This window comes from Acinetobacter sp. YH12200 (genome assembly GCF_013418175.1).
In the GTDB taxonomy this organism is placed as follows: Bacteria; Pseudomonadota; Gammaproteobacteria; order Pseudomonadales; family Moraxellaceae; genus Acinetobacter; species Acinetobacter pseudolwoffii.
Window position 1 is genome coordinate 1 of sequence record NZ_VPCO01000013.1, and the last position, 57,671, is coordinate 57,671.

Sequence of the window (57,671 nt, forward strand, 5' to 3'; positions counted from 1 at the left end):
TCTTGACTATTTTGTATTGCTCGACGCACTGCCTGTGTCGTTGTGGCGCTGCTGTGTAGAACTTGTCCCATAGTGCTTCCTTCCATTTATCTGAGAATATTGCACCATTAAAATCTGGGACTAAACAATTTAGGGCGTGTCATCAATTAGCTTGAGGAAAACCGCCTTGTCCCCATTATACTTTTATGACTAAACGCTATGCATTAAAAGATGAGCAGTGGGAACAGATTAAAGATCTGTTACCTGGACGAATGGGTACTGTTGGAGTAACGGCCAAAGATAACCGACTATTTGTTGAAGCGGTATTGTATCGGTATCGTTCAGGTATCCCGTGGCGAGACTTACCCCAACGCTTTGGTGATTTTAGAGTCGTGCATACTCGTTTTAGTCGTTGGGCTAAAACAGGTGTGTGGCAGAGAGTCTTTGAAGTACTGTCACATGACAGTGATAATGAATATGCCATGTTAGACTCCACCATTGTACGTGCTCATCAACACAGCGCTGGGGGGAAAAAATCAGGCGATTGGACGCAGTAAAGGGGGCTTAAGCACCAAAATTCATGCCCGTACTGATGCTTTAGGCAACCCAACAGGATTTTATCTCACTGATGGGCAGGTCCATGACTTAAACGGTTCAGATGTGTTGCTGGACTTATCGTTGAGCCAGACCTGGCTTATGGATAAAGCCTACAACTCCAGGGATCGAGTCATTGATCCAATTTTAGAGGCGAAGAGTCAAGTTGTGATGCCAGCGAAAAGTAATTCTATTGATCAGCGTGATTATGATCGAAATCTCTACAAGGCAAGACATCTGATCGAGAACTTTTTTGCCAAGCTCAAGCAGTATCGTGCTATTGCCACACGCTATGATAAATTGGCTCAAAACTTCTTATCAGCGATCTACCTGGCTTCAACAATCATTTGGCTTAATTGATGACACGCCCTAGAAACTTCTCTAAAGATGGTAAATATTTTGTAATCATGGTTTTTATTCCCTTCACAGCCAGCAAAATAGTGACAAGCTTAAAATTATAGTGATGTAAGCAATATGATTTAGAATACCATAATTTTTATATGGGATTGTATCAGAGTAAAAAATTGAAAATAAAAATGAGAAAAATACAGAATCATTTTTTAGCAGACACAAAAAAAAGCCCTAAAAAGGGCTTTTTTCATTGCAACAAATTAGTTAGCTAATGCTTTAACTTGTGCGTTCAAGCGGCTCTTGTGACGAGCTGCTTTGTTTTTATGGATGATGCCTTTGTCAGCCATGCGGTCGATTACTGGAACAAGCGTTTTGTACGCTTCAGTAGCAACAGCATAGTCATTAGTGCCGATAGCAGCTAATGTACGTTTAAGATAGGTACGAACCATAGAACGCAAGCTTGCGTTGTGTTTGCGTGCTTTAACGTTTTGACGAGCACGTTTTTTAGCTTGAGCAGAGTTTGCCACTCGTGCACTCCTTGAAATAGATTGGTCTGGGCGGGCTGAAACTCAACTGAAAACCATCATCAGAGGAATTATCACCAGCCCGTAAACAAGTGCCATATTTTGATTAAACTGAGCACCGAAGTCAAGTCTTGACATGCTTTGACAACATTTTAGATGCAGAAAAATTCTAAAGAAAACGTTAGATTAGTATTCTACCTAGGAGATCGTATAAAAAATGACTAAATCGCTGATTCATCCCATCGTCATAGGTGCCACCGGTTTGGTGGGAAAACAACTCTTAAAACGTCTGCAAGACGAGCCAACTTGCCAGCAGATTACTGCAGTGGTCAGAAAATATCAAAATGATCTGAATAGTTTGGATAAAGTCCAGCAATTGGTACTTGAAGATTTTCTGATGCTGAATGATCAGGATGTCAGCGAGCACAGTCACGGTTTTAGCTGTTTGGGCAGTACCATGAAACAAGCCGGATCCAAGCAGGCCTTTTATAATATTGATTATACTATTAATGCCCATTTTGCCGAATTGCTGCAACAGACTTCAGCGCATTACTTGCTGTTGAGTGCGATGGGCGCCAACTCCCAGTCTCATTTTTATTATAATCAGGTTAAAGGCCAGCTAGAAGAATATGTACAGACCTTGAGTCTGGATAAAATCAGCCTGATTCGGCCTTCATTATTAATTGGCGAACGTCCCGAGCAGCGTTTTTTGGAGGATGCCGCACAGCAGGTTTATCATAAAATATCGCGTTTTATTCCGGATGGTTTTGCTTATAAGCCAGTGACAGCCGAGCAGGTAGCTCATACTATGGTCGAGGCCGCGCTGACTCAGACGGTAAAATTTGAAATTTATGATAATTTACGCATACAAAAAATGAAATGAGGGGAAACACCGTGTCTACAGCAGCATTTGTCACCTGTGACTTATTAGATGATCATCCGGAATTAGAGCTTCAAGTGGTGACACCTTGTCTGGACGGTAAATTTTTTAAGAGTTATGGGGCCCGGAAAACTTTTGGCGGTCAGATTGTGACGGTGAAATGTTTTGAAGATAACTCCCGGGTGAAAGAGTTACTGGCCACAGATGGAACAGGCAAGGTACTGGTGGTCGATGGCGGTGCATCGATGCGCTGTGCCTTGATGGGTGACCTGATTGCGGAATCTGCGGTCAAAAATCACTGGAATGGTGTGATTATTTATGGTTGTGTGCGTGATGTCGATGCGATTGCTGAATTAGACCTTGGTGTACATGCATTGGCGGCTATTCCACAGAAGAGCAATCGCAAGGGCGTGGGTGAGGTGGATATCACCCTCTGTTTTGGTGGAGTCACGTTTAATGCTGGCGATTATGTCTATGCAGACAATAATGGCATTGTGGTCTCTAAAACAGCCTTAGTGGCTTAATTGGCCAAGTGCTACATTAAAGAATAACAACAAAACTGATCTATACCGCGAAAGACAGGATGCTTAGATTCTGTCTTTCAGTTGAATAAAACAAAAACAGGAAAATATTATGTTGGGTCATCAAATTAAAGTTGCACAAGCTTTGGCTTCTGCAGTCGCTCAAGGTGGACGTGGTATGGTCGGTACACCATTTCCGAATCAGCCTGAAAAAGCCTTAAAGCTCTATGAATATGAGGGTTCGCCATTTTGTCGCCGGGTGCGTGAAGTCATGACTTTGCTGAATCTGGATTATGAAGTCTATCCATGTCCACGGGGTGGTACTCATTTTCGTCCCGAAGTTCAGCAATTAGGCGGAAAACTCCAGTTTCCATTTCTGGTAGATGAAAATACGGGCGATCGACTTTATGAATCGCAAGATATTATTCATCATCTGTTCAAGCACTATGGCAAAACAGGCAAGACACCCAAAAAATATGCTCACTATCCCAAAATTCCGGTGGCTGCAATTGCTGGCACAGTCATCAACGGTTTACGCGGAGGAATGGTGAATCCCAAGATCAAGGATCGGCCAACACCTGAACAGTTACTAGAATTATGGGGTTTTGAGGCCAGTCCTTATACCCGGATCATACGCGCCGTTTTGAGTGAGCTGGAAGTTCCCTTTATTTTTCACAATGTCGCCAAAGAACGCTGGCAGGATTATGGGCCAGCCAAGTTGCGCTTAAGACCGGGGAAATATGAACCACTACCAGGCGGGAAGCGTGAACATTTATTTGAAATGATGGGAAATAATATTCAGGTTCCTTATCTGGTCGATCCAAATACAGGCGTGAATATGTTTGAATCAGCTGAGATTGTAAAATATTTAAAACAGCAATACGGCGCCGCTTAAAATATTCAGCCTATTAAAACTCTAAAATTGTGCTTAAGAAATGCCATTCACTGCGTAGATGGCATTTTTTTATGCTGGTTTTAAGCAGACGGTATTTAGAATATCCCTATGAGGCTAGAAAGAAATAGCATAAAAATGAAATAAATCATGATTTTTAGAGTTTTTTTGGTTATATTTTACTCTTCAAGGTGACATAACAATAAATATAAGGGGCGTGCTTATGACAGCACTAGAGGCAGTCTTGCCAGTACCTGTATTAATCGTTGAAGATGAGTATGTCATTCAACGACGTTTAAAAATTATATTAACCAATTTGGGCTATAGCGAAGATGTTCTGCTCTTTGCCAATAATCTTAAAGAAGCATATTTCATTTTAAAACAACAGCCGATTTCACTGGCATTGGTCGATTTGGGGCTGCCGGATGGAAGTGGGATTTCGATTATTGAAAAAATTCGCGAAAATGACGTACAAACTCTGATTTTGGTGGTTTCGGCCTGGAGTACGCAGAACAGTTTATTTACCGCAATTCAGGCGGGTGCCACCGGTTATGTATTAAAAGAACGCGATGATGTGGAGGTCACTTTGGCGATCCGCAGTATTTTACGGGGTGGCGCGCCAATTGATCCTTTTATTGCGCGGGAAATTCTCAAGCAGATTTCTATACCTGCTTCATCACCACCAGTCGAACGCAACCACTCGGATGCCGAGCAGGAAGTGCTGACCCATCGGGAAAAAGAAATTCTGTCACTGGTCGCACAAGGCCTGAGTAATCGAGAGATTGCCGAGCAACTTTGTGTGTCACGTTATACCGTGGAAAGTCATATCAAGCATATTTACCGGAAACTGTCCGTCAGTCGGCGTACCAAGGCAGTCAGTACCGCACGGCATTTAGGAATTCTGTGATGCATCCAGCTCGTTCTGGAAGCAGGCAGCGACAGAGATTGCAATGGATCGGTATTTTGCTCTTTTGCTGCTGGCTGTGTTTGCTAAGTGCTATGAGTCAGGCGCAAGACCATTTTCAGGTCAATGATCTCTGTGACGTGAAGATTGACTACATTCAAAAGGTTCAGGTGCAGAATCCTAGCCAGATGCCTGCATCCGGCTGGCAAAGTGTCAGTTTGCCGGATAACTGGCAGCGTAACTGGAAAGATTATCATGGTGGGGCCTGGTATAAAATTGTTTGGAACTGGTCATGCCAAGACAATATTCGTCTTGCAGAACCGATTGCCTTTTCCATTGATTATATTAATTCGGCTGGCGCCGTGTTCCTGAATGGTGATTTACTCTGGTCAGATCAGCACCTGCAAGAACCATTGTCAAAAAGTTGGAATATGCCGCGTTACTGGATTTTGCCCATCAGTGGCTTAAACAAGGACAGCAATGAAATTCTGGTTTATGTACAGGGTTATAGTTTTCAGAACGCCGGACTGGGTAAAATTGAATTTAATAATGTGCTGGTCAATAGCCAGAAGCATTTAGGCGAAATCTGGGATCGCCGCACGCTGTTTCAGATGAATATGATTTTCTCAGCAATGATTGGGATCATCTGCTTCATTGTCTGGCAATTTCGACGTTCAGAAACCACCTTTGGCTGGCTGGCACTCAGTTCATTCCTATGGATTCTGTTTATTTCCAATGTACTGACCACAGAAAGCTTTCCGTTTCGCTCCAGCATCGCGGCCAGCAAAGCCAATATGCTTTGTTTTATTGCCTATATCCACTGTTTTAGTCTGTATTTGATCCGCTTTTTAAAACAGAGATTTAAGTATGTGGAGCGGGGATTTATCCTGATCACGCTTTTATTTGCTCTGCTGATTGTGATGAGTTCCTTGGATTATCTGGGGCAGGTACTGGGCACAGCATTTATTTTCTATGTGGGATTATTTATAAGCTGTATTATTTATGTGAGCTATCACGCACTTAAAACCCGCAATGGGGAATATCTTTTCCTGATGCTGTGTCTGTGGGGGATTTTGTTATGTGTAATCGTAGATCTGATCATTTTAAGTCAAACGGCAATTAGTGATTTTTCACCTTTATCACCCTATACCTCACCAATTATTACCCTGTTTGTGGTACTGATTATGGCCACGCGGTTGAATCGTAATGTCAGGAAAATCGAAAAATTTAATAGCCAGTTAGAACGTAAAGTCCAGCAGGTCGGCGCTGATCTGAATAAAAGCCTGAACGATAAACATCAACTGGAGCTGGATAATGTCCGCTTACAGGAGCGGATTAACTTATCGCATGAACTGCATGATGGGCTAGGAGGCTCGATTGTGCGCTCTATGATTCTGGTCGATCAGAGTACTGACAGCATTCCCAACCGACAGTTTCTTTCCATGCTGAAATTGCTCAGAGATGATCTCAGACAAATCATTGATAGTGGTTCGTCTATCGAAAATAAAGTACCGGAAACCCCACTACTCTGGATTGCCCCGGTACGTTATCGTTTTACCCAGTTGCTGGAAGAGATAAATATTGAGGTTGAATGGTTATTTCCAAAAGTCTGGCAGCGTGAACCGACCGCATTGCAATGTTTGGCCCTGATTCGGGTGGTCGAAGAAAGTCTGACCAATATCATTAAGCACAGTCAGGCCAGTCAGGCGAAAGTCAGTCTGGAATATTTTCTGCCACATCAATTCACTTTAAGTATTCAGGACAATGGCGTTGGGTTTGATGCTGAAATAGTGCAAAAAAATGGTCTGAGTATTGGGATGCGCAGCATGAAAATGCGGGTCGAACGTATGGGAGGCGTGTTTCAGATTGAGTCTGAGAAAGGGCATACAGTGATTCAGGTCGTATTGGAGCTCTATCAACCCTAATCTTTGCAAATAAAAAGAGGATTATTTAATCCTCTTTTTATTTGGCTTTAGCTTAGAATTAGTCTTGTTCTGCTGGCGGAACCAGCATCAGTACCGCATCATTTAATAATGCCGCGACATCTTCCAGAATATCTTCATCAGCGAAGTTTTCATCCAGCAATATGATTTCACCGTCTGCAAGCTGCTTGAGTTTTGTGGTAAATGCCTCAGAGATCTCAATCCCTTCACCATTGGCCCAGAACAGAACATCGCCGTCTGCTTCAGTGTAGAGCAAGCGTGAAGCCGGTTCGAGCATCAGGCTATAACCCTGATCCAGTGCTTCTTCCAGATCACCTGTGCCGATTTCTTCCGCTTCCGGAAGGTTCTCTGGATATTTGGGTTCTGACATTAAAGTCATAATGGCATCTTCTAAAACATTCGAATTATGCAGTTGCTGCATGATCTGTTCTTTTAGATATTCCAGCTCATTGCCGCTGACTTCACCAATGGCTCCGACTTGGTCACGAATAATATCAACCAGCGGATTGCGTAAACTTTCATTCTCAGAAAATTTATCACCAACACGGTCCATCATGTCGCTCACATTTGGCATACGGAAGCCAAAGGAAAAGGTTAGACAATCATCTTCTGCAACGCCGTAATGCGCCAAACCAGGTGGCACATACAGCAAGTCGCCAGGTGCCAGAACTTCGTCAAAATTCACCTCAATTTCAGGCAATAATTTCAGTGGCTGACCCGGAACCAATGCAGTTTCGGCATCACACATTTGTCCGAGCTGCCAGCGACGATGCCCGTAGCCTTGTACCAGAAAGACATCGTAAAAATCAAAATGTTTTCCTACAGAGCCGCCTTGAGGTGCATAAGACACCATGATGTCATCGCGGCGCCACTGTGGAATAAACGGGAACTTTTTCCACATTTCCGACAGGTCAAATGAATAATGATCTACCGCCTGAACCAAAAGTGTCCATAGCTTGGGCATTTTCTGAAAATCAGCTTTAAGTAAAGGCGAAGATTTCACGCTCCACTGATTCGGATCACGGTCTTTTTGCTTGATTAAACGCGCAGTGACGTGTTCTTCAAGCGCAAGTTCCATCACGTCGTCAGGTTCAAGCAGATTGGCAATTTCAGGCATCGCATTACGCACCAGTAACGGTTTTTTTTGCCAGTATTCACTCAAAAATTGTTCAGCGGTGATTCCGCCTAAAACGTCTAAAGATTGAGACATAGATTACAGCCTGAATTAAGGGGAGATTAAGGAACTAAAATTTTCAATTCACGAAGAATGTGACACAGCTTGATCATCGGCATGCCCATCAAAGTGGTCTGGTCTTGCCCGATCATTTCTTCAAACAGGCTGATGCCGAGGCTTTCACATTTGAAACTGCCGGCACAATGCAGTGGCTGTTCAATCGTGACATAGCGTTCAATTTCGGCTTTGGACAGTTTACGGAACTTGACTTTATAGTGCTCGACCAGCGTTCGTTCATAACCAGTAGCCTGCTGTTGCACACTGAGTGCAGTACTAAAATAGACAATCTTGTCCGAATTGGCCTGTAACTGGCGAATGGCTTTTTCAGGGGTTAAAGGTTTGCCAATAAAAATATCTGGTGCGCCTTCACGCCATGCCACCTGATCCGAACCAATCACAATCGCTTCAGGATTTTGCTCAGCAATATATTTGGCTTTCTCAAAAGCCAGCCGCTTGGCCAAATCATCTGCGTGATTTTCACCGCGAGGAGACTCATCGATATCCGGTACTAGAGAAATATAATCAATATGCAGGCGATCCATCAACTCTTTACGGGTTTGGCTGGAGGATGCCAAAATAATCTGTACAGCATTCATTAGACAGCATATTCCTCAAGAATATTTAAAGGTACATAAGACAGCACCGCTTTATGGCAGGCTTGCAGCTTGATCGGGGGCGCTTGACCTGCTTCATAGGCTTCGACCCAGCGTGTCACGCAGAGGCACCAGAAATCACCGGGTTGCAGGCCAGGGAAGTCCAGCTCTGGCAAAGGTGTGATCAGGTCATTGCCCACTTTTTGCGAGAAATTGAGAAATTCCGACGTCATCTGCGCGCATACCGTATGCTGCCCCAGATCAGTGGTCGCAGTATGGCAAAAGCCATTGCGGAAATAACCGGTAATCGGATCGAAGCAGCAGCTTGATAAAGGCTCACCTAACACGTTCAAACGGTTAAGATTTGGATCAGGATGTATCGACATAGGCACTGAATCTAAAAGAAGCTTTTTTCTATCATAACAAAACTTTGGCATTCAGAATGTTTTCTGCAAAAGATGCTAACCTTTTTCTGCATAATCATTTAAAATCGGCTGGTTTTAATATCTATAAAGTGAGCTCTACATGAACTTTCAGCGTATGACTGACCTCGATTTAGCAGGTAAACGTGTTCTGATCCGTGAAGATTTAAACGTTCCTGTTAAAAATGGTGTGATCACCAGCGATGCGCGTCTTCGTGCAGCATTGCCAACCATTCAAGCAGCAGTTGAAAAAGGCGCTGCAGTGATGGTGTATTCTCACCTTGGTCGTCCGGTTGAAGGTGAGCCTAAAGCTGAACAATCGCTTGCACCTGTAGCGGCTTACTTGACTGAAGCTTTGGGTCAAGACGTAAAATTATTTACCGACTACCTAGATGGCGTTGAGGTTCAGCCGGGTCAAGTTGTGTTGCTTGAGAACTGCCGTTTTAACGTTGGTGAGAAGAAAAACAATCCTGAACTTGCTGCAAAATATGCAGCGCTGTGTGATGTATTCGTGATGGATGCATTCGGTACAGCGCACCGTGCAGAAGCATCGACTGAAGGCGTAGCGCGTCTTGCTAAAGTTGCAGCAGCAGGTCCTTTATTGGCAGCTGAACTTGATGCACTAGGCCGTGCACTTAAGACACCTGAAAAGCCAATGGTGGCAATTGTTGCGGGTTCTAAAGTATCGACTAAACTTGATGTGTTGACTTCACTGTCTGACATCTGCGATCAATTGATCGTGGGTGGTGGTATTGCCAATACTTTCCTTGCTGCGGCAGGCTATAACGTTGGTAAGTCACTGTGTGAAAAAGATCTGATCGATACTGCAAAAGCCATTGCTGCAAAAGTATCAGTGCCACTTCCAACTGACGTTGTGGTTGCCGATGCTTCTGAAATCAACTTTGAAGATTTCCTGGGTTCATTGGCTGCTGCGAAAGCAACTGTGAAAAATGTTGCCGATGTTGCTGATAACGACATGATTCTGGATGTAGGTCCGGAAACTGCGAAAGCATTTGCAGAAATCCTGAAAACCTCTAAAACCATTCTCTGGAATGGCCCGGTGGGTGTGTTTGAAGTCGATCAATTCGGCGAAGGTACCAAAACTTTATCTTTAGCGATTGCTGAATCTGCCGGTTTCTCGATCGCGGGTGGTGGTGACACATTAGCTGCAATCGACAAGTACGAAGTAGCAGATAAAATTGGCTATATTTCTACGGGTGGTGGTGCATTCCTCGAATTCGTTGAAGGTAAAACCCTTCCTGCAGTTGCCGTACTCTTAGAACGTGCTTGATTGCATGTCCTAAGCTAAAAAGCTGGCCAAGTGCCAGCTTTTTTATGTCATTTTTTTGACAATGAAAACTTACCCTTCATGGCTTCGTCATGAAAATGCAATAAATCTGTCATAAGATGCAGTCATTAAATCACCAAATGATGAGATCACGTGATGAAAAAACAGTTAACTTTGGCGGCTTTATTCGCTGCATCATTGGCACTGACTGCATGTGCGAAACAGGAAAATGCACCGGTCGCTGAAACAGAAAGCTCGGCAGCAGTAGCCAATGAGACTATAACGCCAGAGCAGCAAGCAGCCATTGATGCTATTGACCAGCCAGTTTTAGATGAAAAAAATACCGATATTCCAGCTGAAATTGCCAATGCGCCAGCAGATGAAGCAACTGCAGACCAGTCAGTTGCAGCGACTTCTGAGCCTGTAGCACCTTAATCCAGTGCATGTGAGACAAAATCCCTGCAAAAGCAGGGATTTTTTTTAAATAGTGTTATTTGTTGCTGAATTGAAACCTTTGAACATGTAGAATATGTGGCATTCACTGGGAGGATATTATGGCTCTTATTTCATTGCGCCAGCTCTTGGATCACGCCGGCGAACATGCTTACGGCGTACCAGCATTTAACGTAAACAACTTAGAACAAATGCGTGCAATTATGCTTGCAGCAGATGCAACCAATTCACCTGTTATCGTACAAGCATCTGCGGGTGCGCGTAAATATGCAGGCGCTCCGTTCTTGCGTCACCTGATTTTGGCTGCAATTGAAGAATGGCCACATATTCCAGTGGTAATGCACCAAGACCACGGAACCAGCCCTGACATTTGCCAACGTTCAATCCAGCTCGGCTTTTCATCAGTGATGATGGACGGCTCACTTGGTGAAGATGGCAAAACCCCAACTTCATACGAATACAACGTTGATGTGACTCGTCGTACGGTTCAAATGGCACATGCATGTGGCGTTTCTGTAGAAGGTGAGATCGGTTGTTTGGGTAGCCTTGAAACAGGTATGGCGGGTGAAGAAGATGGCGTGGGCGCAGAAGGCGTACTCGATCATTCTCAACTTCTGACTTCAGTTGAAGAAGCACGTAGTTTCGTTGCAGATACCAATGTGGATGCGCTGGCGATTGCTGTAGGTACTTCACACGGTGCGTACAAATTTACGCGTCCACCTACAGGCGATATTCTGGCGATTGACCGCATTAAAGAAATTCATGCAGCACTTCCAAATACGCATTTGGTTATGCACGGTTCAAGCTCTGTGCCACAAGAGTGGTTGGCAGTAATTAACCAGTATGGCGGCGACATCAAGGAAACTTATGGCGTTCCGGTTGAGCAGCTGGTTGAAGCGATCAAACACGGTGTACGCAAAATCAACATCGATACTGACTTGCGTTTAGCGTCTACTGGTGCAATGCGTCGTATGATGGCTGAAAAGCCAAGCGAATTCGATCCACGTAAATTCTTCAGCGCAACGGTTGATGCCATGAAGCAAATCTGTGTAGACCGTTATGAAGCATTTGGTACTGCGGGTAATGCAGACAAGATTCGCCCAATTTCTTTAGAGAAAATGGTGTCGTACTATAATAAATAATTCCCAGTGAATCATTTATAGAAAAAGCCCACAGCGAATGTGGGCTTTTTTGTAGACTGATAAAGAGCAAGAATAAGAGCAGCATATGGAACTGATTTTCGCAGCAGCGCTGTGTAGCGTTGTGGTCTCAATATTATTAAAAGTCGCCAAAAACAGAGGGCTGAGTCCGATCTACATGATTAGCTGGAATTATGCCACCGCCAGCTTGTTGTGCTTTTTCTGGTTCAAGCCGGATATCCAGCATATTTCACCAAGCCAGACACCATGGTTCCTCATTCTGGCATTGGGTATTTTGCTTCCGAGCGTATTTCTGTTGCTGGCCAAAGCCTTAGAAAGCGCTGGAATTTTAAAAACAGAAATCGCCCAGCGGCTTTCTGTAGTCTTGTCACTGGCGGCGGCTTATTTTATTTTTCAGGAACAGTTTAATCAGCTGAAAATACTCGGTATTGCCCTAGGTATTGGCGCAGTACTGTGTATTTTATTTTCACATCGACAAGGAGCAGGACAGGGCAGTCAGGGCATGTTGTATCTGGGGCTGGTCTGGGTGGGTTATGCACTGATTGATGTATTATTAAAATATACAACCAGTTTAGGTTTGCAGTTCGCCGTTGCACTCAATCTGATGTTTATTTGCGCTCTGATCATGTCGATGGGCTATCTGTTAATCAAATATAAAAGCTTGGGCTCGATGCAGAATATCGGCGCTGGTCTGTTATTGGGTGTGCTGAATTTTGCCAATATTGCGTTTTATGTCAAAGCCCATATGTTGCTTAAGGATTCACCTGCGATCGTCTTTGCTGGCATGAATATTCTGGTGGTGGTATTTGGTGTGATAGCAGGTCTGGTATTCTTTAAAGAACGGCTCAAACCTGCAAGTACTCTAGGATTACTGCTAGGTCTCACTAGTGTGATTTGCCTAGCTTATGCAATGTCTGCTTGACATAAGAGGATGCAAATTCAATCGTATGTCGGAGCAGGTCACCTGCTTCGGCCAGTCCAAGCAATAAACCGGCCTGTTGGCAGTCTGGACAGTGCGGATAACGATGCTGTTGCTCTTTATAGTGCTGGAGATAAATTTTATCGCAATGATGGCATTCAAATTTCAGGGATTTGGATGTAAGGAGCGACATAGATGACCTCTATTGTTATTCTATTAGATGTCAATTAAATAAAGCAAAAAATAGGCCCGAATTGATATGGAAAGGGGCGCTTGACCCCTTTTATAGCATAAATTCCTTACAGTTTGGTGAAAATATCTTCAGCAGGTAGGCGTGATTTAGGTAGTTTGGCATTGAAATCATTTTCACTGCGATAACCCAAAGTCAGCAAGACAGAGGGAATTAAACCCTGTTCTGCGAGTTGTAATTCTTCACTAATTATCTCTTCATCAAAGCCGCCAATTGGTGTGGCATCGACACCTTCAATTCCGGCAGCCAAGAGCATCTGACCGAGTGCAATAAAGGTCTGGTTTTCAGCCCAACGCTGAATATCACCTTTTTCATTACGATAATAATGAATATAACCTGCACGGGTGTTTTTCTGACCTTCCTTGGCCGATTCATCTTTAAATCGGCCACTGAGATCATCGCGGTTCAATAAGTTTTCCAGATGCAACTCATTAATATCGGCTTTGGTGCAGAATAAAATGGTATGCGAAGAATCCAGAACTTTGGGTGCATTGTAGGCATAAGTACCGACCAAGGCTTTGGCAATGCGCTGTTTGGCGGCATCATGATCGGCAATAAAAAAATGCCAAGGCTGAATATTGATCGAAGAGGGTGCCAGACGCAAAATTTCTAATAAGCGCTCGAACTGTTCTGCCGGGATTTTTTTGCTAGGATCATAGGCTTTAGTGGTATAGCGGGTCTGTGTGATCTTGAGTAAATCCATCAATGGACTCCAATCTTTTTAAATAAACAGCGAGTAGAAGTTTTAAATATATACATTTTTCACATCCCCTGATTATTACAATAAAAAGGCATTAGGCAAAGCCTGTTCTGAGATGATCTTGAGCTGGATTCAAGCAAAACTTAGAGTTAAATCAGATTAAAATCCAGTTTTTGCCTATTGGCACTTTTAAGCGAGAAGCGTTTAATAAGAGGCATCGCCAGCAACATGCAAATAGGTTAGCGGATGCAAGTGACCAATTACTTTAAACACAAACTGAAAACCCAGCAGCAAATCGGCTTATGGATTGGACTGGCAGATGCCTATGGAACCGAGATTGCGGCAAATGCAGGTTATGACTGGCTGCTGATTGATGGTGAGCATGCGCCTAGCGATTTGAGAACGACTTTGTCGCAACTGCAAAGTATTGCTGCTTATCCCTCGCAAGCAGTGGTACGACCGCCTATTGGCAGCGTGCAATTGATCAAGCAGCTCCTCGATATCGGTGCACAAACGCTGTTGATTCCGATGGTAGAAACCGTGGAACAGGCCGAACTCATGGTCAGGGCAGTCCGTTATCCGCCTGAAGGAATTCGTGGCGTTGGTGCTGCACTGGCACGTGCCACCCGCTGGAACAGCATTCCAAATTATTATCAGACTGCACATGAAGAAATCTGTCTATTAATCCAGATTGAATCTGTGACCGGACTGGAAAATCTGGATGCTATTCTTCAGATCGACGGGATTGATGGCGTGTTTATTGGCGCCGTAGACCTGTCTGCTACCATGGGCTATCAGGGTGATCCGAATCATCCTGAAGTACAAAAAGCTGTAATTGATGCAATTCAGCGGATTCGTTCTGCAGGCAAAGCTGCAGGAATTTTGTCAACCCAGCATGAAGTGACGCAAAAATATATCGAACTTGGCACTGAGTTTGTTGCAGTCGGGGTAGATACCAGTGTTTTGATGAATTCATTGCGGGATTTGTTGGGAAAATATAAAACAGATATAAATGTAATTAAAACAAATACGGGATATTAATCATTTATCAGGTCTGAATGAATGGATTAGATAAGATTCTGAATGATTTTTAATCAGAACTTGTCTGCAATGATCTATTCATTCAAATCTAACAAGATGATTGTCTGTTTTTTGGCCTAACATAAGGCGTAATATGCTTCTTTCCTGAATGATGAGAAGAGCAGAACTGGACTTTTGCTGTCTGCTATTTGTTTTAATGGCCTTGTAGCAGCTGTGAATCATTTATAAAAGTGATATCTATCAAAGACAATTACCTTCATAAAATTTCTGTACAATCATTGTTTTAAAAATCAGGCAGGCATTATTTGTAATGACAATGTATGTTTGCTTTCATCAAAAATAAGGTGTATAGTGATAACACTTCGAGCGAGTATAGTTCTCGCTTTTATTATTTCTAGCTAATTGTGATTCACTTTTGGTTCAAGCTTGAGCTTGAATAACATCTAGTAACTACAGAATTATTATACAAATTTGGTTTTCTTAATCTCTTTGTACAGTCACAAAAAGCTCATTTTATGAGTAAATATTTTGAATATATTAAATGAATGGCATACCGCCACTGCCGTAAATGGTGGCGAAATTAATGTTAAACTGGTTCCTTTAAAGCGTAAACAAAACACTCAGGATGGTTTTATCTGGGTAGAAGTTGGAAAAATGATCCAGCTACAAACAGGTGAAGAAATCCTGTTTAACCTTGATGGTAAAAGTTTCTATACCGGTGTGAATAAGCTTTATCGTCTGTGCTAAGCAAACACATATCTTAAAAAAAGTGGCCGATTAATATCGCCACTTTTTTAGTTTTAGGCTTTCGAAATCTTGGTTTTCCTGAATTTCCAGTATCTCGGCACTGTCTTCCTTCCAGTCACCCAGTACGATTCTTTTTTTCTGACCTAGCGGATGAATGGCTGCGCGATGCGTATGGCCATGGATCAATACGTCAACGTCTTGTAATGCCAGCTCAACGGCCTGATCATTAACATCCATCACTTCATAGCTTTTAAACTGCTGCGCCTGATGACTTTGCTGACGAAAGCCATTGGCTAATTTTTTACGGAAAGACAGCGGTGTACGCTTTAATAAGCCTAGCAGAAGTGGATGCCGGATAATCTTTTTAAAGCGCTGATAAGCGATGTCATCGGTACACAGTGCATCACCATGTTCCAGGCGAAAACGTGTTCTTGCAATGTTCAGTTGGTCTATCTCAGGAAGCAGCTTTCCGCCAAATTGAGCTAAAAACTTGCTGCCGAGAACAAAATCCCGGTTGCCTGCCTGAAAATATACCTGATTGCCAGCCTGAATAAACTGTTTTAAGGCAGTGATAATTTCGTCCAGCCATGGGGCTGTATAGTCATCACCGATCCAGGCATTGAACCAGTCACCCAAAATATACAATCGGGTATTTTGATCTTGATATTTGGTCAATAAATCTAAAAACCCCCGAACAAGTCGAGGGTGATCAGGTGACAAATGTAAATCTGAGATAAACAGATAGGTCACGAATCTTTTCCTTTTATTCCTCTCTAGATCCCTCATTTATATGAGGGATTTTCCATTACACCGTTTTAAAGCATCGCTTTAAAACTCATAAAGAACGGAGAGGACGTTTTTTATTCAGAAATGATTTTTGCAGATTCAATTACCACATTTTCTAGTGGAACGTCAGCATGGTAGCCACGGTTGCCAGTACGAACGCCTTTAATTTCGTTGACAATGTCCATGCCGTCAGTCACTTTACCAAATACTGCATAACCCCAACCTTGTGCTGTTTTACCAGAATGGTTAAGGAATGCGTTGTTGCCAACGTTAATGAAGAATTGAGCAGATGCAGAATGTGGAGCTTGCGTACGCGCCATGGCAATTGTGCCCAAATCGTTAGTTAAGCCATTGTCTGCTTCATTTTCGATTGCATCACGGGTCGCTTTTTCTTTGAAGTTTTCATCCATACCACCACCCTGGATCATGAAACCATCAATCACACGGTGGAAAATTACGCCGTCATAAAAACCGTCACGCACATATTCTAAAAAGTTAGCCACTGTTTTAGGTGCTTTTTCAGCATTGAGTTCAAGAACAATACGACCTTTATTGGTGTTTAATTCGACTTGAGGAAAACTCATTGTGTAATCTCCTAATCATGGACGAGTGCCATGGTTTTTTCTGAATGAGTGAAGCATAAGCAAACTACAATCGACTAGGCAAGTAAAAACATTATTTTCTTTGTTAAAAGCATAAAAATAGTACCTTATTTATACGTTGATTTATCAAGGCATTTCAGATATTGCCCTATCAGGCACCCTATTTTGAATTGGCGTAAATTAATGATTTTACTGCTTGTACAGGCACTGATATTTTAGTTTCAGGCAACTCGCCGTATTTTCATTTTTTAAAATGGGTGAATTGAAATCAAATACCATAGTTAGCGGTTGAGAGATTATTCACCTCTAGTTAAACTAAGGAACTTTGATAATGAATATGCGTACAACCTGTGCGATTAAATATTCGTTAATCCCTTTTTAACTTTAGAAGTGAATGATTGATCATGAAGCCAAATGATGTTGTGACATCTCTGCCCGAGAACCCGACCCAAAAGAACAATGCAGTCGATTCAGTGCAGCAGCAAGAACAACAACCGGGCTTGGACTTTGTACGTCAGGTCATTACGGATGATTTAGCCGCTGGTCGTACCCAACAGATCGTCACGCGTTTTCCGCCTGAGCCAAATGGCTACTTACATATTGGCCATGTGAAAGCAATTTGCTTGAACTTTGGGATTGCTGAAGAATTCCAGGGTGTGTGTAATCTTCGTTTTGATGATACCAATCCGGATGCTGAAGAACAGGAATATGTTGATGGTATTGCCAATGATGTGAAATGGTTGGGCTTCCAGTGGGAGGGCGAGCCGCGCTATGCATCGAGCTATTTTGATCAACTTTATACATGGGCGGTTCAGCTGATTGAACAGGGTGATGCCTATGTGGATTTACAAAGCCCCGAAGACATCCGTTTAAACCGCGGTAACTTTGTCGAGCCGGGTAAGAACTCGCCACAACGTGATGCAACTGTTGCAGAGAATCTGGAACGTTTTGAGAAGATGCGTAGCGGTGAATATGCTGAAGGTCAGGCTGTTTTACGCGCTAAAATCGATATGACCTCACCGAACGTACATATGCGTGATCCGATCTTGTATCGTATCTTGCATTCAGCGCACCATCAGACAGGCGATACATGGAAAATTTATCCAATGTACGACTATGCGCATCCATTGTCTGATGCGATTGAAGGCATTACTCACTCGCTTTGTACATTAGAGTTCCAGGATCACCGTCCGTTCTATGACTGGGTGGTGGCAAAGGTTAAATCACCATCTGTGCCACGTCAGTATGAATCTAGCCGTTTGAACGTGGATTACACCATCACCTCGAAACGTAAATTACGTAAACTGGTTGAAGGTGCTCATGTGAATGGTTGGGACGATCCACGTATGCCGACCGTAGTCGGTATGCGTCGCCGTGGTTTTACACCTGAAGGTCTGCGTGATTTCTGTCAGCGTGTCGGTGTATCGAAAGTGGATGGCAGTATTGTGGATGTCGCGATGCTGGAATATTGCATCCGCCAGTCTCTGGAAAATACTGCAGCGCGTGGTATGGCCGTGTTAAATCCACTGAAAGTGACCTTAAGCAACTTGCCAGCAGATATGGATCTGACCCATTCACGTCATCCGAACGTGGATATGGGGGAGCGCGTGATTCCTTTAACCACTGAGCTGTTTATTGACCGTAAAGACTTTGAGGAAGAACCACCAAAAGGCTTTAAACGTCTGATTCCAGGTGGTGAAGTACGTTTACGTCATGCCTATGTGATCAAATGTGATGAAGTCATTAAAGATGAAAATGGTGAAGTGGTTGAGCTGAAATGTTCGATTGATCCTGAAACTTTGGGTAAGAATCCTGAAGGCCGCAAGGTGAAAGGTGTGGTTCACTGGGTATCTGCGACTAAAGGTGTGCCTGCCGAAGTCCGTATTTATGAACGTCTGTTCACTGAGTCGGATCCTGAAGTGGGTGATGACTTCCTGGCCAACTTGAACCCTGAATCCTTAAAGGTGGTTCAAGCCGTGATTGAGCCGGCATTGGCGCAAGCTCAACCGGAAGATCGCTTCCAGTTTGAGCGTGAAGGTTACTTCGTTGCCGATCAATACGATCATAATAGCAAGAAACCAGTATTTAACCGTATTCTTGACTTGAAAGACAGTTTCAAGCCAGGCAAATAATCAGGTTTAAATCAGATATTAAAAGCCCAACTTCGGTTGGGCTTTTTCAATACAGCAGGGAAAATGCCATGATTGTGCGTGATAAAAACAATAGTATCGGTTTACTGTTTGCCTGGCAGGGCACAATTTTGCCTAAGGTATTGCCGGCTTTAGTCTTGGTGGTCTTTATTTCCGGCCTACTGGTCTATTTGAGTCAGGCACATTTTGTGAATCTTCCTGCCGTACCCGCAATCGGCTTTACCATTTTTGGTGTGATTCTTTCGATCTTTCTCAGCTTTAGAAATACGGCATGTTATGAGCGCTGGTGGGAAGGGCGCAAGCTCTGGGGAGCGCTAATCGCCACCACACGTCATTTATGCCGGGACAGCCATGTGCTGGATGATCAGACCCGCGAGGTCTTGTTATATCGCATGATGCTGTTTAGCCATCTGTTGCGTGACCGGCTCAGACAGCAAGTACAAAGTATTCAGCATTACCAAACAACCACGCATTTTGAAAATATGGCATTCGATCAGTTGCTCGTGCAAATCAATCCTTCACAATGGGTGCTGGAACAGATGCAAAAGGAGTTGGTTCAGCAATATAAGCAGGGCAACATCAGCGATATTATTTATAACAATTTGAATCAGCATACTGTGGCCTTGGGCAATATTCAGGCCGGTTGTGACCGGATACTGTCGACGCCATTGCCATTTTCTTATTCGGTACTGTTACATCGTGCAGTGTATTCGTTCTGTTTTATTTTGCCTTTTAGTTTGCAGGCCAATCTGGGCCTGTGGACGCCGATTCTGGTCGGGTTGATTGCTTATATGCTCTTAGGCCTAGATGAGCTCAGTGCTGAGCTAGAAGAGCCTTTTGGGCTACAGGATAATGATCTGCCACTCGATTCAATGGTACGACTGGTAGAGCGGGAAACCTTAAGCTCTTTGGGTAAAGGTTTACCTGAAGCGATTCAGGCCAAAAAAGGTTATTTAACCTGATCTGTTCCTTTTAATATCAAAGTTTAAACCCGAACTCAAAATTTCTTACTAACAAAAAATCATCGGCAGGCTGAGCTTTAAATTAACGATGTTTAAGATTAGTCAGGTCTGACACTTTCGTTTTAGCCTGATCTTGCAATTCACGGTATTGTTGCAAACGCAGATTGGCTTTATCTCTAAGCTTCTTCTTGATGTACAAGGCCAAGGCAAAACTCGTCGTGGTCAGGGTCAGGAACATGCTGTTCATGAAACTCATCATCGAGCTGATATAACCAATCGTGGTCAGGCGATTCATCATATAGATCACTTGCGGGCTGCTTTCTACGCCGGTAATCGCCCAAGTACACAGATGTTCGCAATTATTGATAATCAGATGATAATTATTTTCATGCATTCTGGAACGCATGCGACGCACAACTTTACGGCCTTTATATTTCGCTGAGTCATAATGTTGCACATGAATCGCTTTGCCATGACTGAATTTTTCAATAGAGGTTATTTCAATGGGGCGTTTCTTAAATAAATGTGCAAAGCCCGAATAATGAATAACACGACCACGTCCAGCGTATATCCCATGATGGGTATAACCGAAATGTTTAACCATAAGGTGCGCTCCTATGGGAAACCGTTTAGTCTGTTGCATATCAGAATTAAGCCATTTAAAAAAGCATTGTAGTTTAATAACAAGTGTACTGCCTTTTGCTAAATTAATCGACGCTTTGCTTGAGTTTAGGCAGACAAGCAATAGGCGTATGCAGCAAGTGACTTGATCACCTGTATGGCAGAATTCAGATGAACATCTGTTCAGCAACACCTATAAATAGCCTAAGCTAACTTTTACATTTCAATAAAATCAGAAAAAGTGAGAGGAAGAAGTGTTCAGATTTATTACCAATTACTCAACAGAAGGCAGAAGGTTGTGTAGTCGGATTTATACAATTGAACTCTCTAAGTTTGGTTCTTCTTCAATGTAATTAAAGCGACAGATATAAAAAAAGCACCTGGTTACACAAGTGCTTTTTTTGATCAGGCTAGAGCCTTTGCCGATTACTGCAAGGGCAAGTGTTGAAGTTCATTCAGTTCCTTACGGCTATAGCCGCGTGATACAAGAACCTTTTTGATTCCGATGATGATCTCTTCATCAGTTGCTTTAGACAAAGCTTCAAGAAGCTGTTCATTTGTCTTGAAAGAGCAATCATTTTCTACACAAGCAATCTGATTCTTGTGTTCATTGTGTTGTTCCACAGAAAACAACTTTTGCCAAAAACTCATAGAGCCTTCATACAACAACCTAACATAGAGTGAAATATAGCCAATTAAATAAATAAAGCAATAGGACCTATGTGATAAAAGCAGCAGTTAGTCTTTAGAATTTCCGATTGAAGCTCAAAGAGCTAACGATATTTTTAGCTGTACAAATGATAATTTGTTATTAAGTTAATGATTTAAGATATAAAAAAAGGAATTTCGAAAAACTCCTTTTTTGTAACAAGAAAATAAATTGAAACAAATTCTTTATCTTCTTTCTAACAATACGCCCGTTTCTACATGGTGTGTATATGGAAATTGATCAAACATAGCGAATTTGCTGATTTTATGGGTTTGAGACAACTGTTTCAGATTGTCATGCAATGTGTCTGGATTGCAAGAAATGTAAATAATGCGTTGGAAGCGCTGTAATAGTTTAAGCGTTTCATCATCAATACCGGCACGCGGTGGATCGACAAATACCGTATCAAAGTCATAAGTCGCAAGATCAATATTGGCTTCTTGCAGGCGGCGGAACACACGCTCGCCGTTGTAAGCTTGGGTGAACTCTTCTGCAGAAAGACGCGCGACCTGAATGTTCTCAATCTGGTTTTGCTCAATATTCCACTCAGCCGCATAGACTGAAGATTTGGCTAACTCGGTTGCCAGAACACGGCGGAACTTGGTCGAGAGTGGCAGGGTAAAGTTACCATTACCACAGTACAATTCCAGCAAGTCTTTATCTGATTGTTCTGCTGCATCACATGCCCATTCCAGCATTTTTTGGCAGACTTGCGCATTTGGCTGGGTAAAGCTGCTTTCAATCTGTTTATATTTGTAGCTACGATCAAAAACCGACAGTTCTTCTACCACATATTCATCAGACAGGACGAATTTCTGGCCACGGCTGCGACCGATTAACTTGATATTTAACTGTTCTGCTAGCACCTTGGCTGCCGGTTCCCAGCTTTCATCCAGTTTGCGATGATAAATCAGTGAAACCAGTACCTGACCACTCAAGGTCGCCAGAAAATGTACTTCAAACAGGCGTGTCGATAATACTGGATCGGCTTTAAGCGCTTGCAGCAATTTAGGCATCAACTGATTGATATTCAGGTCTGCAATCGGAAATTCATCAATACGGATGACTTTTTTCTGCTGATCCTCATTGCGTTCAAACATGGCATAGAACATGTCATCATCAGTATGCCAGATCCGAAATTCAGCACGCATGCGGAAATATTTTTCAGGAGACTGGAATACTTCGAGGGCAGGTGGTTGATATTCGGCAAACTGAGCGCTGATGCGTTCAATTTTGGCATCGAGTTGTTGCTGATAAGATGAAGTCATATGCAGTAAGAAGTCGCAAATATTTTAAAGCGCAAATGGTAGCAAATAATTGCTGATCTGCCTAAGCCTATTGTGGCTGAGCGGCTTTAAAAACTGCATAAAAAAGACCAAACCCTCTGAGGAGAAAAATTTGGCCGTAAAGAGGAAATCATGAACAGAAAAATGACAAGATGATTCGATTAATTTAGAGATGACTCATCGTCATCAAACTGGCATTGCCACCGGCTGCTGCCGTATTGATGCTAATGGCCCGTTCAAGCACCAATCGCTCCACCGGAATGTCATGATTGCCTGAGTTTAAATGCGTGATTCCTACAATGGGGCCTTTTCGAGCCGCAATACGCTTCTGTAAATCAATCAATTCCGCAGCATCACCATGATGTAATACAGCATCAAATTCCCCACTTTCAATGTCTTGAATCACTTTGAATCGGGCAGCAACTGCTTTTGGCATTGTTTGTAGATATTTCAGCACAAAAGTATTTTCAGCCAATACTGCAGGGCGACTGCCGACCGATAAAATGGCCAAAATTTGCTGAATCTGGTCTTGCTCGGTGTGCGCCAAAGATAGAACACTTTCACGTGGCAAGATCATGTACTGGTTTTCTTCGCCGGTTGGACCTTGCAAACTAAAGCTTTGTCCGGTCGCAATCTGGCTGGGTGCTTTTAAGGAGATTGTGGGGAAAGTTTTAGAGGCCCAAGCCTTAAATTCCTGGACTGGTTTGTGTTCAATAGGGGCTTGATCAGATCGCATGGCATAAGGCTGCGCCAGTTTCTTCTCGGAAAGCTGCTGCATTAAACGGTAGATGTAAAGCGGCCCACCAGCTTTAGGGCCAGTACCGGACAAGCCTTCACCACCGAAAGGCTGAACACCCACAACTGCACCGACGATATTACGGTTGATATACAAGTTACCGACTTCTGCTCGCGCAATCACGGTTTGTATGGTTTCATCAATACGTGTGTGTAAGCCCATGGTCAGACCATAGCCTTTGCTGTTGATCTGTTCCAATAACTGTTCCAGTTCACCATATTTATAGCTGATCAGATGCAGCACCGGACCAAAGACTTCACGCTCCAGATCGTTCAGGTTTGGAAGTTCAATCAATGTTGGCGGAATAAAGGTGCCTTGGGTTAATTCAGTCTCATCTTGGTCAAACATCAGTTGATGGACTTTGTGACCTTTGCTGCGCATCTGCTGAATATGCGTCTGAATATTTTGCTGGGCCTCAAGATCAATCACCGGACCAATATCGGTTTTTAATAAAATCGGATTGCCGACTCTTAACTGCTGCATGGCACCTTTGAGCATCGTGCGCACAGCATCCAGGTTATCTTCTTGCACACAGAGCACACGCAAAGCAGAACAACGCTGGCCGGCACTGTCATAGGCAGAATTAACCACATCAAGCACCACTTGCTCAGTTAATGCAGATGAATCGACAATCATGGCATTTTGACCGCCGGTTTCAGCAATCAGGGTCACACTTTCGCCAAACTGGTTCAGACGTTCTGCTACAGTTTTTTGCAGAATATGGGCGACCTCGGTTGAGCCGGTAAACATGATACCCTGAATGCGTGAATCTGCACTGAGCTGCGCACCAATGCTTTCACCTTGACCCGGCAAGAGCTGTAAGACGTCTTGCGGAATGCCAGCTTCCCATAAAATCTGCACCGCTTGTGCAGCAATCAGCGGGGTCTGTTCTGCCGGTTTGGCGATGACGGTATTGCCCGCGACCAGCGCTGCTGAAATCTGGCCGGTAAAAATTGCCAACGGGAAGTTCCATGGACTGATACACAGCACGGTACCCAAAGGTTGAATCTGTGTATTTTCAGCTAAATCCAACATCTGACCGGCATAGTAGCGCAAGAAATCTACCGCCTCCCGGACCTCGGCAATGGCATTGGCATAGGTTTTGCCAGCTTCACGGGACAGAATCACCATCAGTGTCAGCAAACGCTGTTCCATCAGATCCGCGGCTTTATTCAGGCAGGCTGCGCGCTCATTTTTCGGCAGATTGGCCCAGAAAGCTTGTGCAGTGACGGCCTGGGTCAAGGCAATTTCAGCCTGTTCCTGAGTCGCTTCATAGACTGTACCGACTACATCCTGATGTTGGGCCGGATTAATAATCTGCACTGCATTGCTGCTATCGCTCACTGTAAACGCCGTTCCCATGGCTGCTGCCTGGAATTGTGTATGGGTCAGACTGGCAACGACTTCATTTAAGGCGCTCAGCTCTGCATCATTGGCCAGATCCAGACCCGATGAATTAATACGTGTGCCATACAGATCTTGCGGATAAGGAATATGCGGATGCTTGGCACCGATCATGACTTCCTGCTGTGCAGCTTTTAAAATCGTTTGTTGTGGATTCTCAATCAAATCTTCGATATTTAGGGTTTTGTCGGCAATCCGGTTGACAAAAGACGTATTTGCGCCATTTTCCAGCAAACGACGCACCAGATAAGCCAATAAGGTTTCATGATTGCCGACTGGCGCATAAATGCGACAAGGGACACCGAGTTTATTCGCCGATTTGTCGCCCACCACATTTTCATACAAGGGTTCGCCCATGCCATGCAGACACTGGAATTCATATTGACCCGCATAATACTGCTCAGGTTGCGCCAGTTGGTAAATCGTGGCCACCGTTTGTGCATTATGGGTGGCAAATTGCGGATAGATATAATCCGGTTCAGCCAATAATTTACGCGCACAGGCGATATAAGATAGATCGGTATGCACCTTACGAGTGAATACCGGATAGTCCGACATGCCTTCAATCTGTGCTTTCTTGATCTCGCTGTCCCAATAGGCACCTTTGACCAGACGAATCATCAGGCGTTTCTGACTACGTTTGGCCAGATCAACAATATAATCTACCACATAGAAACAGCGTTTTTGATAGGCTTGAATCACAAAGCCAATGCCTTTCCAGTCTTGTAATTGCGGCTCAAAACACAGGCGTTCAAGCAGTTGCAAGGAAATTTCCAGACGGTCAGTTTCTTCGGCATCAATGTTTAAACCGATATTGTACTGTTTCGCCAAGACCGCGAGTTTAAGCATTTTTCCATACAGTTCATCATGTACACGATCCATCTGTGCGCGCTGATAACGCGGATGCAGGGCAGAGAGTTTGATGGAAATGCCCGGGCCATCATAAACGTCTTTATCCTGCGAGGCTTGCCCGATGGCATGAATCGCTTGCTGATAATCCTGATAATAGCGTTCCGCATCCGGATCGGTCAGTGCTGCTTCACCAAGCATGTCATAGGAATAACGAAAGCCTTTTTCTTCCAGACGTTCTGCATTTTTCAGCGCCTCATCAATGGTTTCACCCGTCACAAACTGTTCGCCCATCATGCGCATGGCAACATCGACGGCCTTACGGATAATGCCGCGACCACTGCGCGCCAACAGGCCGGTTAATAAACTGGACAGGCTTTTTTGCTGTGGGGTTTCCATTAATTTACCCGTCAGCATCAAGCCCCAGGCTGCGGCATTGACAAACATCAGCTGGCTTTGACCGAGATGTTCTTTCCAGTTGCCCTGATTGATCTTGTCGCGGATCAGCAGGTCACGCGTGGCTTTGTCTGGAATACGCAGCAAGGCTTCGGCCAGACACATCAGGGCAATGCCTTCCTGAGAAGATAGGGAAAATTCCTGTAATAATCCTTGTACGATGCCCGCTTTACCGCCTGAATTTTTACGTTCACGCAAGGAATGCGCCAGATCAAAGGCAAGCGCTTGAATCTTGTCGCTGAGTTCGGAGGAAATTTCACTATGCAGCAAGAGTTCTTCGACGCATTCAGTTTCCGCACGGCGCCATGCAGTGTTGATACGTTGTTCGTATTCATTTTTATCTTTGAATTCGGCGATATAATTTGGCTGCTTCATGGCATCTGAACCATAGGTGGGGCTTAGTGTGGTCGGCATAGTGACATCCTGTACTGCTGCAATCAGATCTAGCGGGGCTAACGAGTTTTAATCTATAATCACAGAATATTTGACGAATATCTCACTATAGTTTTTACATTTTTTAGAGAATAATTCTAATGCAGCCTCCTTATTTAAGCCTAGACCGTATAGATATTCGTATCCTGAGTTTATTACAATCCGATGCCAAATTATCCAATATTAAACTGGCTGAACTGGTAAATTTATCGCCGACCGCGGCACTGGCGCGGGTGCAGAAACTGAGCAAAGAAGGCTATATTCTGGGCTACGAAGCCCGTCTGAATCCAAATCTGCTCAATAACGCTTTTGTGGTTTTTGTAGAGATTTTACTGGATAAAACCACACCGAATGTTTTAGATGAGTTTTCCCATGCAGTCCGGCAGATTCCAGAAATTATTGAATGTCATATGATCAGTGGTGGTTTCGATTTCGTGGTAAAAATCCGCTGCGCCAATATGGATGAATTCCGTAAAATTTCCGGGCAAATCTTGTGGCAACTGCCCGGGATCAAGGAAACACGCAGTTATCCGGTGATGGAGGTGATTAAAGAAAGTCAGCAGATCCATCTAAAAATACCGGGAAAATCTAAATAATTTGTAGCTTATTAACGACTAATCTAAAAAACAATAAAAGGGACTTGAAAGTCTCTTTTATTGTATTGAATATCCAGACTATTTTTTCATTTCAGCCATTTCTTTTTGATATTCAGCTTTGGCCATTTCAAAACGATGTACCACATCATCACTCGGTGCCTTATCCAGTAAGCTGACAATCACGATACTCAGGGTAGCCAGAATAAAACCGGGAATAATCTCGTACAGGCCGGTATCACCCATATAGTTTTTCCAGACGATTACCGTCACCGCACCGACCAGCATGCCGACAATCGCGCCGTTGAGGGTCATACGCTTCCAGAACAGAGACAAGATAATCAAGGGGCCAAATGCTGCACCAAAGCCTGCCCAGGCATAAGCCACCAGACCTAAAACCTTGCTGTTCGGATTAATCGCCAAGGCAATCGCAATTAACGCAATCACTAAAACCATAGCACGACCGACCCAGATCAGTTCTTTTTGTGAGGCATTTTTGCGCAGGAAGCTCTTGTATAAATCTTCAGTCAGGGTGGTTGAACAGACCAGAAGCTGACAGCTCAAGGTGCTCATAATCGCCGCCAAGATAGCTGCAAGTACGATGCCAGCGATCCATGGATTAAACAGGATTTTAGTCAATTCCATAAACACGGTTTCAGGGTTCTGGTTCACCACCGAGGCGAATGTTGGATTAACGGTGAAATAGGCAATCCCGATATAACCAGCTGCCACTGCGCCGCCCAGACACAGAATCATCCAGGTCATGCCAATACGGCGTGCAGCAGGAATGGTCTTCACTGAATCTGCTGCCATGAAGCGCACTAAAATATGTGGTTGACCAAAATAACCCAAACCCCAGGCCAGACTGGAAATAATCGCCACCACGCTTAAGCCTTCAAGCATACTGGACGCATGTGGACGGGCAGATTCAAGGATGACACTCACTTGCTGGCTATTGTCACCCAAGGCCAGGAAGGTAATGATCGGGGTCAGCAACAGTGCGAAGATCATCAAACCGGCCTGAAAAGTATCCGTCCAGCTGATTGCCAGAAAACCACCAATACACACATATAAAATTGTCGCCATCGCACCGATGATAAGCGCCGTGGTGTAATTCCAGCCGAACAGGCTTTCAAACAGGCGTGCACCTGCGACCATGCCCGAGGCACAATAAATTGCAAAGAACACCAGAATCACCAAGGCAGACAAGACCCGTAAAATGCGTTTGCGGTCGGAAAAACGGCTGGTGAAATAATCTGGCAGGGTCAGGGCATTATTCTGGTATTCGGTATGCGCCCGTAGACGACCTGCCACCAGTAACCAGTTTAGCCACGCTCCGATAATCAGGCCGATGGCAATCCAGGCTTCTGACAGGCCAGACAGGTAAATTGCGCCCGGAAGACCCATCAGCAGCCAGCCACTCATATCTGATGCACCTGCGGAAAGAGCTGTAACGACACTGCCCAGACTACGTCCACCTAAAATATATTCATCAAAATTGGAGGTTGCACGGTAAGCATATAAACCGATTGCAATCATGGCGATAATATAAAACATGAAGGTAATCAGGGTCGGATTTAAATAAGTCATAGGCAGGGCATCCTGTAAATATGGAAACCATCGTTCCAGATGATTTTTTGTACGGAGATCACAAGGCAGTGATTCAAGCACGGTTTAAAAATTACACTCTGTAACATTTACACAGCTTTTATGTATGTTTATTGTAAATACCAATTTAACTAGATGGAACTTAAGGAAAGTTAAGCCACTTAACAGCGAGAGATAAAGTATTGGATTGAGGCAAAACAAGCTAATTTAGAATAAGCAATTAAAAGATTTAAATTTTAGCTTTTTATTTACATGATCTTACAAAACTCACAGCTTTACTGTATTGGTAATAAATATTAGCAAATTTAGGTTAAAGTCCTCCTATTCGCTCTGTATTTGTTTGCTCATATTGAGACCACACCAAATACGGTGCATCGCCAAGAGTATTTTTTAGTGGACAATATGCTGCAAATCGAACCGACCCGCATTGAACATGACTTATTGGGGGAAAAACAGATCCCGTTGCATAGCTATTATGGGATTCACACTTTACGTGCCATCGAAAATTTCCAGATTTCAGGATTGGCGATAGGGCAACAATCACATTTTATTTGTGCATTGGCCCAGGTCAAAAAAGCTTCGGCACAGACCAACCTGCATTTTCAAAAAATATCCGAGCAAACCAGTACTGCGATTCAAAAAGCATGTAATGAATTGATTCAGCATCCTGAAAACTGGCAAGCAGCCTTTCCACTTGATCCTTATCAGGGCGGTGCTGGTACGTCAATTAATATGAATGCCAATGAAGTCATTGCCAATATCGCCTTAGAGATCTTGGGGCATCATAAAGGTGAGTATCACATCCTGCATCCGAATGATCATGTGAATACTTCGCAATCGACCAATGATGTCTATCCAACCGCTTTACGTTTGGCAACTTATAGCAGCCTGAATGAATTATTGGCAGTGCTGAAAGCACTGATTGACTGTTTATATACGAAGGCAGCCGAATTTCAGTATGTGATCAAGATGGGGCGTACCCAGTTGCAAGATGCCGTCCCGATGACCATGGAGCAGGAATTCCGGGCTTTTGCGACTTTATTAAAGGAAGATTTAAAACTGATTGAGCAGATGCGCCAGTTATTGCTGGAAGTCAATTTAGGTGCAACAGCGATCGGGACTGGGGTAAACACGCCGCCAGGTTATGCGACGCGAGTCGTCGAAACTTTGGCGCACCTGACGGGGCTGCCTTTAAAAGGTGCAGAAGATTATGTGGAGGCCACCAGTGATTGTGGTGTCTTTATTATCTTGTCGAGCAGTTTAAAACGCCTGGCAGTGAAACTGTCCAAAATCTGTAATGACTTGCGCTTGCTTAGCTCGGGACCACGTACAGGTCTGGCTGAAATTCGCTTACCGGAATTACAGGCAGGCTCATCGATTATGCCAGCAAAAATCAATCCGGTCATTCCGGAAGTGGTCAATCAGATTGCCTTCCGGGTCATCGGTAATGATTTGACCATTACTATGGCAGCGGAAGCTGGGCAGTTACAACTGAATGTGATGGAACCTGTGATTGCCCTGACCATGAATGAGTCGATTCAATTGTTGACTCAAGGCATGCAAACCCTGAATCAGAAATGTATTGCTGGCATTCAGGCCAATGAAGAAATCTGTTTAAGTTCGGTCATGCGCAGTGTCGGGATTGTGACCTTACTTGAGCCGATTCTGGGGCATGCCAAATGTGATGAAATTGGTAAACAATGTATGCGTGAAAATAAAACCGTGCCGCAAGTGGTATTGGAACTCGGTTTATTAAGCGCAACGCAATTAGAAGAAATCTTTGCATTTGAAAATCTGGTGTCTGAAATACCTGTAGCAGAGAGTCAGCTCGAACAGGTTTCTTGATAGCATAAATTGTCTTGAAACAGCTCAAATCAACTGATCGTTGTGATTTTGACAATTTGCCTCAAGTTCGATATGTGGATTTGAGGCATTTTCATCTAGACTAGGGTCTGAACTTTATTTGGCTGGGTAAATGGCGATGTTTGATAAAATTAGTGCATTATTTAAAACTAATAAACCGACTGCTGCACAGCTATATTTAGACGAGCAGAATATCCAGCATGTCGAAGGCACAGGTTATATCGTGGATGGCATTGACTTAAATCAGGAACTGGCCACACGCTTAGAATATTTGTCCAATCGCCGTCTAAAACAGTTTGATGATTTAAAAGCTTTATACGACACCGCGATGCTGATCAATGAAAAGATTGATCTGGAAATTGCCCATCAGCGTTTTAATGTGACTTTGGGAAATACCGAAGAGAACCTGCTGCAATTTAAAATGATCCTCAAGAAGTTAAATGATTATTATCGTAACTTTCTGCGAGAGAAAAAATAAGTGTTAAAAGTGGCTTGAAATCGAAGCGTATGGATGTGGCAAGACTGCATAAAAATAACAAAATATCCTGAGATCATCGTGCTAGTATAAGCCTCAGGTTATTTAGACTTTAAAGCTATATCCATGTTCCAACAAGAAATTTCCCAACTCAATTTACCACAACTCAAAGCAGGCGAGAAACGCTGGTTAGGCAATCTGCAAGGTTCCTCGACGGCATTGTTGCTCAAAGAAATCGTGCAGCAGCAATCGCGTTTATTTATTGTGATTGCACGCAATAACCAGCATTTGGGTCAACTGGAAAGTGAACTGGAATTTTATGGGATTAAACCCACGATTTTTCCAGATTGGGAAATTTTGCCTTATGACCGCCTGTCTCCGCACCAGGATATTGTCTCGGAACGTCTGGCGATTTTATCCAATATGCCAAAAACTGGCGTGCTGTTACTTTCTGCCTCAACCTTGGCACAGCGTATCGCACCGACTTCATGGATTTTGGGTGAACATTTTGATATTCACGTCGGACAGAAATTCGATCTGGAACAACAGAAGAAAAAGCTGATTCAGGCCGGTTATCATCTGGTCGATACGGTTTATGATCCGGGTGAGTTTGCGGTACGCGGCAGTATCATGGATATTTATGCCTCGGGGCAGGAAGCACCGATTCGGATTGACCTGTTTGATGATGAAATTGAAAGCCTGAAATTTTTCGATTCCGAAACTCAGCGCACCACACAAAGTTTGCAACAGTTTACCGTATTGCCGGCACAGGAATTTCCACTCAAGGAAGGCCGTGCGACGTTCCGTGACCGCTATGCCGAATTTTTCCCGACTGCCAATCCAAAGAAAAATCCGATCTATCAGGATGTGATGGAGGGCATTGTTTCACCGGGAATCGAGTTTTATTTACCGCTGTTTTTCAGTGCTGAGGCCATGCAAGGTCAAAGTTCGCTGATTTCGTACTTACCTAAGAATGGCATTGTCATTACAGATCGGGCTTTAGACGAGAGTTTGACCCAATTCTGGCAGGATGTGGTGCGCCGTTATGAAGATCGCCGTCACAATATCGATCAGCCGATCCTCCCCCCAGACAGCCTGTTCTTTCAGACCAATCAGGTTCTGGAGCAGCTGAATCAATTTGCGCGTATTATTGCCGCCCAAACGCCTTTTGACCAAAAAGCCGGCGTATTGAACCTCGATACCCAGTTGCCACCACGTCTGCCTGTCGATCCAAAACGTGAAAAACCATTTATTGAAGTCAAAAAATATATCGATCAGGCCAATCATCCGGTTCTGCTGGTGGCAGAGAGTGCCGGACGCCGTGAAAGCTTAAAAGATGCGTTACGACCAAGTCTGGGTGATATTCCGACGGTTGATAACTTTGAGAGCTTTATCACCTCCCTGTATGCGATTGCGATTACCAATGCGCCATTAGAGCGTGGTCTGGTGCTGACCGATCGTGTCAGCATCATTTCTGAAAACCAGCTCTATGAACATCGCGTGGTACAACGCCGCCGTAAACGTCAGCAGGAAGTTTCAGAAGAATTTCTGATTCGCAGTCTGACTGAACTGACCATGGGCGCGCCTGTGGTGCATATTGATTATGGAGTTGGGCGTTATGCCGGTCTGGTCACCTTAAGTATTGATGATCAGGATCATGAATTCTTGCAGCTGGATTATGCCGATGCGGCCAAAGTCTATGTGCCGGTGACCAATCTGCATTTAATCAGCCGATATAGCGGTGGTGATCCGGATCTGGCACCATTGCATAAGCTCGGGACAGATGCATGGAATAAAGCCAAACATAAAGCGCTGGAACAGATTCATGATGTTGCGGCCGAGTTGCTGCATATTCAGGCACGCCGTGTCTCTAAACCCGGCATCAGTTTTGAAATTGATCAAAGTCTGTATATGCAGTTTGCCAGTGGCTTTGCCTATGAAGAAACGCTGGATCAGGCCAATGCGATTGAAGCCACGCTGCATGACATGCAACAAGCCAAACCGATGGATCGACTGGTCTGTGGTGATGTCGGCTTTGGTAAAACGGAAGTGGCGATGCGTGCTGCATTTGTTGCGGTACAGAATAACCGGCAGGTGGCGATTCTGGTGCCAACCACCTTGCTGGCACAGCAGCACTATGATTCATTCAAAGACCGCTTTGCCGATTGGCCGGTCCGGATTGAAGTGCTGTCACGTTTCGGTTCTTCCAAAGCACATACCAAGACCATTGACGACCTGATTGAAGGCAAAGTGGATATCGTGATTGGTACGCATAAAATTTTGCAGGAAAATGTCCAGTTTAAAAATCTTGGCCTGATGATTGTCGATGAAGAACATCGCTTTGGAGTACGTGACAAGGAGCGGATCAAGGCGATGCGTGCCGATGTGGATATGTTGACCCTGACAGCCACTCCAATTCCGCGTACACTAAATATGGCCTTTAGTGGCATGCGTGATCTATCGATTATTGCCACACCGCCGGCACGCCGTCTTGCGGTGAAAACCTTTGTGCAAGAACATACCGATGACACCATTAAAGAAGCGATTCTGCGTGAACTGTTGCGTGGTGGTCAGGTCTATTTTCTGCACAATGAAGTCGATACGATTGACCGTGCCGCCGAGCATATCCGTACATTGGTGCCGGAAGCCCGGGTGATTGTGGCACATGGCCAGATGCGTGAACGTGAACTGGAGCAGGTGATGCAGCAGTTCTATCACAAGGAATACAATGTTCTGGTCTGTTCGACCATTATTGAAACCGGGATTGATGTCCCAAATGCCAATACCATTTTGATTGAACGTGCTGACAAACTGGGCCTGGCACAATTACATCAGCTCCGTGGCCGAGTCGGGCGCTCGCATCATCAGGCCTATGCCTATTTAATGGTGCCGTCTTTAAAAGCCTTAAAAGGCGATGCCGAAAAACGTCTGGATGCGATCCAGCGTGCTTCGACCTTGGGAGCCGGATTTATGCTGGCCACCGAAGATCTGGAAATTCGCGGGGCAGGTGAATTACTCGGTGAACAGCAGAGCGGTTCAATGCAGGCGATTGGTTATAGCCTGTATATGGAAATGCTGGAAAAAGCCACCAAAGCCATTCAAAAAGGCAAAACTCCAAATTTCGATGCACCCTTGTCACTGACTGCAGAAATTACCCTGCATATGCCAGCGCTCATTCCGGATGATTATCTCGGAGATGTGCATCAGCGTCTGTTGTTCTATAAGCGTATCAGTAATACTGATACTCAGGAGAAGCTGGACAATATCCGGATGGAATTGATCGACCGTTTTGGCATACCGCCACAACCGGTCAAACAGCTCTTTGCCGTACATCAGATTCGTCTCAAAGCCGAGCAGCTTGGCATCACCAAAATTGATATTAGTGCTCAAGGTGGGCATGTGGAATTCGCGCCAGATACCCCGGTTCAGGCCATGACCATTATCCAGATGATGCAGAAACATCCAACCTATTTCCGGATGAATGGCGGGCAACGTCTTAAGGTCATGGTCATGCTGGAAGATTACCAAAAGCGGATTCAGTTTATTCAGGATTTGCTGGACAGTCTATTGAAAGAAGTGGGCTAATTTGATTTAGACTAAATCAGTTTAAAACTTCATGATACATTTCATTTTCATTGAAATTTTCAGGAATGATAAACCAGATTTTTTAATGAAATGTTCGAACAAATTCTCGTGATGCGCCTTGCAACAAATCATGAGAATTTGTCTTTAAACACATTGCTTTCAATATTCAGCTTCGGTTGGATATGTTAGTATTAGCCATCATTCTAATTTTGCATCATTTATAAAGATATGTTTAGTTTGCATCCACAACTTGCTCAAGATACTTTTTTTGTAGGCGACTTTCCTTTGTCAACATGTCGTTTGATGAATGATATGCAATTTCCCTGGCTGATCCTAATTCCACGTGTGCCGGGTGTCTCTGAATTATATGAATTGAGCCAAGCTGACCAAGAGCAGTTTTTACGTGAATCAAGCTGGTTATCAAGCCAGCTGGCACGTGTTTTCCGTGCGGATAAAATGAATGTCGCGGCATTAGGCAATATGGTTCCGCAATTGCATTTTCATCATGTAGTTCGTTATCAGAACGATGTAGCATGGCCGAAGCCTGTTTGGGGTACACCAACTGTTCCTTATAGCAGTGAAGTATTGGCACATATGCGTCAAACACTCATGCTGGCGCTACGTGGTCAAGGTGATATGCCATTTGACTGGCGTATGGACTGATTAGCCCCAAGTATTCCGAGATCTATGAACGATTGCGGATTTCAGGGAGTGACTGAATGCAATTAGACGACTGGATTCAAAAAGAACCACAACAGTTTGAATATTTTCATCGCTTGATGGGCTATATCATGCTGTCTCTGGTTCTGGTCGTCTTTCATTACACTGAACCGGATACCCAGTATCAGCTCTTTGTTCCTGTATTTTTATTCCTGATTTTATTGATTAGCTCGAAACTGTCGCGCTGGTTAATCTATCGCCATGATTATCGTATTCGGCGCAATGTTCTTTTTCTGATTGATGTTATTGTCATTGTAGTGGTTTTAGCCGCAGTACAGCTGGATCTGGTATTGTCCTTGCTGGGTTTGGTGGCAATACTCTATACCGCAATCAGTAATAAAATTTCATTGATGATGGCTTCTCTGGCCAGTCTGGTCGGGATCACCGTTTTTTATCTGGCCAATATTCTGGTCTTTGGTTTTGGGACTTATTTTGAACCGACCAGCAGTGAACTGACGGTTTTAGGCTTCATCTGCCTGATTACCTATTTTGGTGTCGGAAGTTTTTATCAAAGTGGTCGTGTGCAGTATATGACCCAGAAGAAAAATCATTATTTTGAACAGATGAACCGTTATATGGAATTTGCCAATCAGCTGAGTCGTTATGCGCCTGTGCAGTTGTGGCAATCCATCATGAAAGGTGAATCTGAAGCGAAAATTGAATATAAACGTAAAAAGTTAACAATTTTCTTCTCGGATATTCAAGGCTTTACAGAACTGTCTGAAACGCTTATTCCAGATGATTTAGCATTCTTGCTCAATGATTATTTGCGGCATATGACCGAAATCGCCAAAAATTATGAAGCGACTGTCGATAAATTTATGGGTGATGCCATCCTGATTTTCTTTGGTGATCCAAACTCTGAAGGCGTAGAGCAGGATGCCAAGAACTGTATGGAAATGGCGATTGCCATGCGTCAGCAAATGAAACTGCTGCGTGAGCGTTGGATTAAAATGGGTTATCCGCCACTGCATATCCGTATGGGTATTTCGACCGGTTATTGCCACGTCGGGAATTATGGTGCGACGCATCGGATGGCCTATACCATTGTAGGACGAGATGCCAACTTGGCAGCGCGCTTACAGAGTGCAGCTGAAGTGGATGAAATCCTGATTTCAGAAGATACTCATAATCTGATCAAAAATGATTATTTATGTGCGCCGAAGAAACCAATTTTCTTGAAAGGCATTAAAGCACCGGTAAGAACCTGGCAGCTAATGGAAAAATATGCATCGCAGAAAGTTGAGTATCAACGTTGGTTCGACTATGAATATAAAGGCTTTCATTTACTGCTCAATCTGGACGAAGTACAAAACTTTGAATATCCAGAATTGATTCATGTACTGGAAAAAATGATTAAACGCATTGAAACTCAGCAGAAATTGACCAACTCTCAGGGCATCGTCAAGCTTAAACTTGAAGATGAAGTGATTGAGCATCTCCAGCCACAAGACGAATTTGAATCACTCAAAGACTCCAAAGTAATCTAATCATTCTCATAAATATAAAAAACCACGTCTAAGCGTGGTTTTTTATATGATCTTTCAAGAAAAATCTTAATGATTTTCCGAAGCGTGATTGATGGTGTATTTTGGAATTTCAATTTCCAGATCTTCATCGACCAGTGTGACCTGACAAGAAAGACGCGAATCAGGTTCCAGACCCCAAGCGCGATCCAGTAAATCTGCTTCTACATCATCCATTTCTTCGAGGCTGTCGAAGCCTTGACGTACCACAACGTGGCACGTTGTACATGCAGCTGACATATCGCAGGCATGTTCGATTTTAATGCCATTTTTGAGCAGGCTTTCGCACAGGTTGGCATTGTGTTCGACTTCAAACTCAGCACCTTCGGGGCAAATCTGCGCATGTGGAAGAACTTTAATACGTGGCATAGTCGTTACCTTAAATTAGTTTGAGTTTGACCAGTCGTCGAGTTTAGTGCCCTTAAGAGCGGCATCAATATGTTGATTCATACGTGCTGCTGCAAAAGCATCACTATGTATTTTAAGCTGTTCAACTGCAGATTCAATCGCTTTGATGTCTGAACCTTGAAGCTCGGTTTCAAGTTGTGCCTGTGCAGTTTGCAGTGCTGCCAGTTGCTCTTCAGTCAACAGAGCGGCATCTACTTTTAGTGCCTGAACCAGTGCTTCCAGCTCACGCTGGGCTTCAACTTTGGTTTCATTCAAATGACGCAGATTTTTATCTTCCTCGGCAAATTTATAACCGTCAAGCAACAGGCGCTCGGTATCTTCACCAGATAAGCCATAAGATGGCTTAATATCAATTTGCGCATGCACGCCAGATGTTGTTTCTTTGGCAGATACCATCAACAAACCATCAGCATCGACCTGGAAAGTCACTTCGATACGTGCCTGACCGGCTGTCATTGGTGGAATGCCATGCAAGACAAAACGACCCAGACTACGACAATGTTCAACCAGATCACGTTCACCTTGAACCACATGGATCAACATGGCAGTCTGGCCATCTTGATAGGTAGTAAATTCCTGACGACGTGCTACAGGAATGGCAGTATTACGTGAAATCAGACGTTCCACCAGTCCGCCCATGGTTTCTAAACCTAAAGACAGTGGGGTAACATCCAGTAATAAGGAACCATCAGTCGAGTTGCCAATCAGTTGGTTTGCTGTAATCGATGCGCCAATGGCAACCACTTCATCCGGGTTAATCGTGCACAGCGGTTCTTGGCTAAATACGTCACCAACTGCTTTTTGTACGGCATAAGAACGGGTTGAGCCACCCACCAGAACCACATTTTGAATGTCATCCAGTTCAAGCTTGGCATCACGCATCACACGTTTACATACGCTGATGGTTTTGTCCAAAGCGACTTTAATGATTTCTTCAAAGGTTGAACGGTCAAGGCTTAAAACTTGATCGAGTAATTGAATCTGAACAGTTTCAGCATCTGAAAGTGCTTCTTTGGCCTTACGTGCTGCCACAATAAAATGTGCATATTCAGCATCATCTAAAGTTTCGATGTTTAGCTGTTTCTTGGCCCATTTCAAAATTAAACGGTCCAGGTCATCACCACCGAGGGCAGTGTGGCCACCAGTCGCAAGCACTTCAAACACGCCTTGCGAAAAACGCAAAATCGAAACGTCGAAAGTACCGCCACCCAAGTCATAAATCACATAGTTGCGATCTGTACTCAAGTTGCTTTCCTGATCGAGGCCATAAGCCACAGCAGCAGCGGTTGGCTCATTCAATAAACGTAAAACATTCAAACCGGCAAGCTGGGCAGCATCTCGGGTTGCCTGACGCTGTGCTTCATCAAAATACGCTGGAACGGTAATCACTGCACCATTCACCGGATTTTTCAGACTTGCTTCAGCACGATCTTTGAGCTGCTTTAAAATTTCTGCAGAAATTTCAACCGGAGTTTTACGACCTTGTGCGGTTTCAAAAGCCGGCATTTCATTCGCTTCGCCGACCAAGGCATAAGGATGCTGGAATTTGATATCCGCTTGAGAGCGACCCATGAAACGCTTGACTGAAACGATGGTATTTTTAGGATCGCTGGTAATAAAAGGCGCGGCTTCATTACCATATTGAGTCTGCTGTTCTGCATAATGCACGATAGAAGGAAGTAGCACACGACCTTGTTCGTCATTCAGCACTTTGGCTTTACCTGAAAGAACCGTGGCAACCAAAGAGTGGGTGGTGCCTAAATCGATACCAATCGCAATGCGGTGTTCATGTGGTGCACTTGATTGACCTGGTTCTGCAATTTGCAAGAGAGCCATAGTGTTACATCCTTTGCACGTTAAATATTAAATACTAAAAATTAGAAATCATCATCAAGATCAAAGCTGTCATCGTCCAGGAAGCGGTCTTCCGCCTTGTCGATATCTGCCATGACTTTAACAAAGAAGCGTAGTTTACGCACTGTATCGCGTGCTTCAGCCCAGTCTTCATCGGTATAGTCAATTTTAAACTCACGAACCAGACCGTCAATCCATTGCTGTACTTCAACTTTCAGTGAAGTTAAATCTTCAGCAGAGGTGGCATCGTCGAGTTGTTCACGAATTTCCAGAGCGTCCTGCAAGAATTCAAAATCACTGATCGATTGATCTAAGTGATAATCCTGTTTCTTGAGGGACAATAAATACGCTGCACGGCTATCGACCGCTGACAAAACTTTAAAAGCCTGATTGATATCGCTTGATTTAATCAGGGCCTGATCTTTGTCTTCAGCTTTATCGGGATGATATTGTTGCTGTAACTTTAAAAATTCAGTTTTTAAAGTTGCCAAATCAATATCGAGTGCTACTGGAAGATTGAACAGCTCAAAATGATTCATGGGAGATGGGGTCCGCGATTAATGTGCAAAAATAACTGTATAAATGCAATTAAAACAGTGTGAAACACACTGTTTTAATGTCAAAAGAGAATAACTGCCGGGTTTATACAGTGAAGGATTCACCACAACCGCATTCGCCTTTTTTGTTGGGGTTGTTAAATTCAAAGCCTTCGTTCAAGCCGTTTTTAACATAGTCCATCTCCATACCTTCAAGATAAACCAGACTTTTCGGATCAATGAATACTTTAACCCCAAACTGCTCAAATGCTTGGTCATGTGTATCGACTTCGTCAACGAACTCGAGTACATAAGCCAGACCAGAACAGCCTGAAGTTTTCACACCAACGCGAATGCCTTCACCCTTACCGCGATTTTTTAAATAATTGCTGATATGAGTTGCAGCATTTTCAGTTAAATGGATCATGAAAACTCCGTTAAAATTTAAAAACGTGGAACAATTAAGCTTTAACTTTCTTGTTACGGTAGTCTTCTACAGCTGCTTTGATTGCATCTTCTGCAAGAACAGAGCAGTGTACTTTTACTGGTGGAAGTGCCAGTTCAGTTGCAATATCGATATTCTTGATTGCTTGAGCTTGATCCAAAGTTTTACCTTTGAGCCATTCAGTCACCAAAGAACTTGATGCGATTGCTGAACCACAACCATAGGTTTTAAAACGTGCTTCTTCAATTACGCCTGCATCGTTGACTTGAATCTGTAAACGCATCACGTCACCACATGCGGGTGCACCAACCATACCCGTACCAACGTTTTCAGCATTTTTATCTAAAACGCCAACATTACGAGGGTTTTCGTAATGATCAATTACTTTTTCGCTATAAGCCATGTTGCTTCTCCAAACCTCGGGGTCAGCCTTAGTATTATTAAATATGGGGGTTAAAAAACTTTTCTCAATGAGATAGCAACCGATTGGTCACTATCTCAGAATGAAGATTAGTGCTCAGCCCATTCAACTTTAGAAAGGTCGATACCTTCTTTATACATATCCCAAAGCGGAGAAAGTTCACGTAACTTCTCAACAGCAGCTTTAGTGATACTCAATACATGGTCGATATCTTCTTCAGTGGTGTATTTACCAAAGCTGAAGCGGATCGAACTGTGTGCAAGCTCGTCTGAAAGACCCAATGCACGAAGTACATAAGAGGGTTCAAGTGTTGCAGAGGTACATGCTGAACCTGAAGATACCGCAGCATCTTTCAAGGCCATCATCAGTGATTCACCTTCAACAAAGTTGAAGCTGATATTCAAGTAGTTCGCTACGTTTTGTGTAGGATGACCATTCAAGAACACCTGTTCAAGGTCTTGTACGCCATTCCAAAGCTTGTCGCGAAGTACACGTAAGCGGGTTTGTTCAGCTTCCAGATTCTTGCCTGCAAGTTCGAATGCTTCACCCATCCCCACGATTTGATGCGTTGCCAGCGTACCTGAACGCATACCACGTTCATGACCGCCACCATGCATTTCAGCTTTTAGGCGTACACGTGGGCTACGACGTACAAACAGGGCACCAATACCTTTAGGGCCGTAGATCTTGTGCGCAGAGAAGCTCATCAGGTCTACTTTTAAAGTTGAAAGATCAATTTCAACTTTACCTGCCGCTTGTGCTGCATCGACATGGAAGAAAATTTTGTTGGCACGAGTGATTTCACCAATCGCTGCAACATCAGTAACCGTACCGATTTCGTTGTTCACCATCATCAGTGAAACCAGAATCGTATCTGGACGAATTTCTGCTTGAACCATTTCCGGAGTAATTAAACCGGTTTGAGGTTGTGGTTCAATATAGGTAATCTCAAAACCTTCAGACTCTAACTCACGGCACGTATCTAAAATTGCCTTGTGTTCGATCTTAGAGGTAATGATATGTTTACCTTTCGATGCATAGAAATGAGCCACACCTTTAAGCGCAAGGTTGTCTGATTCGGTTGCACCTGAAGTCCATACGATTTCACGTGGATCAGCTTTAATTAAATTAGCGACCTGTTCACGTGCATATTCAACTTTTTCTTCTGCTTGCCAGCCATAAGCATGTGAACGAGATGCAGCATTACCGAAGGTACCTTCGAATGTTAAACATTCCATCATACGTTCAGCAACCTGAGGATCTACCGGAGTCGTAGCTGCATAATCAAGATAAATCGGACGTTTCATGTCAAATACCTGTAACCGATAAAAGGGCTGAATCAAAGGATGCTGAATTTTGGCGTAATGACACTGTTTGTACATTGTCACGTGCAACCAGATCAGCAAGCGAGATTTTTGCTAAATAATCGGCAATGTGGTGGGAGAGTTCCTGCCATAAATCATGAGTCAAGCACATCGCACCATTCTGGCAGTTGCCTTTATGGTCACAGCGAGTCGCATCAACTGTTTCGTTTACAGCTTCGATAATTGCTAACACAGTAATTTCATCTGCATTACGTGCTAAATGGTATCCACCATTTGCTCCACGAACACTTGAAACTAAGCCATGGCGCTTGAGTTTCGCAAATAACTGCTCAAGATACGCAACAGAAATAGTTTGACGTGCCGCAATTTCGGCGAGCGTAATCGTTTTTTCAGAAGGCTGCAAAGCTAGATCAAGTAGAGCAGTCACAGCGTAGCGACCGCGAGTGGTTAGGCGCATGATTCGATACACATGGTTAGACTAGATGTATCGATTTTAAGAATCCCGACTAAATTAGTCAAGTTATTTTTAGTAGACCTTAGTGGGATTTAATTTTTTCATAATGAAAGATTTAGATACTGAGCCAATTATACACTAATAACGTAATCAAAAGTATGCTACTCAGGCCAAAAACAATATTAATGCGCTTTTGACGGCGTTCGATCCGTTTCAGGCGGTTTTTATACTGTTTGACTTCTACTTGCAAGGTATTGATCTTGGAACGCTGCTCTTCAATTTTCTTTAAGAGTGGTGCTATACGCTTTTTGGACGCAATAATTTCCGTTTCATCAGTGGGTGTTTCAGACAGCCAGTGTTTCCAGTCGGCTAATACTTTTGGCAAGCTGAATACGGTTAATAAATCACGAAATTCGTCTTTCAAAACCTGATGACCATCAATGCGCATACTACGAATGCTACGACGATTGCCAAAAATAAAAATTTTGATCAGATCGGGAAGTGTGGTACGCACATCCAGATCTACAATGCGACCCGGTGCTTTATGGTCAAATAAAAGACCATTTGTGGTGAATTGCACATAAAAGTCGAAATATGGAATATAGCTATTGATTTTAATCGAGATATTTTCATCTACAAACTTCTTGGCTTGTAATGCAACGACACGATCATGCTTGAGAATGAAGGTAAATATTGTTTCTAAAACAATTAACGTCATCGTAAGCAACAAATGCGGTTGATTTTGACTTTGTTGCGATTCGCTCATATACAACCAATCCTTACCTGAAATATAAAGTGAAAAAGCTTCCTGCCTGTGAAGAGATTTCAGGGTTAAATCAAATTAGACTTGAAATAAATTGCTTTGTAGAACAGTTTAGCAAATCTATCAAGTACTAAATTTGCTATTATGCAGTGATTTTGTAGAATAATTTATAATAATTGCGCAGAAAACAAACAGGAGCCGTGCACATGGACAAGTCAAAAACAGCACAAGACTCAGCTGAAGCTTTAAACCAGAAAACAATGAAAGCCAAGTCCAAATCTGCCTCGGAGCGCAAATCGGCTCTTGATTTTCGTAAATACACCAAACAGATCTGGCTGGCTGGACTGGGAGCATTTTCACGTGCCGAAGAAGAAGGCAATAAACTGTTTGACTCACTGGTCAAGGTTGGAGAAGAACTGGAGTCTAAAACTGCAGATATTGCAGATCAAACTGTAGAAAAGGTCTCAGAAAAGGCCAAAGAGTCGGTCACAGAGACCAAAGATAAAGTGGAAAAGCTGATCGACAACTCTGTTCATCACTCATTGAATCGTATAGGATTAGTCACACTCAAGGATGTACAACATTTGGAACGTTTAATCCTTCAGTTACATGCCAAAGTTGATCAGTTGACTGCGGAACAAGAAAAAATGCAGGAAGAATTGTCGAAAAAAACACAAATAAAATGACTTTATTTATTATTCAATGTTTTTTTCGCATATTTTTTGAAAAAAAAGAGGTTCTTAAGTATTGCGTTTATACCTAAAGCATTGCTATAAAGGCGTTATGGCATGTTAAACAAATTCTTGAACCTTAAATAAACGATATTAAGAGGACGTAATCTTCATGAATAAATCAGAATTAATTGATGCAATTGCAGAGAAAGGGGGATTATCTAAGGCTGACGCAGGTAAAGCTTTAGATGCTACAATTGCTTCTGTTACTGAAGCTTTAAAAGCGGGTGATACAGTTACTTTGGTCGGTTTTGGTACTTTCGGTGTAAAAGAACGTGCTGCACGTACTGGCCGTAACCCACAGACTGGCGCTACTCTTGAGATCAAAGCAAGCAAAGTGCCTAGCTTCAAAGCGGGTAAAGGCTTAAAAGACGCTGTAGCTTAAGCTTACCCAGCGATGAAACGCGCCTTCTTTGGCGCGTTTTTTATTGATAAAATAAATTGTGATGATTAACACATTCATTCAATGGGTATTTTCGGTTAAAATCCTTTGCAAATAAAATATTGGAATACTTATGGAAGCTTTTCGTAAAGTTATTAAGGGTTGGTTGGGTAAAGTTTTACTCGTTCTGTTTTTGACCCCGTTAGCGCTTGTAGGTATTGAAGGATATTTTAGCGGCGGGAGCTCTGATGCGGCAAAATCCGTGAACGGAACTGAAATATCTCAAAAAGAATTAGAGTCACTGACGAAATCATTTAAAGAACAATATCTCAGTTATGCCAATGGCGATGAAACTCTGCTGAATCAAAGCTTCATTGACCAGAAAGCCATGGATACTTTGGTTTCACGTACCTTATTGCTACAACAGGCAGAAGAATTAGGCATCAGTCTGAGTGACCAGCAAATTGTACAGATGATTGCCCAGCAGCCGACTTTCCAGCAAGATGGTAAGTTCTCTGATGCTTTATATGAGAACTATCTTAAATCAATTGGCATGACCAATCGTGCTTTAGTCGAAAGTTTGCGTAAAGATCATGCGCTGAAAATGCTGTCTTCGACATTCCTGGACTATCCACTGGTGAGTCCGGTCGAAATGCAGCAAATTGCCGATTTACAGACTGAACAACGTCATATTCATATTTCCAGTATTAATCTGGACAGTTATAAAAAAGATGTCAAAGTCAGCGATGCTGAAGTCGCTGCCTATTATGAACAGCACAAGGCATCGTTTACACAGCCGACCAGTGTAGATATAGACTATGTGGTGTTGAAGCCAAGTGATATTCAAGTACAGGGTTTGGCAGTGACAGATGCTGAACTTCAGGAAGCGTATACAGCCTTTGTTGCGACACAAAAACAGGCAGTTAAACCAGAGGTGAAGCATATTTTGATTACGGCGGACAGTCGTAGTGATGCTGAAGCACAAAAACTGGCTGCAGAAGTGGCAGCGAAAATTAAAGCCGGTAACACTTTTGCACAGGCTGCAGCACAATATTCTGAAGATCCTGAATCCAAGTCTAAAGGCGGAGCAATTGCAGTTTATGAAACTGGCGTATTTGGTAGCACATTTGACCAGACTGTTAGCTCTTTAAAATCAGGTCAGGTCTCTGCTCCTGTGAAAACAGATTATGGCTATCATATTATTTCTGTGCAATCACCTGATGTGGCTGTGCCATCTTTTGAGTCACAAAAAGCACGTTTATCTGAAGAGGTTTTGACTGCTAAAAAATCCAATGCATTCTCCGATACGGTGAATAGCTTGAATGATATGGTGGTGGGAAGTGATTCTCTGGAGGTTGTTACACAAGAAGTGAAAGGCGTGCAGGTTCAGAAAGCCCAAGGAGTAAAACTTTCAACCCGTGACCCAGTGTTGAGCGATGCCAACCTTAAAGTCAAACTGTTTAATGATGATGTCAAAAATGGTGATCGTAATGCTTCATCAAGCATTCAGTTGGCCAATGGTGATGTGGCCTGGATCAAGGTGCGTGACTATCATGCAGCTGGTGAACAAACACTGGCAGAAGCGAAACCGCGTGTTCAGGCTCAATTGATTGAAGACAAAGCCGCTGCTTTGGCAAAAGCAAAAATTCAGAAAGCTCTGGATGAGTTCAAAACCAAACCTGCTGCATCAGTCGCCAAAGGTGCTTTGATTTTTGAAGATGCTGGCGTGTATACCCGTGCTGAAGGTTTGCTAAAACGTGATGTACAACGTGCCGCTTTTAGTCTTCCGACACCAAAAGCAGGCCATTGGTCAGTGACCACAGCGAAAATGCCAAATGAGCTGGTCGTGGTTGCGGTATCAGAAGTAAAGAAAAACCCGGTGGATGTATTGAGTGCAGAGCAACGTAGTGAGTTGGTGAAGTTGTATCAGCAACTTCGTGGTCAGCAAGAATTTGATGACTATACGCGCTACCTGAAATCTCAGGCAAAAATCAAATAAGACGATCTTGAATAAAAAAACCAGCCTGCGGGCTGGTTTTTTTATGCTCTAGCCAAATGAGGGTTTAAGCACGAATAATCAGTTCATAACCGGTATATTTACGCATATTGATTACACCGGTATCCAGAATTAAATACTGACCTTTAATACCCTGTAATTTGCCACGAATCACCGGAGTTTTATCCAGATTATGTGATTTAATCTTTTCTGGATATTGCTCGACCGGATAAATAAACTCGCGTGCCAATTCCTGCTCAAGCACTTCAATATTTTCATTAAACTCAAGATTCTGATTAAATTCTTCACGAATGCTTTGAATTTTAGGTGCAAATTCTTCTAACAGCTGTTCACGGACTTCAATCAGATTCAGTGGTTCTGCTTCACCTTTGAGCAGCTTGCGCCAGTCTGTTTTGTCTGCGACCTGCGTACCAAACATGACTTCCAATTTGCCAGAGAGGCGACGTGAGCCAACTTTCATAATCGGCAGGGCTTGGGTTGCGCCCTGATCCAGCCAGCGGGTCGGCATTTGGCTGGTACGGGTAATCCCGACCTTCAATGCACTGGAATTGGCTAGATAGACAATATGCGGTTGAAAGCAGACATTCTGGGCAAATTCATCTTCGCGGCAAGTGCCTAAATGATAATGACAGGTTTCTGGCTTCATGATGCACATATCACATGAAGCATTGGTCTTAAAACATTTAAAACAGTGACCTTGCGAGAAAGATTTTGAGGTTTTATTGCCACAAGATACGCAATAAATCTTCCCCGTCCATTCAATCTCGATGTCTTGGCCTAAATTAAACGGAAGATCGATTTCTGCACGATCCAGAATTAATTTATACTCAACATTTGCCCGCTGTATCTGTTGATCAGTTACACTAAGGTCTTTGAGGCCGACATGCATTTTATGGCAAATGCCCTGAAGTTCCATAAAGATTACTCACTTAAATCATAAGGATGCAGTTATGGCTGAGCAGAATGTCATTACTTCAATGCTAGACGATTTCGCACAGGAACAGCCAATTCATACTGCTATTTGTATTGGGCAGGACTTAAGGCAAGTCCAGTTTCAGCCATCTATTCAATGGCACTATTTTAGCGTATCTGGCTTTTTAAATCTGCCTTTTCAGCAACGTTATGACCTGGCTGTGGTAATGCTGGATACGATAGAAACCGAACATTTGTCTGAACAGATCATGAGTCGAATCTTGGTGAAATTGCGTGATTTATTTGCTAAACGTCTGGTGGTGATCAGTCGGCTGCAAGATGAAAAACTATTGAGAGCTTTGGGATTTACCCAGCTGATTGACAAGACCACGCACGGGGCGGATTTTGCGCTGTGGCAGTTTAATATTTTAACCTATAAGCATGTGCCCGACTGGTTTAATTCCAAGTTCTGGGCCAATCCGGAAAACTGGGATAAATTTCGCTGGTAAGCCTATGCCTGCTTAATTGCAAATATTAACACAATCCTGCCTAGACAATATGAGGACAGACCGTATTCTGTAACTATGATGCATACAGGATATAGAGCATGACGAATCTGAGTAATATCGTGGAAATATTGGCCAAGCAGGCATTGGGTGGCGGGCAGTCTCAAAAGCAATCTTCACAGCAGGGTGGTCTGGCAGATATCCTGGGATCGGTACTAGGTCATTTGAATAAATCTCAGACTCAACAAGATCAGAGTCAACACAATCAGAATCAGCAGAATCAAGCCGGCCAGCAGACCCGACAAAATGGTTTGGGTGCAATTTTAGGTTCAGTTCTCAGTCAGTTAGGTGGGGTAAATCGTCAAAGTACTGCTCAACCCCGTTCAGGATTGGGAGGAGGTTCGACTGGCAAAACCTTATTGATTGCGGTGCTACCTCTGGTACTGGCCTGGATTCAAAAACAGGGTGGTTTACAGGGTGCATTGGATAAGCTTAAAGGACAGGGGTTGAATAGTCAGGTTGATGACTGGGTGTCGACTGGCCCGGGTGAAAATGCCAATGTCGATCCGCAGCAGGTACAAAATCTGTTTGATGATCAGGAAATTGAAGAAGTTGCACAGCAAACTCATGCGCCTAAACAGGATGTGTATAGTGCAATTTCACAAGTTTTGCCGCAGATTATTGACTCACTTACGCCACAGGGTGAACAGACCAGTAAGCAGGAAGCCAATAATGATATTCAAAATGTCTTGAATATGGTCTCAGGGCTTCTCAAAAAATAAATTCCATCATGTAAAAATCCCGATTTGAGTCGGGATTTTTTAATGCTATGCAGACTTTAAAATCGCTAATCTAGGTTCAGGCTAAACAGCTGGTTAGAGTCGCAGATTTTTTTGGCAATATAATGAGATTTTCGGGTGCGAATTAAAATAATTTGCGATTGAAAACCCAGTTCACCAAATTCCGGTTCTACCTGTACATAATGCAGTTGTCCATATTCATCTCGAACCCGCGCTTGAGCAGAAAATCCAGGGCGGGCATTGCCACTTGAAATCGTTGCCAGACGGCCGAGCAAATTGACATTATTCTTTTTATATTTGGGTGGAATGACCTGATCCAGGCAATGAATCATGAAAATCGTAAAAAAAGTGGCAATAATTAAAGCTGGAATAATCAGATAATAAGCCGGCAGAAACTCAAACTCCTGAGAATAGATCAGGAATTGTAAAACATAGCCAGCAAAGCTGAAATTCATCAGAAAGAAAAATACAATTAGGGTTTTGGAGAATTTGACATTCAACAGGTCTAATTGTTGAAAATTATAAGGTGAAATTTTTTGCAAAAATTTGCTGGATCTGAGTCCAAAATAGAAACCAATGGTTTTCACCACGCCAAACAAAATAATCGCCAATAAACTGAGATGAAAAGGCATCAGATTATAGTCTAGAAAAAATGCAGGCATGGTGAAGTCCGTTTTAGGTCTTATTCTGTGAGGTAAATTCCACCATCAGAATGCACGGTAATTTCTACTTTTTCAAGTGACTGACCTTGGCAAGGCCCGGAAATACATTCACCGCTTTCTACCAAAAACAGTGCACCATGCGTTGAACATTCAATAAATTCCTGATCACGATCCAAAAACTGGTTTTCCAGAAATTCCAGCTCGACTTGCAAATGCGGACACAGGTTTTGATAGGCATAAAAGGCTCCATCGCGCTGGGTAATAAAAATAATATCCCCATTCTCCAGTTCAAAAGCTCGGGCTTCACGCTCTGGAATATCTTCGGTCATACAAATTTTAAACATTAAGCACATTCCTTCTGAAAGTCTTGTAATAATGCCGCATAGTCTTCAATCGCTAAACGTGGGCCAAATTGCGAAACCACCTGACTGGAAATTAAAATCGCCAGTTCAGCCGCAGTTTTAAGACCTAGGTTGGCATTCAAGGCATACAGGAAAGCCCCGGCAAATGCATCACCGGCACCATTCGCATCTACTGCAGTAACTTTGCGGCCAGGAACTTTAAATGTATTGTCGTGATCCGAAATAAGTGCACCCTCGGCTGACAATGTAATGACAACGTGTTGACTGAGTGTTTTTAATTTAACTAGAGCCGCGTCAATATTATCGGTCTCTGTATACATCAGGGCTTCTTGCTGGTTACACAGCAACAGGTCGACACCTTCTGCAATCATTTCATCCAGACCGGCACGCGCATATTGCACCATGGCAGGATCCGATAAAGTTAAAGCAATTTTAACTCCGTTAGCGCGGGCAATTTCACGTGCCTGTTTGACGGCATGGCGTGCTGTTTCAGAAGTCGATAAATAACCTTCGATATATAGCCATTTCGCAGTATTTAGCGCACTAAAATCAATTTGTTGATCCGTGAGTTCAGCAGTAATACCTAGATAAGTATGCATGGTACGTTCAGAATCAGGACTCACCAGAACCATACAAGTTCCCGTTACACCTTCGCTGATCGACTGGATTGTGGTCTGAATGCCCGCATCATTTAAACCTTTCAGATAGATTTGCCCCAGTTCATCATTACCAACACGGCAACCATAAAATGCAGAACCGCCAAGTGCAGAAAATGCCACGGTAGTGTTGGCTGCTGAACCGCCTGAAGCCTGACCTTTATAAACTTGAGTCGCTTGAAGATTTTGATAAAGCGTGGCCTGAGTATCACCATCTGTCAGCTGCATGGTGCCTTTTTGCAAGTGATGTGCAGTTAAAAAGTCGTCAGACACTTTAAATTCTTGGTCAATCAGCGCATTACCAATTGCAAAAAGATCAACATTTGCCATGTTCAAATATCACATTAAAAATGAAAGTGCCAAGTTTACACGATTGCTTGGGATTGCTGTAGTTTGCTGAATCATTTTCAAATATTTTCCAAAAATGCTGTATTTTATTCAGTGACTATCTTTGGTCTAAGATTTGACTTATTTTTATGCACTACGTTGCTGTAGCATTGATTTAAGCATCAAATTTTATTTATAAGGATATATCGCGTTCGACATGATACTTTAAAGTCGTTCTGCGAAGATCATTCTTCACAATCATTTCAAATAGTGTGCGTATATGGATATTAAAATTGTAAAAGTTGAACAACTTCCTGACCAAGTCGAAGCGCTCGCAACGCTGGCGCGCAAAGAAGGCTTAGATGTGTTGGATAAGTTAATTGAAGAATATCGCACCGGTAAAAACTGCTTTGCTCAAGCCAATGAACATTTACTGGTCGCGCATGATGGCAAAAAACTGATTGCCTGTGGTGGCCTAAACCAGCAATGGGGCGATAATGGCATTGAAGAGCGGATTGGTCGTGTGCGCCGTTTTTATGTCCATCCAAAATATCGGCTGCATGGGGTCGGTAAACAGCTTCTGGCTTATCTGGAACAACTGGCACGTCCGCACTATTCCGCTTTATGCTTGCAAACCGATACCCGACTGGCTGCCAGCTTCTATCAAAAACAGAATTATGTATTTGTGGAAAATAATCCAAGTTATAACTACTTCAAATATTTGATTTCGTGATCTTGCGGCTGTTGAGCCAGACTTAGCCAGTAAATTTGATGATTTAATTTTCAAATGATCAAGTTTACTTAATTCGATCAAAATCCTCGGTTTTCAACGTGAATAATTCAGATAACTAAAGCTATAATGTCCTTAGTTATTTTAATTAAAGCATTAGGAGATCGCATGACTGTAGATGTCACTGAAACCATTTCTCAAACTGTACATCCTGCGTTTCAGTTGTTACGTCAACAACATGTTGAAGCTTTAGACATTTTTGTGTCTGAATATAAACATAAAGTGACTGGTGCCACACATTATCACCTGGCGACCAATCACGATGAAAATGTCTTTCTGGTGGCGTTTCGTACCCAGCCGATGGATTCTAAAGGCGAAGCACATATTCTGGAACATACGGCACTTTGTGGTTCAGAAAAGTTCCCGGTGCGTGATCCATTCTTCCTGATGATCCGCCGTTCATTGAACACCTTCATGAATGCTTTTACTGCGGCAGACTGGACGGCTTATCCATTTGCAACGCAAAACAGCAAAGATTTTCAAAACCTGCTTGAAGTGTATATGGACGCGGCATTTGCTGCGAACCTGAATCCACTGGATTTTGCTCAGGAAGGCATTCGCATTGAACTGGAAAATGGCGAGCCAGTCTATAAAGGCGTGGTCTTTAATGAAATGAAAGGGGCGATGAGTTCGCCTTCAGACCAGCTGTATCATACGCTGGCGCATCATTTATATCCGCATACCACGTATCATTATAATTCTGGCGGTGATCCAAAAGATATCCCTGACTTAACTTACCAAGAGTTAGTCGATTTCTATAAGTCACATTATCATCCAAGTAATGCAGTCTTCATGACTTTTGGTAATCAATCTGCATTTGAACTGCAAGAACAGTTTGAAAAACTGGCATTGTCCAAATTTGAGCAAGGTCAGACCTTATATCCAACGCCTGAAACCCGTTTGACTGCACCATTGACTGTGACAGACAGCTATGCGGTCGATGCTGAAGATTTGCAGGACAAAACCTATCATGTGCTGTCATGGTTATTGCCAGAAGCCAGCGATATTAAACTGCGTTTGGGTATGCGTTTAGTCGAAGGGATTTTGCTGGAAGATTCAGCATCACCACTGCGTCATTATCTGGAAACCTGTGATTATGCACAGTCTAGTGGTCCATTTATGGGTGTGGATGATTCTAATTTTGAAATGACCTTCTACTGTGCGGTGCAGGGTTCAAATCCTGAACATGCGGAAGAATTTAAAAATGGCGTGTTTAAAGTTTTAGAAGATGTCGCCTCTAAACCGGTCGATCAGAACATGGTCGATGCAATTTTGCATCAGATTGAATTGCATCAACGTGAAATCAATGGGGATGGCACGCCTTATGGTCTGAGCCTGATTCTGAGCGGTTTGGGCAGTGCGATTCATCACCGTGATCCGGTGGAAGTCTGGGATGTGGATTCCGCGATTGCTGCGGTGAAAGAAGAACTGCAAGATCCAATGTGGTTATCCAACCTGATTCAAGAGCATCTGCTGGATAATCCGCATCGTGTACAACTGACCCTGGTTCCTGATGCGACCAAATCTGCCAAAGAAGCGGCCGATGAAAAAGCCCGTCTGGCTGAAATTGGCAAGAATCTGACCGAAGAGCAGAAAGCAGACATTATTGCCCAGACTGAAGCATTGAATGTGCGTCAGGATACACCGGATGACTTGAACTTATTGCCAAAAGTCGGTCTGGAAGATGTACCTGCGGAATTACAGATTGTTCAGGGCCAGTTACGCGAGATTATCTGTAATCAGGTCGATACGCCGTTGAACCTGTATCATGCCGGTACCAATGGTATTTATTATCAACAGGTTTTAGTGAATATTCCAGATGAAGTGGTGCAGTCGCCATACTTCAACCTGCTTTCGATCCTGATGGGCGAAGTCGGTGCGGGTGAATATGATTATCTGGAATTCCAGCAACTGCAAACTGCGGTAAGTGGCGGTCTGGGTATGGGCGCATCGTTGCGCTCTAAAGTCGATGACAAAAACAAGATCACGGCTTGGCTGACACTGACCACCAAATCGCTGGTGAATCATTTAGATGCCATTCGTCTGTTAAAGATCGGTTTTGAACAGCTGCGTTTTGATGAAAAAGACCGTATTATTGAACTGTTACAACAGCGTAAAACACGTTGGCAGTCACGTGTTTCCGGTTCGGGGCATAGCTATGCGATGCAATCTGCATCTCGTCAGCACAGTGCCTTGGCATTGCGTGATTATCACAATACTGGTTTGGGTGCATTAAACTGGCTGATCGAGCTGGTCTCTAAAATTGAAAAAGATCCGGCTGAATATGATCTGCTGATTGACGAGTTAAAACGAATTCATCGTGTCTTGTTGCAAGCCCCGAAGCAGTTCCTGCTGGTGTGTGAAGAGCCGCAATCTGATAGCTTGATTGAAGAAATCCAGAATGTCTGGGACAAACTGGCGGTTGATCCTGCACCGGTTGCACTGACTCAAATCGAAAAAGTGACGCATGATCAGCATGAAGCCTGGTTAATTCAGGCCAATGTCCAGTTCTGCGCGGCTGCTTATCCGGCGGTCGAAGTGGCGCATCCTGATGCTGCTGCCTTGATGGTGCTGGCGGGTTATTTACGTAATGGCTTCCTGCACAGTGCAATCCGTGAAAAAGGTGGTGCTTATGGCGGTGGTGCCAGCTATGACGGCAATGCCTGTTCATTCCGTTTCTACAGCTACCGTGACCCGCGTCTGGCAGAAACCTTTCAGGACTTTGATGCCAGTATTCAATGGTTACTGAATGCACCACAACAAGCACATCAACTGGAAGAAGCGATTCTGGGACTGATCGCCAGTATGGATAAACCGGGTTCTCCGGCGGGTGAAGCAATTACCGCATGTTATGCCTACCTGCACCAGCGTACACCAGCCTTCCGTAAAAAACTGCGGGAACGTTTATTGCATGTCAGCTTAGATGATCTGAAGCGTGTTGCGCAAACCTATCTGGTGGAGCAGCAAGCGACCAAGGCAGTTGTAGCCCCGGTTGCAAAACGTGAAACCCTAGAACAGCTCGGTTTTAGCATTCAACAAGTTCAATAAATAGAAAAATGAGGATAGAGCATGGCGCTTAATTCGTTTAAGCGCTCAACGCTACAGTTCAGTGTTTTGCTGGGCTGTACAGTTGGGACGCAGGTGAATGCGGAAATCAAGATGGTCGTCAACAGCCCGATGCCGGCAACGGCAGAAGCCTGTGCTGCGCTTGAAAGTAATGCCGAACGTCTGGCTTGTTATGATGCCTTATTTAAAATACCGGCCAATAATAAGCCTGAACTGGTTTCCGAACGCCGTGCCGCGGTAGAGATTGCACCTGAACCGGATAACCTGAAAGCTAAAATTGAGCAGACGGTCTCGAATATCTATGCCTCTGAAGGCTCAAAACTGACGCCGAACCAGTCTTTGCTGGATAGTCGTTGGGAATTGTCGCCAGAAAGTAAACTGGGTACCTGGAATATCCGTTCTTATCAACCGGTATATGTATTGCCAGGGTTCTGGACCAGTGATAAAAATGAGCGTCCTGAAAGTCCGAATGAACTGAATACAGTCACTGAAGCTCAGAACCTAAAATCCATGGAAGGTAAATTTCAGCTGTCTTTAAAAACCAAGGCAGTTGAAAATCTGTGGGGTGATAATGGCGATGTATGGATTGGTTATACCCAGTCATCACGTTGGCAGGTGTATAACTCGGAAGCATCACGTCCGTTCCGTGAAACCAATTATGAACCTGAGGCCAGTCTGGTCTTCCGGACCCATTATGATTTATTTGGTTTGGACTGGCGTATGCTGGGGCTAACCATCAATCATCAGTCGAATGGCCGTTCTGATCCATTATCACGTAGCTGGAACCGGGTGATGCTGAATCTTGGTTTTGAAAAAGACAACTTTGCCTTGATGCTGCGTCCCTGGTATCGCATTGAAGAAAAGCGCGCAGATGATAATAACCCGGATATCAAAAACTATATTGGACGTGGCGATTTAACAGCTTTTTATCGTTATAACGAGCATGATTTTACCTTAATGCTGCGGCATACCTTAAAAGGCGGTGAAGATAATCGCGGTGCCATGCAGTTTGACTGGACCTTCCCCATTAGCGGGCGTCTGCGTGGACAATTCCAGCTGTTTGATGGTTATGGTGAGAGTCTGATTGATTATAACCATCGCGCGACCTATGTCGGCTTGGGTGTTTCTTTGATGAACTGGTTCTAAGTCTTTCATCTGATAATCTAAGAAATAAAAAACCATGCTGCGGCATGGTTTTTTTATAGGCGAATTAACCAATCTGGATTTCTGAAGGAGGGTGTTTTATGCGGCTCTTTTTTGGTGTGGCAATGAAATAAGCAAGTGTAAGTGGCCCTAAACGTCCTGCGAACATCAACAACATCAGGATGATCAAACTGGCTGGCTGTAATTCATCAGTCACACCTCGGGACAAGCCAACGGTACAGGCCGCAGATACGGCTTCAAACAACAGATCGAGAAAATCATGTTCAGGTTCCAGAATTAACAGACTCATAAAGCCCATCATGATCAGCGCTGCAGTAATACACAGGACGGCTAAAGCCTTAAATGTGGTTTTTTCAGGAATAGAATGATTAAACAGCCGGATTTCATCTTCGCGTCTTAAAAAACTGATGACGCTGATCACCACAATAATAAAGGTACCAACTTTAATACCACCCGCCGTACTTAAAGAACCGCCACCAATAAACATGAGAAACATGGTGACCAAGGTCGATGCATCACTCATTTGCTCCATTGGCAGGCTATTAAAACCTGAAGAGCGGGGAACTGTGGCATGGAACCAGGCATTCACCGCCTGATCAGCTACACTCATTAGGCCTAAAGTTTGCGGATTAGCGGCCTCTAGGAGCCAAAGCACAATAAAAGCACTGACGTTCAGACCCAAAATTGTTGAGAGGATGAGCTTGCTATTGGTACTTAACTTGCGCCAGCGTCTATGTTGCTTGACATCCATCAGCACCAGAAAGCCGATACCACCAATGATATACAGCATACTGATGGTAAAGGTGATCAGATACTGCCCTGAAAAGCTCATCAAGCTATTTGGAAAAAGCGAAAATCCACCATTATTGAACGCTGACACACTATAAAAGGCAGCATAAAAGAGTGCTTCACTGAACGGATATTCTCTGAGCCAGGACAAGGTCAGAATCAGCGTACCGATAGCTTCAAAAAACAGGGAATATAAAAATACCGCTTTAATGGTAAAACTGACTTTTTTCAGGCTGGTCTGGCCAATCGATTCCTGTGCCATGACTTGCTGTTTGAGCCCCATCTTGGGTGCCAGACTCATCACTGCCAGAATGGCAAAGGTCATAAAACCCAGTCCACCGCATTGCAGCAGAAACATAATGACAATCTGGCCAAATACCGTATAGGCTTCACCGACATTCACTACGGACAGTCCGGTAATGGTCACCGCAGAAGTAGCCGTGAAAATGGCTTGCAACCAGCTGATATCACCCTGATGGGCAATAGGTAACATCAGTAGCAGTGAACCGATCAGGATTAATCCGAGAAAACCCAAGGCCAATAAACTCGGCGGGCTGAGATTAATGGTTCTATGTTGCTTTAAGTCAGAACTTCTCATAGCGCTTTAAAATATCTGGCGAGATGGCGTAAAGGCTCCAGTAATCCTTCAACCACAAGAATATCGCCTTCCTGCAGAATCAGGTCGGATGCGACCTGGTATTGCACCACTGATCCGCGCTTATGTAATAAGGTGGTGATTTCAGGGGCGTGCTTCATCAGTTGGTTGAGCGGCGTAGCATGATGATCGGCATGAATCTCAATTTTGACAATATAATGATCATCTTCCAGTGCCATATAACGACTGACCATCGGGTAGCTTAAAGACTGAGCCACACGCACGCCCATATCTTCTTCAGGATGAATGATTTTCTCGACATTGAGATGGGTCAGAATCATGTGATGAGATTTGGATTTGGCTTTTACCCAGATTTTCTTGACGCCCATATTTTTCAGGTGCAATACACACAAAATACTGGCTTCAATATCTTCTCCGATCGCCACGACTACGGCATCACAACGCTGCACATTCAGTTCATCCAGCACATGCTCATCGGTTGCATCAGCAATTACAGCATGGGTCAGTTGATCAGAAATATTTTCTACATATTTTTTATTCAGATCGATTCCGATCACTTCATGATTCAGACTGATCAGTTGCGTGGCCACAGTCGCACCAAAACTACCCAGCCCAATCACTGCAAATAATGCCATGAATATTGTCCTAACTATTTTTATTACATCTCAATTTTAGTGTAAGAGAATTTCGTAAAAATTGCGCTGCTATTCAGCAAGCTATGCCGAGATAAATAGTATGATCATGATTTTGAGTTGTACATAAAAAACCGCCTCGAAAGGCGGTCTATATTTTAACAATTACTTCAGGAAGCGCTGATAGCCCAGATTATTGGTAATTTCCTGATATGGATAGGTAATGGTTTCAAGG

Annotated in this window: 56 protein-coding genes (1 of these 56 running past the window's edge); 28 read left to right on the top strand and 28 right to left on the bottom strand. The window is 43.5% G+C overall.

Going from position 1 to position 57,671, the window contains the following annotated elements:
- Window positions 1–185: 185 nt before the first annotated feature.
- A protein-coding gene (locus FTU90_RS09815; protein WP_373687593.1) for an IS5 family transposase occupies window positions 186–933 on the top strand; the annotation gives its coding sequence in 2 pieces (ribosomal slippage) (window positions 186–517 and window positions 516–933; 750 coding nt in all).
- A gap of 251 nt (window positions 934–1,184) precedes the next feature.
- On the opposite strand, the gene rpsT is transcribed toward FTU90_RS09815, so the two are convergent.
- Window positions 1,185–1,451, bottom strand: coding sequence for a 30S ribosomal protein S20 (rpsT, locus tag FTU90_RS09820; protein WP_005171172.1), 267 nt, complete (start codon window positions 1,449–1,451; stop codon window positions 1,185–1,187).
- A gap of 214 nt (window positions 1,452–1,665) precedes the next feature.
- Between rpsT and FTU90_RS09825 the strand changes: the two genes are divergently transcribed.
- The 5 genes from FTU90_RS09825 (at window position 1,666) to FTU90_RS09845 (ending at window position 6,570) form a co-directional block, all read left to right on the top strand.
- Window positions 1,666–2,331, top strand: a complete 666-nt coding sequence (locus FTU90_RS09825) for an NAD(P)H-binding protein (RefSeq protein WP_180072512.1) — start codon at window positions 1,666–1,668, stop codon at window positions 2,329–2,331.
- An 11-nt stretch (window positions 2,332–2,342) separates the two neighbouring features.
- Window positions 2,343–2,852, top strand: a complete 510-nt coding sequence (gene rraA, locus FTU90_RS09830) for a ribonuclease E activity regulator RraA (RefSeq protein WP_005171166.1) — start codon at window positions 2,343–2,345, stop codon at window positions 2,850–2,852.
- Between the two features lie 109 nt (window positions 2,853–2,961).
- Window positions 2,962–3,744: a glutathione S-transferase N-terminal domain-containing protein gene (locus FTU90_RS09835; protein WP_180072514.1), complete on the top strand. Its 783-nt coding sequence runs from the start codon at window positions 2,962–2,964 to the stop codon at window positions 3,742–3,744.
- Between the two features lie 220 nt (window positions 3,745–3,964).
- On the top strand, window positions 3,965–4,648 hold the full coding sequence (locus FTU90_RS09840; protein WP_159138160.1) for a response regulator transcription factor: 684 nt from the start codon (window positions 3,965–3,967) through the stop codon (window positions 4,646–4,648).
- Window positions 4,648–6,570: an ATP-binding protein gene (locus tag FTU90_RS09845; protein WP_159138159.1), complete on the top strand. Its 1,923-nt coding sequence runs from the start codon at window positions 4,648–4,650 to the stop codon at window positions 6,568–6,570. The genes FTU90_RS09840 and FTU90_RS09845 overlap by 1 nt, the downstream gene beginning before the upstream one ends.
- A gap of 58 nt (window positions 6,571–6,628) precedes the next feature.
- Here the strand turns inward: FTU90_RS09845 and FTU90_RS09850 are convergent, their stop codons facing one another.
- The 3 genes from FTU90_RS09850 to FTU90_RS09860 are packed head-to-tail and all read right to left on the bottom strand — an operon-like array spanning window position 6,629 to window position 8,801.
- Window positions 6,629–7,798 carry a cupin domain-containing protein gene (locus FTU90_RS09850; RefSeq protein ID WP_159138158.1) on the bottom strand — a complete coding sequence of 390 codons (1,170 nt, stop codon included), beginning with the start codon at window positions 7,796–7,798 and terminating at the stop codon, window positions 6,629–6,631.
- A gap of 26 nt (window positions 7,799–7,824) precedes the next feature.
- Entirely contained in the window at window positions 7,825–8,418 is a 594-nt protein-coding gene (locus FTU90_RS09855; protein ID WP_005096731.1) for a nucleoside triphosphate pyrophosphatase, read from the bottom strand.
- Window positions 8,418–8,801, bottom strand: a complete 384-nt coding sequence (locus FTU90_RS09860) for a DUF2237 family protein (RefSeq protein WP_005096732.1) — start codon at window positions 8,799–8,801, stop codon at window positions 8,418–8,420. Before FTU90_RS09860 ends, FTU90_RS09855 begins: the two co-directional genes overlap by 1 nt.
- Before the next feature lie 139 nt (window positions 8,802–8,940).
- Between FTU90_RS09860 and FTU90_RS09865 the strand changes: the two genes are divergently transcribed.
- From FTU90_RS09865 to FTU90_RS09880, 4 genes are all read left to right on the top strand, one after another.
- The gene (locus tag FTU90_RS09865; protein ID WP_074382847.1) at window positions 8,941–10,128 is read left to right on the top strand and encodes a phosphoglycerate kinase; all 1,188 of its coding nucleotides are present in this window, start codon (window positions 8,941–8,943) and stop codon (window positions 10,126–10,128) included.
- 153 nt (window positions 10,129–10,281) lie between these two features.
- A complete protein-coding gene (locus FTU90_RS09870) occupies window positions 10,282–10,560 on the top strand; it encodes a hypothetical protein (RefSeq protein WP_100535005.1) in 279 nt (92 codons plus the stop codon).
- Window positions 10,561–10,679: 119 nt separating this feature from the next.
- Window positions 10,680–11,720, top strand: a complete 1,041-nt coding sequence (gene fba, locus FTU90_RS09875) for a class II fructose-bisphosphate aldolase (protein WP_100535006.1) — start codon at window positions 10,680–10,682, stop codon at window positions 11,718–11,720.
- An 85-nt stretch (window positions 11,721–11,805) separates the two neighbouring features.
- On the top strand, window positions 11,806–12,660 hold the full coding sequence (locus tag FTU90_RS09880) for a DMT family transporter (RefSeq protein WP_180072516.1): 855 nt from the start codon (window positions 11,806–11,808) through the stop codon (window positions 12,658–12,660).
- Here FTU90_RS09880 and FTU90_RS09885 read toward each other — a convergent pair.
- Both FTU90_RS09885 and nfsB read right to left on the bottom strand, forming a co-directional pair.
- On the bottom strand, window positions 12,623–12,850 hold the full coding sequence (locus FTU90_RS09885) for a hypothetical protein (protein ID WP_180072518.1): 228 nt from the start codon (window positions 12,848–12,850) through the stop codon (window positions 12,623–12,625). The two genes, FTU90_RS09880 and FTU90_RS09885, sit on opposite strands and share 38 nt — an antisense overlap.
- Before the next feature lie 106 nt (window positions 12,851–12,956).
- A complete protein-coding gene (nfsB, locus tag FTU90_RS09890; protein WP_180072520.1) occupies window positions 12,957–13,610 on the bottom strand; it encodes an oxygen-insensitive NAD(P)H nitroreductase in 654 nt (217 codons plus the stop codon).
- A 243-nt stretch (window positions 13,611–13,853) separates the two neighbouring features.
- Here nfsB and hpaI point away from each other — a divergent pair, with 243 nt between their 5' ends.
- Together hpaI and FTU90_RS09900 are read left to right on the top strand one after the other, a co-directional pair.
- Window positions 13,854–14,648 (top strand): 4-hydroxy-2-oxoheptanedioate aldolase, encoded by a 795-nt coding sequence (hpaI, locus tag FTU90_RS09895; protein WP_180072522.1) that lies wholly within the window; start codon window positions 13,854–13,856, stop codon window positions 14,646–14,648.
- 528 nt (window positions 14,649–15,176) lie between these two features.
- The gene (locus FTU90_RS09900; protein WP_005096740.1) at window positions 15,177–15,395 is read left to right on the top strand and encodes a hypothetical protein; all 219 of its coding nucleotides are present in this window, start codon (window positions 15,177–15,179) and stop codon (window positions 15,393–15,395) included.
- Window positions 15,396–15,425: 30 nt separating this feature from the next.
- Here FTU90_RS09900 and FTU90_RS09905 read toward each other — a convergent pair whose 3' ends face one another.
- Together FTU90_RS09905 and FTU90_RS09910 are read right to left on the bottom strand one after the other, a co-directional pair.
- Entirely contained in the window at window positions 15,426–16,145 is a 720-nt protein-coding gene (locus FTU90_RS09905; RefSeq protein WP_159138156.1) for a UDP-2,3-diacylglucosamine diphosphatase, read from the bottom strand.
- A 110-nt stretch (window positions 16,146–16,255) separates the two neighbouring features.
- On the bottom strand, window positions 16,256–16,765 hold the full coding sequence (locus tag FTU90_RS09910; RefSeq protein ID WP_005171140.1) for a peptidylprolyl isomerase: 510 nt from the start codon (window positions 16,763–16,765) through the stop codon (window positions 16,256–16,258).
- A gap of 422 nt (window positions 16,766–17,187) precedes the next feature.
- On the opposite strand from FTU90_RS09910, the gene FTU90_RS09915 reads away from it, so the two are divergent.
- On the top strand, window positions 17,188–18,915 hold the full coding sequence (locus FTU90_RS09915) for a glutamine--tRNA ligase/YqeY domain fusion protein (RefSeq protein WP_005171137.1): 1,728 nt from the start codon (window positions 17,188–17,190) through the stop codon (window positions 18,913–18,915).
- A 68-nt stretch (window positions 18,916–18,983) separates the two neighbouring features.
- Window positions 18,984–19,895 (top strand): bestrophin family protein, encoded by a 912-nt coding sequence (locus FTU90_RS09920; protein ID WP_005096746.1) that lies wholly within the window; start codon window positions 18,984–18,986, stop codon window positions 19,893–19,895.
- An 82-nt stretch (window positions 19,896–19,977) separates the two neighbouring features.
- On the opposite strand, the gene FTU90_RS09925 is transcribed toward FTU90_RS09920, so the two are convergent.
- From FTU90_RS09925 to putA, 4 genes are all read right to left on the bottom strand, one after another.
- Window positions 19,978–20,538, bottom strand: coding sequence for a lecithin retinol acyltransferase family protein (locus FTU90_RS09925; RefSeq protein ID WP_034608524.1), 561 nt, complete (start codon window positions 20,536–20,538; stop codon window positions 19,978–19,980).
- 404 nt (window positions 20,539–20,942) lie between these two features.
- A complete protein-coding gene (locus tag FTU90_RS09930) occupies window positions 20,943–21,167 on the bottom strand; it encodes a hypothetical protein (protein ID WP_005096749.1) in 225 nt (74 codons plus the stop codon).
- A 243-nt stretch (window positions 21,168–21,410) separates the two neighbouring features.
- Window positions 21,411–22,493: a tRNA (uridine(54)-C5)-methyltransferase TrmA gene (gene trmA, locus FTU90_RS09935; protein ID WP_159138155.1), complete on the bottom strand. Its 1,083-nt coding sequence runs from the start codon at window positions 22,491–22,493 to the stop codon at window positions 21,411–21,413.
- A gap of 184 nt (window positions 22,494–22,677) precedes the next feature.
- On the bottom strand, window positions 22,678–26,430 hold the full coding sequence (gene putA, locus FTU90_RS09940) for a trifunctional transcriptional regulator/proline dehydrogenase/L-glutamate gamma-semialdehyde dehydrogenase (RefSeq protein ID WP_180072524.1): 3,753 nt from the start codon (window positions 26,428–26,430) through the stop codon (window positions 22,678–22,680).
- Between the two features lie 119 nt (window positions 26,431–26,549).
- On the opposite strand from putA, the gene FTU90_RS09945 reads away from it, so the two are divergent.
- Window positions 26,550–27,044 (top strand): Lrp/AsnC ligand binding domain-containing protein, encoded by a 495-nt coding sequence (locus FTU90_RS09945; RefSeq protein WP_005096755.1) that lies wholly within the window; start codon window positions 26,550–26,552, stop codon window positions 27,042–27,044.
- Between the two features lie 78 nt (window positions 27,045–27,122).
- Here the strand turns inward: FTU90_RS09945 and putP are convergent, their stop codons facing one another.
- Window positions 27,123–28,631: a sodium/proline symporter PutP gene (gene putP / locus FTU90_RS09950; RefSeq protein ID WP_005096756.1), complete on the bottom strand. Its 1,509-nt coding sequence runs from the start codon at window positions 28,629–28,631 to the stop codon at window positions 27,123–27,125.
- 420 nt (window positions 28,632–29,051) lie between these two features.
- On the opposite strand from putP, the gene FTU90_RS09955 reads away from it, so the two are divergent.
- The 5 genes from FTU90_RS09955 (at window position 29,052) to FTU90_RS09975 (ending at window position 36,782) form a co-directional block, all read left to right on the top strand.
- Entirely contained in the window at window positions 29,052–30,494 is a 1,443-nt protein-coding gene (locus FTU90_RS09955) for an aspartate ammonia-lyase (protein WP_218945094.1), read from the top strand.
- Between the two features lie 130 nt (window positions 30,495–30,624).
- Window positions 30,625–30,990, top strand: a complete 366-nt coding sequence (locus FTU90_RS09960; protein WP_005096758.1) for a hypothetical protein — start codon at window positions 30,625–30,627, stop codon at window positions 30,988–30,990.
- 123 nt (window positions 30,991–31,113) lie between these two features.
- A complete protein-coding gene (gene mfd, locus FTU90_RS09965) occupies window positions 31,114–34,572 on the top strand; it encodes a transcription-repair coupling factor (RefSeq protein ID WP_180072526.1) in 3,459 nt (1,152 codons plus the stop codon).
- A 228-nt stretch (window positions 34,573–34,800) separates the two neighbouring features.
- Window positions 34,801–35,235, top strand: coding sequence for an HIT domain-containing protein (locus FTU90_RS09970; RefSeq protein ID WP_100357142.1), 435 nt, complete (start codon window positions 34,801–34,803; stop codon window positions 35,233–35,235).
- 56 nt (window positions 35,236–35,291) lie between these two features.
- Complete coding sequence (locus FTU90_RS09975; RefSeq protein WP_005171127.1) at window positions 35,292–36,782, top strand: adenylate/guanylate cyclase domain-containing protein; 1,491 nt, start codon at window positions 35,292–35,294, stop codon at window positions 36,780–36,782.
- A gap of 66 nt (window positions 36,783–36,848) precedes the next feature.
- On the opposite strand, the gene fdx is transcribed toward FTU90_RS09975, so the two are convergent.
- From fdx to FTU90_RS10015, 8 genes are all read right to left on the bottom strand, one after another.
- Window positions 36,849–37,187: an ISC system 2Fe-2S type ferredoxin gene (gene fdx, locus FTU90_RS09980; RefSeq protein WP_005171126.1), complete on the bottom strand. Its 339-nt coding sequence runs from the start codon at window positions 37,185–37,187 to the stop codon at window positions 36,849–36,851.
- Window positions 37,188–37,202: 15 nt separating this feature from the next.
- Window positions 37,203–39,062 (bottom strand): Fe-S protein assembly chaperone HscA, encoded by a 1,860-nt coding sequence (hscA, locus tag FTU90_RS09985; protein WP_180072528.1) that lies wholly within the window; start codon window positions 39,060–39,062, stop codon window positions 37,203–37,205.
- Between the two features lie 41 nt (window positions 39,063–39,103).
- Window positions 39,104–39,619 (bottom strand): Fe-S protein assembly co-chaperone HscB, encoded by a 516-nt coding sequence (hscB, locus tag FTU90_RS09990; RefSeq protein ID WP_005096765.1) that lies wholly within the window; start codon window positions 39,617–39,619, stop codon window positions 39,104–39,106.
- A gap of 103 nt (window positions 39,620–39,722) precedes the next feature.
- Window positions 39,723–40,043, bottom strand: coding sequence for an iron-sulfur cluster assembly protein IscA (iscA, locus tag FTU90_RS09995; protein ID WP_005096766.1), 321 nt, complete (start codon window positions 40,041–40,043; stop codon window positions 39,723–39,725).
- Window positions 40,044–40,077: 34 nt separating this feature from the next.
- The gene (gene iscU / locus FTU90_RS10000) at window positions 40,078–40,464 is read right to left on the bottom strand and encodes a Fe-S cluster assembly scaffold IscU (RefSeq protein WP_005171124.1); all 387 of its coding nucleotides are present in this window, start codon (window positions 40,462–40,464) and stop codon (window positions 40,078–40,080) included.
- 107 nt (window positions 40,465–40,571) lie between these two features.
- A complete protein-coding gene (locus tag FTU90_RS10005; protein ID WP_100355017.1) occupies window positions 40,572–41,789 on the bottom strand; it encodes an IscS subfamily cysteine desulfurase in 1,218 nt (405 codons plus the stop codon).
- Between the two features lies 1 nt (window position 41,790).
- A complete protein-coding gene (locus tag FTU90_RS10010) occupies window positions 41,791–42,264 on the bottom strand; it encodes an Rrf2 family transcriptional regulator (protein WP_005171122.1) in 474 nt (157 codons plus the stop codon).
- Window positions 42,265–42,376: 112 nt separating this feature from the next.
- Complete coding sequence (locus FTU90_RS10015; protein WP_005171121.1) at window positions 42,377–43,027, bottom strand: hypothetical protein; 651 nt, start codon at window positions 43,025–43,027, stop codon at window positions 42,377–42,379.
- A gap of 203 nt (window positions 43,028–43,230) precedes the next feature.
- Between FTU90_RS10015 and FTU90_RS10020 the strand changes: the two genes are divergently transcribed.
- From FTU90_RS10020 to FTU90_RS10030, 3 genes are all read left to right on the top strand, one after another.
- Window positions 43,231–43,710, top strand: a complete 480-nt coding sequence (locus tag FTU90_RS10020; RefSeq protein WP_005096772.1) for a phasin family protein — start codon at window positions 43,231–43,233, stop codon at window positions 43,708–43,710.
- A gap of 157 nt (window positions 43,711–43,867) precedes the next feature.
- Window positions 43,868–44,140 carry an HU family DNA-binding protein gene (locus FTU90_RS10025; RefSeq protein WP_004786051.1) on the top strand — a complete coding sequence of 91 codons (273 nt, stop codon included), beginning with the start codon at window positions 43,868–43,870 and terminating at the stop codon, window positions 44,138–44,140.
- 130 nt (window positions 44,141–44,270) lie between these two features.
- Window positions 44,271–46,136, top strand: coding sequence for a SurA N-terminal domain-containing protein (locus FTU90_RS10030; protein WP_180072530.1), 1,866 nt, complete (start codon window positions 44,271–44,273; stop codon window positions 46,134–46,136).
- Between the two features lie 64 nt (window positions 46,137–46,200).
- Here the strand turns inward: FTU90_RS10030 and FTU90_RS10035 are convergent, their stop codons facing one another.
- Complete coding sequence (locus tag FTU90_RS10035) at window positions 46,201–47,070, bottom strand: DUF2797 domain-containing protein (RefSeq protein WP_005096774.1); 870 nt, start codon at window positions 47,068–47,070, stop codon at window positions 46,201–46,203.
- A gap of 34 nt (window positions 47,071–47,104) precedes the next feature.
- Here FTU90_RS10035 and FTU90_RS10040 point away from each other — a divergent pair, with 34 nt between their 5' ends.
- Complete coding sequence (locus tag FTU90_RS10040; protein ID WP_005096775.1) at window positions 47,105–47,575, top strand: DUF6231 family protein; 471 nt, start codon at window positions 47,105–47,107, stop codon at window positions 47,573–47,575.
- Between the two features lie 98 nt (window positions 47,576–47,673).
- Window positions 47,674–48,354, top strand: a complete 681-nt coding sequence (locus FTU90_RS10045; protein ID WP_100535020.1) for a YidB family protein — start codon at window positions 47,674–47,676, stop codon at window positions 48,352–48,354.
- Between the two features lie 65 nt (window positions 48,355–48,419).
- On the opposite strand, the gene FTU90_RS10050 is transcribed toward FTU90_RS10045, so the two are convergent.
- From FTU90_RS10050 to FTU90_RS10060, 3 genes are read right to left on the bottom strand one after another with little or no spacing between them, the layout of a single operon-like run.
- Window positions 48,420–49,034, bottom strand: a complete 615-nt coding sequence (locus FTU90_RS10050; RefSeq protein ID WP_005096777.1) for an OB-fold-containig protein — start codon at window positions 49,032–49,034, stop codon at window positions 48,420–48,422.
- A 20-nt stretch (window positions 49,035–49,054) separates the two neighbouring features.
- Window positions 49,055–49,363 carry a Rieske (2Fe-2S) protein gene (locus tag FTU90_RS10055; protein WP_171304337.1) on the bottom strand — a complete coding sequence of 103 codons (309 nt, stop codon included), beginning with the start codon at window positions 49,361–49,363 and terminating at the stop codon, window positions 49,055–49,057.
- A 14-nt stretch (window positions 49,364–49,377) separates the two neighbouring features.
- On the bottom strand, window positions 49,378–50,382 hold the full coding sequence (locus FTU90_RS10060; RefSeq protein ID WP_159138148.1) for an adenosine kinase: 1,005 nt from the start codon (window positions 50,380–50,382) through the stop codon (window positions 49,378–49,380).
- A gap of 277 nt (window positions 50,383–50,659) precedes the next feature.
- Between FTU90_RS10060 and FTU90_RS10065 the strand changes: the two genes are divergently transcribed.
- From FTU90_RS10065 to FTU90_RS10075, 3 genes are all read left to right on the top strand, one after another.
- Complete coding sequence (locus tag FTU90_RS10065; RefSeq protein ID WP_180072531.1) at window positions 50,660–51,112, top strand: GNAT family N-acetyltransferase; 453 nt, start codon at window positions 50,660–50,662, stop codon at window positions 51,110–51,112.
- A 165-nt stretch (window positions 51,113–51,277) separates the two neighbouring features.
- On the top strand, window positions 51,278–54,217 hold the full coding sequence (locus FTU90_RS10070) for an insulinase family protein (RefSeq protein WP_180072533.1): 2,940 nt from the start codon (window positions 51,278–51,280) through the stop codon (window positions 54,215–54,217).
- Window positions 54,218–54,238: 21 nt separating this feature from the next.
- Window positions 54,239–55,381, top strand: a complete 1,143-nt coding sequence (locus tag FTU90_RS10075; RefSeq protein WP_180072535.1) for a phospholipase A — start codon at window positions 54,239–54,241, stop codon at window positions 55,379–55,381.
- Window positions 55,382–55,445: 64 nt separating this feature from the next.
- On the opposite strand, the gene FTU90_RS10080 is transcribed toward FTU90_RS10075, so the two are convergent.
- The 3 genes from FTU90_RS10080 to ilvA all read right to left on the bottom strand — a co-directional run.
- Window positions 55,446–56,786: a TrkH family potassium uptake protein gene (locus FTU90_RS10080; RefSeq protein WP_159138145.1), complete on the bottom strand. Its 1,341-nt coding sequence runs from the start codon at window positions 56,784–56,786 to the stop codon at window positions 55,446–55,448.
- Window positions 56,783–57,439, bottom strand: a complete 657-nt coding sequence (locus tag FTU90_RS10085; RefSeq protein ID WP_005171105.1) for a TrkA family potassium uptake protein — start codon at window positions 57,437–57,439, stop codon at window positions 56,783–56,785. Before FTU90_RS10085 ends, FTU90_RS10080 begins: the two co-directional genes overlap by 4 nt.
- Before the next feature lie 162 nt (window positions 57,440–57,601).
- Window positions 57,602–57,671, bottom strand: the 3' portion of a protein-coding gene (ilvA, locus tag FTU90_RS10090) for a threonine ammonia-lyase, biosynthetic (RefSeq protein WP_005171103.1). The gene runs 1,469 nt beyond the window's last position; the window shows 70 of its 1,539 coding nt (coding positions 1,470–1,539); its start codon lies off the right edge, out of view; it ends in the stop codon at window positions 57,602–57,604.

Bases quoted from the DNA above. Each gene is read 5' to 3' on its own strand.
- FTU90_RS09825 (WP_180072512.1), top strand. From the start codon at position 1,666: ATGACTAAATCGCTGATTCATCCCATCGTCATAGGTGCCACCGGTTTG.
- hpaI (WP_180072522.1), top strand. From the start codon at position 13,854: ATGCAAGTGACCAATTACTTTAAACACAAACTGAAAACCCAGCAGCAA.
- FTU90_RS10045 (WP_100535020.1), top strand. From the start codon at position 47,674: ATGACGAATCTGAGTAATATCGTGGAAATATTGGCCAAGCAGGCATTG.
- FTU90_RS09960 (WP_005096758.1), top strand. From the start codon at position 30,625: ATGGCGATGTTTGATAAAATTAGTGCATTATTTAAAACTAATAAACCG.
- FTU90_RS10015 (WP_005171121.1), bottom strand. From the start codon at position 43,027: ATGAGCGAATCGCAACAAAGTCAAAATCAACCGCATTTGTTGCTTACG.
- FTU90_RS10055 (WP_171304337.1), bottom strand. From the start codon at position 49,363: ATGACCGAAGATATTCCAGAGCGTGAAGCCCGAGCTTTTGAACTGGAG.
- putP (WP_005096756.1), bottom strand. From the start codon at position 28,631: ATGACTTATTTAAATCCGACCCTGATTACCTTCATGTTTTATATTATC.
- FTU90_RS10035 (WP_005096774.1), bottom strand. From the start codon at position 47,070: ATGGAACTTCAGGGCATTTGCCATAAAATGCATGTCGGCCTCAAAGAC.
- FTU90_RS09885 (WP_180072518.1), bottom strand. From the start codon at position 12,850: ATGTCGCTCCTTACATCCAAATCCCTGAAATTTGAATGCCATCATTGC.
- putA (WP_180072524.1), bottom strand. From the start codon at position 26,430: ATGCCGACCACACTAAGCCCCACCTATGGTTCAGATGCCATGAAGCAG.
- FTU90_RS09870 (WP_100535005.1), top strand. From the start codon at position 10,282: ATGAAAAAACAGTTAACTTTGGCGGCTTTATTCGCTGCATCATTGGCA.
- FTU90_RS09975 (WP_005171127.1), top strand. From the start codon at position 35,292: ATGCAATTAGACGACTGGATTCAAAAAGAACCACAACAGTTTGAATAT.
- FTU90_RS09970 (WP_100357142.1), top strand. From the start codon at position 34,801: ATGTTTAGTTTGCATCCACAACTTGCTCAAGATACTTTTTTTGTAGGC.
- FTU90_RS10075 (WP_180072535.1), top strand. From the start codon at position 54,239: ATGGCGCTTAATTCGTTTAAGCGCTCAACGCTACAGTTCAGTGTTTTG.
- FTU90_RS10065 (WP_180072531.1), top strand. From the start codon at position 50,660: ATGGATATTAAAATTGTAAAAGTTGAACAACTTCCTGACCAAGTCGAA.
- mfd (WP_180072526.1), top strand. From the start codon at position 31,114: ATGTTCCAACAAGAAATTTCCCAACTCAATTTACCACAACTCAAAGCA.
- FTU90_RS09925 (WP_034608524.1), bottom strand. From the start codon at position 20,538: ATGCAACAGACTAAACGGTTTCCCATAGGAGCGCACCTTATGGTTAAA.
- FTU90_RS09855 (WP_005096731.1), bottom strand. From the start codon at position 8,418: ATGAATGCTGTACAGATTATTTTGGCATCCTCCAGCCAAACCCGTAAA.
- fba (WP_100535006.1), top strand. From the start codon at position 10,680: ATGGCTCTTATTTCATTGCGCCAGCTCTTGGATCACGCCGGCGAACAT.
- FTU90_RS09850 (WP_159138158.1), bottom strand. From the start codon at position 7,798: ATGTCTCAATCTTTAGACGTTTTAGGCGGAATCACCGCTGAACAATTT.
- FTU90_RS09860 (WP_005096732.1), bottom strand. From the start codon at position 8,801: ATGTCGATACATCCTGATCCAAATCTTAACCGTTTGAACGTGTTAGGT.
- FTU90_RS09845 (WP_159138159.1), top strand. From the start codon at position 4,648: ATGCATCCAGCTCGTTCTGGAAGCAGGCAGCGACAGAGATTGCAATGG.
- FTU90_RS09955 (WP_218945094.1), top strand. From the start codon at position 29,052: ATGCTGCAAATCGAACCGACCCGCATTGAACATGACTTATTGGGGGAA.
- FTU90_RS10020 (WP_005096772.1), top strand. From the start codon at position 43,231: ATGGACAAGTCAAAAACAGCACAAGACTCAGCTGAAGCTTTAAACCAG.
- FTU90_RS10085 (WP_005171105.1), bottom strand. From the start codon at position 57,439: ATGGCATTATTTGCAGTGATTGGGCTGGGTAGTTTTGGTGCGACTGTG.
- FTU90_RS09945 (WP_005096755.1), top strand. From the start codon at position 26,550: ATGCAGCCTCCTTATTTAAGCCTAGACCGTATAGATATTCGTATCCTG.
- FTU90_RS09865 (WP_074382847.1), top strand. From the start codon at position 8,941: ATGAACTTTCAGCGTATGACTGACCTCGATTTAGCAGGTAAACGTGTT.
- FTU90_RS09915 (WP_005171137.1), top strand. From the start codon at position 17,188: ATGAAGCCAAATGATGTTGTGACATCTCTGCCCGAGAACCCGACCCAA.
- trmA (WP_159138155.1), bottom strand. From the start codon at position 22,493: ATGACTTCATCTTATCAGCAACAACTCGATGCCAAAATTGAACGCATC.
- FTU90_RS09920 (WP_005096746.1), top strand. From the start codon at position 18,984: ATGATTGTGCGTGATAAAAACAATAGTATCGGTTTACTGTTTGCCTGG.
- FTU90_RS09835 (WP_180072514.1), top strand. From the start codon at position 2,962: ATGTTGGGTCATCAAATTAAAGTTGCACAAGCTTTGGCTTCTGCAGTC.
- FTU90_RS10030 (WP_180072530.1), top strand. From the start codon at position 44,271: ATGGAAGCTTTTCGTAAAGTTATTAAGGGTTGGTTGGGTAAAGTTTTA.
- FTU90_RS10060 (WP_159138148.1), bottom strand. From the start codon at position 50,382: ATGGCAAATGTTGATCTTTTTGCAATTGGTAATGCGCTGATTGACCAA.
- hscB (WP_005096765.1), bottom strand. From the start codon at position 39,619: ATGAATCATTTTGAGCTGTTCAATCTTCCAGTAGCACTCGATATTGAT.
- FTU90_RS10070 (WP_180072533.1), top strand. From the start codon at position 51,278: ATGACTGTAGATGTCACTGAAACCATTTCTCAAACTGTACATCCTGCG.
- FTU90_RS10080 (WP_159138145.1), bottom strand. From the start codon at position 56,786: ATGAGAAGTTCTGACTTAAAGCAACATAGAACCATTAATCTCAGCCCG.
- hscA (WP_180072528.1), bottom strand. From the start codon at position 39,062: ATGGCTCTCTTGCAAATTGCAGAACCAGGTCAATCAAGTGCACCACAT.
- FTU90_RS09910 (WP_005171140.1), bottom strand. From the start codon at position 16,765: ATGAGTTTTCCTCAAGTCGAATTAAACACCAATAAAGGTCGTATTGTT.
- iscU (WP_005171124.1), bottom strand. From the start codon at position 40,464: ATGGCTTATAGCGAAAAAGTAATTGATCATTACGAAAACCCTCGTAAT.
- FTU90_RS09930 (WP_005096749.1), bottom strand. From the start codon at position 21,167: ATGAGTTTTTGGCAAAAGTTGTTTTCTGTGGAACAACACAATGAACAC.
- FTU90_RS09880 (WP_180072516.1), top strand. From the start codon at position 11,806: ATGGAACTGATTTTCGCAGCAGCGCTGTGTAGCGTTGTGGTCTCAATA.
- FTU90_RS10005 (WP_100355017.1), bottom strand. From the start codon at position 41,789: ATGAAACGTCCGATTTATCTTGATTATGCAGCTACGACTCCGGTAGAT.
- FTU90_RS10050 (WP_005096777.1), bottom strand. From the start codon at position 49,034: ATGCCTGCATTTTTTCTAGACTATAATCTGATGCCTTTTCATCTCAGT.
- FTU90_RS10025 (WP_004786051.1), top strand. From the start codon at position 43,868: ATGAATAAATCAGAATTAATTGATGCAATTGCAGAGAAAGGGGGATTA.
- FTU90_RS10010 (WP_005171122.1), bottom strand. From the start codon at position 42,264: ATGCGCCTAACCACTCGCGGTCGCTACGCTGTGACTGCTCTACTTGAT.
- FTU90_RS09840 (WP_159138160.1), top strand. From the start codon at position 3,965: ATGACAGCACTAGAGGCAGTCTTGCCAGTACCTGTATTAATCGTTGAA.
- fdx (WP_005171126.1), bottom strand. From the start codon at position 37,187: ATGCCACGTATTAAAGTTCTTCCACATGCGCAGATTTGCCCCGAAGGT.
- nfsB (WP_180072520.1), bottom strand. From the start codon at position 13,610: ATGGATTTACTCAAGATCACACAGACCCGCTATACCACTAAAGCCTAT.
- iscA (WP_005096766.1), bottom strand. From the start codon at position 40,043: ATGATCCATTTAACTGAAAATGCTGCAACTCATATCAGCAATTATTTA.
- FTU90_RS10040 (WP_005096775.1), top strand. From the start codon at position 47,105: ATGGCTGAGCAGAATGTCATTACTTCAATGCTAGACGATTTCGCACAG.